This window comes from Pseudomonas sp. E315 (genome assembly GCF_055406205.1).
In genome coordinates, this window is the sequence record NZ_JBUZPJ010000009.1 from 1 (window position 1) to 57,525 (window position 57,525).

Annotated in this window: 53 protein-coding genes (1 of these 53 only partly in view); 30 read left to right on the forward strand and 23 right to left on the reverse strand. The window is 55.3% G+C overall.

Going from position 1 to position 57,525, the window contains the following annotated elements:
* Positions 1–190: 190 nt before the first annotated feature.
* Positions 191–1,411 (reverse strand): CaiB/BaiF CoA transferase family protein, encoded by a 1,221-nt coding sequence (locus ACZRJQ_RS13820; protein ID WP_463978901.1) that lies wholly within the window; start codon positions 1,409–1,411, stop codon positions 191–193.
* 14 nt (positions 1,412–1,425) lie between these two features.
* Positions 1,426–2,607 (reverse strand): acyl-CoA dehydrogenase, encoded by a 1,182-nt coding sequence (locus ACZRJQ_RS13825; protein ID WP_463978902.1) that lies wholly within the window; start codon positions 2,605–2,607, stop codon positions 1,426–1,428.
* 157 nt (positions 2,608–2,764) lie between these two features.
* On the opposite strand from ACZRJQ_RS13825, the gene ACZRJQ_RS13830 reads away from it, so the two are divergent.
* The 10 genes from ACZRJQ_RS13830 to ACZRJQ_RS13875 all read left to right on the forward strand — a co-directional run bounded on the left by ACZRJQ_RS13830 (position 2,765) and on the right by ACZRJQ_RS13875 (position 12,543).
* Positions 2,765–3,661, forward strand: a complete 897-nt coding sequence (locus ACZRJQ_RS13830) for a LysR family transcriptional regulator (RefSeq protein ID WP_463978903.1) — start codon at positions 2,765–2,767, stop codon at positions 3,659–3,661.
* A 435-nt stretch (positions 3,662–4,096) separates the two neighbouring features.
* Positions 4,097–5,218, forward strand: coding sequence for a Re/Si-specific NAD(P)(+) transhydrogenase subunit alpha (locus ACZRJQ_RS13835; RefSeq protein ID WP_463978904.1), 1,122 nt, complete (start codon positions 4,097–4,099; stop codon positions 5,216–5,218).
* Positions 5,219–5,229: 11 nt separating this feature from the next.
* Complete coding sequence (locus ACZRJQ_RS13840; protein WP_003438157.1) at positions 5,230–5,553, forward strand: NAD(P) transhydrogenase subunit alpha part 2; 324 nt, start codon at positions 5,230–5,232, stop codon at positions 5,551–5,553.
* Entirely contained in the window at positions 5,550–6,986 is a 1,437-nt protein-coding gene (locus tag ACZRJQ_RS13845; RefSeq protein ID WP_463978905.1) for an NAD(P)(+) transhydrogenase (Re/Si-specific) subunit beta, read from the forward strand. Before ACZRJQ_RS13840 ends, ACZRJQ_RS13845 begins: the two co-directional genes overlap by 4 nt.
* A gap of 180 nt (positions 6,987–7,166) precedes the next feature.
* Positions 7,167–8,657 (forward strand): acetyl-CoA hydrolase/transferase family protein, encoded by a 1,491-nt coding sequence (locus ACZRJQ_RS13850; RefSeq protein WP_463978906.1) that lies wholly within the window; start codon positions 7,167–7,169, stop codon positions 8,655–8,657.
* 316 nt (positions 8,658–8,973) lie between these two features.
* Positions 8,974–9,189, forward strand: coding sequence for a DUF1127 domain-containing protein (locus ACZRJQ_RS13855; protein WP_463978907.1), 216 nt, complete (start codon positions 8,974–8,976; stop codon positions 9,187–9,189).
* Positions 9,190–9,478: 289 nt separating this feature from the next.
* Positions 9,479–9,796 carry a DUF2388 domain-containing protein gene (locus ACZRJQ_RS13860; protein ID WP_463978908.1) on the forward strand — a complete coding sequence of 106 codons (318 nt, stop codon included), beginning with the start codon at positions 9,479–9,481 and terminating at the stop codon, positions 9,794–9,796.
* Positions 9,797–9,944: 148 nt separating this feature from the next.
* The gene (locus ACZRJQ_RS13865) at positions 9,945–10,238 is read left to right on the forward strand and encodes a DUF2388 domain-containing protein (RefSeq protein WP_463978909.1); all 294 of its coding nucleotides are present in this window, start codon (positions 9,945–9,947) and stop codon (positions 10,236–10,238) included.
* Positions 10,239–10,264: 26 nt separating this feature from the next.
* Positions 10,265–10,585, forward strand: a complete 321-nt coding sequence (locus ACZRJQ_RS13870; protein ID WP_463978910.1) for a DUF2388 domain-containing protein — start codon at positions 10,265–10,267, stop codon at positions 10,583–10,585.
* Entirely contained in the window at positions 10,582–12,543 is a 1,962-nt protein-coding gene (locus tag ACZRJQ_RS13875; protein WP_463978911.1) for a DUF7844 domain-containing protein, read from the forward strand. The genes ACZRJQ_RS13870 and ACZRJQ_RS13875 overlap by 4 nt, the downstream gene beginning before the upstream one ends.
* A gap of 139 nt (positions 12,544–12,682) precedes the next feature.
* Here ACZRJQ_RS13875 and ACZRJQ_RS13880 read toward each other — a convergent pair whose 3' ends face one another.
* From ACZRJQ_RS13880 to ACZRJQ_RS13910, 7 genes are all read right to left on the reverse strand, one after another.
* Positions 12,683–13,582, reverse strand: a complete 900-nt coding sequence (locus tag ACZRJQ_RS13880; protein ID WP_463978912.1) for a response regulator — start codon at positions 13,580–13,582, stop codon at positions 12,683–12,685.
* 163 nt (positions 13,583–13,745) lie between these two features.
* Positions 13,746–14,507 (reverse strand): phosphate signaling complex protein PhoU, encoded by a 762-nt coding sequence (phoU, locus tag ACZRJQ_RS13885; RefSeq protein WP_463978913.1) that lies wholly within the window; start codon positions 14,505–14,507, stop codon positions 13,746–13,748.
* Between the two features lie 86 nt (positions 14,508–14,593).
* Entirely contained in the window at positions 14,594–15,427 is an 834-nt protein-coding gene (gene pstB / locus ACZRJQ_RS13890; RefSeq protein ID WP_463978914.1) for a phosphate ABC transporter ATP-binding protein PstB, read from the reverse strand.
* A 153-nt stretch (positions 15,428–15,580) separates the two neighbouring features.
* Complete coding sequence (gene pstA, locus ACZRJQ_RS13895) at positions 15,581–17,251, reverse strand: phosphate ABC transporter permease PstA (RefSeq protein WP_463978915.1); 1,671 nt, start codon at positions 17,249–17,251, stop codon at positions 15,581–15,583.
* Positions 17,252–17,266: 15 nt separating this feature from the next.
* Positions 17,267–19,300 (reverse strand): ABC transporter permease subunit, encoded by a 2,034-nt coding sequence (locus ACZRJQ_RS13900; RefSeq protein WP_463979051.1) that lies wholly within the window; start codon positions 19,298–19,300, stop codon positions 17,267–17,269.
* 487 nt (positions 19,301–19,787) lie between these two features.
* The gene (locus tag ACZRJQ_RS13905) at positions 19,788–20,774 is read right to left on the reverse strand and encodes a phosphate ABC transporter substrate-binding protein PstS (RefSeq protein WP_463978916.1); all 987 of its coding nucleotides are present in this window, start codon (positions 20,772–20,774) and stop codon (positions 19,788–19,790) included.
* A gap of 168 nt (positions 20,775–20,942) precedes the next feature.
* The gene (locus ACZRJQ_RS13910; protein WP_463978917.1) at positions 20,943–22,232 is read right to left on the reverse strand and encodes an MFS transporter; all 1,290 of its coding nucleotides are present in this window, start codon (positions 22,230–22,232) and stop codon (positions 20,943–20,945) included.
* Positions 22,233–22,605: 373 nt separating this feature from the next.
* On the opposite strand from ACZRJQ_RS13910, the gene ACZRJQ_RS13915 reads away from it, so the two are divergent.
* Together ACZRJQ_RS13915 and ACZRJQ_RS13920 are read left to right on the forward strand one after the other, a co-directional pair.
* On the forward strand, positions 22,606–23,007 hold the full coding sequence (locus tag ACZRJQ_RS13915) for an acyl-CoA thioesterase (RefSeq protein ID WP_003438129.1): 402 nt from the start codon (positions 22,606–22,608) through the stop codon (positions 23,005–23,007).
* 56 nt (positions 23,008–23,063) lie between these two features.
* A complete protein-coding gene (locus ACZRJQ_RS13920; protein ID WP_463978918.1) occupies positions 23,064–23,960 on the forward strand; it encodes a D-hexose-6-phosphate mutarotase in 897 nt (298 codons plus the stop codon).
* An 89-nt stretch (positions 23,961–24,049) separates the two neighbouring features.
* Here ACZRJQ_RS13920 and ACZRJQ_RS13925 read toward each other — a convergent pair whose 3' ends face one another.
* From ACZRJQ_RS13925 to purE, 4 genes are all read right to left on the reverse strand, one after another.
* Positions 24,050–24,586 carry a DUF3299 domain-containing protein gene (locus tag ACZRJQ_RS13925; protein ID WP_463978919.1) on the reverse strand — a complete coding sequence of 179 codons (537 nt, stop codon included), beginning with the start codon at positions 24,584–24,586 and terminating at the stop codon, positions 24,050–24,052.
* Positions 24,587–24,671: 85 nt separating this feature from the next.
* Positions 24,672–24,920: a GlsB/YeaQ/YmgE family stress response membrane protein gene (locus ACZRJQ_RS13930; RefSeq protein WP_047279090.1), complete on the reverse strand. Its 249-nt coding sequence runs from the start codon at positions 24,918–24,920 to the stop codon at positions 24,672–24,674.
* 105 nt (positions 24,921–25,025) lie between these two features.
* Entirely contained in the window at positions 25,026–26,111 is a 1,086-nt protein-coding gene (locus tag ACZRJQ_RS13935) for a 5-(carboxyamino)imidazole ribonucleotide synthase (protein WP_463978920.1), read from the reverse strand.
* Between the two features lie 11 nt (positions 26,112–26,122).
* Positions 26,123–26,614, reverse strand: a complete 492-nt coding sequence (gene purE, locus ACZRJQ_RS13940) for a 5-(carboxyamino)imidazole ribonucleotide mutase (RefSeq protein ID WP_003438120.1) — start codon at positions 26,612–26,614, stop codon at positions 26,123–26,125.
* Between the two features lie 424 nt (positions 26,615–27,038).
* Between purE and ACZRJQ_RS13945 the strand changes: the two genes are divergently transcribed.
* Positions 27,039–27,593: a hypothetical protein gene (locus ACZRJQ_RS13945; protein WP_463978921.1), complete on the forward strand. Its 555-nt coding sequence runs from the start codon at positions 27,039–27,041 to the stop codon at positions 27,591–27,593.
* A gap of 143 nt (positions 27,594–27,736) precedes the next feature.
* Positions 27,737–28,300 carry a hypothetical protein gene (locus ACZRJQ_RS13950; protein WP_463978922.1) on the forward strand — a complete coding sequence of 188 codons (564 nt, stop codon included), beginning with the start codon at positions 27,737–27,739 and terminating at the stop codon, positions 28,298–28,300.
* Positions 28,301–28,352: 52 nt separating this feature from the next.
* On the opposite strand, the gene ACZRJQ_RS13955 is transcribed toward ACZRJQ_RS13950, so the two are convergent.
* Positions 28,353–29,258, reverse strand: a complete 906-nt coding sequence (locus ACZRJQ_RS13955) for a LysR substrate-binding domain-containing protein (RefSeq protein ID WP_463978923.1) — start codon at positions 29,256–29,258, stop codon at positions 28,353–28,355.
* A gap of 180 nt (positions 29,259–29,438) precedes the next feature.
* On the opposite strand from ACZRJQ_RS13955, the gene aspA reads away from it, so the two are divergent.
* The 6 genes from aspA (at position 29,439) to ACZRJQ_RS13985 (ending at position 37,199) form a co-directional block, all read left to right on the forward strand.
* On the forward strand, positions 29,439–30,863 hold the full coding sequence (aspA, locus tag ACZRJQ_RS13960; RefSeq protein ID WP_463978924.1) for an aspartate ammonia-lyase: 1,425 nt from the start codon (positions 29,439–29,441) through the stop codon (positions 30,861–30,863).
* A 431-nt stretch (positions 30,864–31,294) separates the two neighbouring features.
* On the forward strand, positions 31,295–32,716 hold the full coding sequence (locus ACZRJQ_RS13965; RefSeq protein ID WP_463978925.1) for an alanine/glycine:cation symporter family protein: 1,422 nt from the start codon (positions 31,295–31,297) through the stop codon (positions 32,714–32,716).
* A 57-nt stretch (positions 32,717–32,773) separates the two neighbouring features.
* Positions 32,774–33,778, forward strand: coding sequence for an asparaginase (locus tag ACZRJQ_RS13970; protein ID WP_463978926.1), 1,005 nt, complete (start codon positions 32,774–32,776; stop codon positions 33,776–33,778).
* Positions 33,779–33,874: 96 nt separating this feature from the next.
* Positions 33,875–34,867 carry an AraC family transcriptional regulator gene (locus tag ACZRJQ_RS13975; RefSeq protein ID WP_463978927.1) on the forward strand — a complete coding sequence of 331 codons (993 nt, stop codon included), beginning with the start codon at positions 33,875–33,877 and terminating at the stop codon, positions 34,865–34,867.
* Between the two features lie 187 nt (positions 34,868–35,054).
* Entirely contained in the window at positions 35,055–36,086 is a 1,032-nt protein-coding gene (locus ACZRJQ_RS13980) for a histone deacetylase family protein (protein ID WP_463978928.1), read from the forward strand.
* A gap of 12 nt (positions 36,087–36,098) precedes the next feature.
* Positions 36,099–37,199 carry a polyamine ABC transporter substrate-binding protein gene (locus ACZRJQ_RS13985; protein WP_463978929.1) on the forward strand — a complete coding sequence of 367 codons (1,101 nt, stop codon included), beginning with the start codon at positions 36,099–36,101 and terminating at the stop codon, positions 37,197–37,199.
* A gap of 50 nt (positions 37,200–37,249) precedes the next feature.
* Here ACZRJQ_RS13985 and pdxR read toward each other — a convergent pair whose 3' ends face one another.
* The gene (pdxR, locus tag ACZRJQ_RS13990) at positions 37,250–38,797 is read right to left on the reverse strand and encodes a MocR-like pyridoxine biosynthesis transcription factor PdxR (protein ID WP_463978930.1); all 1,548 of its coding nucleotides are present in this window, start codon (positions 38,795–38,797) and stop codon (positions 37,250–37,252) included.
* Between the two features lie 88 nt (positions 38,798–38,885).
* Here pdxR and ACZRJQ_RS13995 point away from each other — a divergent pair, with 88 nt between their 5' ends.
* Genes ACZRJQ_RS13995 through ACZRJQ_RS14005 form a run of 3 tightly spaced genes read left to right on the forward strand, consistent with a single transcriptional unit; the run spans position 38,886 to position 40,667 of the window.
* On the forward strand, positions 38,886–39,515 hold the full coding sequence (locus ACZRJQ_RS13995) for an FMN-binding negative transcriptional regulator (RefSeq protein WP_463978931.1): 630 nt from the start codon (positions 38,886–38,888) through the stop codon (positions 39,513–39,515).
* A gap of 4 nt (positions 39,516–39,519) precedes the next feature.
* Complete coding sequence (locus tag ACZRJQ_RS14000; RefSeq protein ID WP_463978932.1) at positions 39,520–39,972, forward strand: N-acetyltransferase family protein; 453 nt, start codon at positions 39,520–39,522, stop codon at positions 39,970–39,972.
* A 14-nt stretch (positions 39,973–39,986) separates the two neighbouring features.
* Complete coding sequence (locus tag ACZRJQ_RS14005) at positions 39,987–40,667, forward strand: GNAT family N-acetyltransferase (RefSeq protein ID WP_463978933.1); 681 nt, start codon at positions 39,987–39,989, stop codon at positions 40,665–40,667.
* Positions 40,668–40,794: 127 nt separating this feature from the next.
* Here the strand turns inward: ACZRJQ_RS14005 and oadA are convergent, their stop codons facing one another.
* The gene (gene oadA / locus ACZRJQ_RS14010) at positions 40,795–42,603 is read right to left on the reverse strand and encodes a sodium-extruding oxaloacetate decarboxylase subunit alpha (protein ID WP_463978934.1); all 1,809 of its coding nucleotides are present in this window, start codon (positions 42,601–42,603) and stop codon (positions 40,795–40,797) included.
* Between the two features lie 11 nt (positions 42,604–42,614).
* Entirely contained in the window at positions 42,615–44,030 is a 1,416-nt protein-coding gene (locus ACZRJQ_RS14015) for an acetyl-CoA carboxylase biotin carboxylase subunit (protein ID WP_463978935.1), read from the reverse strand.
* A gap of 189 nt (positions 44,031–44,219) precedes the next feature.
* Here ACZRJQ_RS14015 and ACZRJQ_RS14020 point away from each other — a divergent pair, with 189 nt between their 5' ends.
* Positions 44,220–45,182 (forward strand): LysR family transcriptional regulator, encoded by a 963-nt coding sequence (locus tag ACZRJQ_RS14020; RefSeq protein WP_463978936.1) that lies wholly within the window; start codon positions 44,220–44,222, stop codon positions 45,180–45,182.
* Here ACZRJQ_RS14020 and ACZRJQ_RS14025 read toward each other — a convergent pair.
* The 3 genes from ACZRJQ_RS14025 to ACZRJQ_RS14035 form a co-directional block, all read right to left on the reverse strand.
* Positions 45,124–45,336 (reverse strand): PA3496 family putative envelope integrity protein, encoded by a 213-nt coding sequence (locus ACZRJQ_RS14025; protein WP_463978937.1) that lies wholly within the window; start codon positions 45,334–45,336, stop codon positions 45,124–45,126. The two genes, ACZRJQ_RS14020 and ACZRJQ_RS14025, sit on opposite strands and share 59 nt — an antisense overlap.
* Positions 45,337–45,470: 134 nt before the next feature.
* Complete coding sequence (gene hexR / locus ACZRJQ_RS14030; RefSeq protein WP_463978938.1) at positions 45,471–46,337, reverse strand: transcriptional regulator HexR; 867 nt, start codon at positions 46,335–46,337, stop codon at positions 45,471–45,473.
* A 157-nt stretch (positions 46,338–46,494) separates the two neighbouring features.
* Positions 46,495–48,366: a putative bifunctional diguanylate cyclase/phosphodiesterase gene (locus ACZRJQ_RS14035; protein ID WP_463978939.1), complete on the reverse strand. Its 1,872-nt coding sequence runs from the start codon at positions 48,364–48,366 to the stop codon at positions 46,495–46,497.
* Positions 48,367–48,600: 234 nt separating this feature from the next.
* Here ACZRJQ_RS14035 and uvrD point away from each other — a divergent pair, with 234 nt between their 5' ends.
* The 4 genes from uvrD (at position 48,601) to ACZRJQ_RS14055 (ending at position 52,840) form a co-directional block, all read left to right on the forward strand.
* Complete coding sequence (uvrD, locus tag ACZRJQ_RS14040) at positions 48,601–50,784, forward strand: DNA helicase II (RefSeq protein WP_463978940.1); 2,184 nt, start codon at positions 48,601–48,603, stop codon at positions 50,782–50,784.
* A gap of 38 nt (positions 50,785–50,822) precedes the next feature.
* Positions 50,823–51,263 carry an EamA family transporter gene (locus tag ACZRJQ_RS14045; RefSeq protein WP_463978941.1) on the forward strand — a complete coding sequence of 147 codons (441 nt, stop codon included), beginning with the start codon at positions 50,823–50,825 and terminating at the stop codon, positions 51,261–51,263.
* 183 nt (positions 51,264–51,446) lie between these two features.
* Entirely contained in the window at positions 51,447–52,298 is an 852-nt protein-coding gene (locus ACZRJQ_RS14050) for a Tim44 domain-containing protein (protein WP_463978942.1), read from the forward strand.
* Between the two features lie 134 nt (positions 52,299–52,432).
* Positions 52,433–52,840: an SMI1/KNR4 family protein gene (locus ACZRJQ_RS14055; protein WP_048381724.1), complete on the forward strand. Its 408-nt coding sequence runs from the start codon at positions 52,433–52,435 to the stop codon at positions 52,838–52,840.
* Positions 52,841–52,922: 82 nt separating this feature from the next.
* On the opposite strand, the gene ACZRJQ_RS14060 is transcribed toward ACZRJQ_RS14055, so the two are convergent.
* Entirely contained in the window at positions 52,923–54,683 is a 1,761-nt protein-coding gene (locus ACZRJQ_RS14060) for a cation:proton antiporter (protein WP_463978943.1), read from the reverse strand.
* A gap of 287 nt (positions 54,684–54,970) precedes the next feature.
* Here ACZRJQ_RS14060 and ACZRJQ_RS14065 point away from each other — a divergent pair, with 287 nt between their 5' ends.
* On the forward strand, positions 54,971–55,456 hold the full coding sequence (locus ACZRJQ_RS14065; protein WP_463978944.1) for an acyl-CoA thioesterase: 486 nt from the start codon (positions 54,971–54,973) through the stop codon (positions 55,454–55,456).
* A 70-nt stretch (positions 55,457–55,526) separates the two neighbouring features.
* Here ACZRJQ_RS14065 and pdxY read toward each other — a convergent pair whose 3' ends face one another.
* Entirely contained in the window at positions 55,527–56,399 is an 873-nt protein-coding gene (gene pdxY / locus ACZRJQ_RS14070) for a pyridoxal kinase PdxY (protein ID WP_463978945.1), read from the reverse strand.
* A 113-nt stretch (positions 56,400–56,512) separates the two neighbouring features.
* Between pdxY and ACZRJQ_RS14075 the strand changes: the two genes are divergently transcribed.
* Entirely contained in the window at positions 56,513–56,920 is a 408-nt protein-coding gene (locus ACZRJQ_RS14075; RefSeq protein ID WP_463978946.1) for a DUF3301 domain-containing protein, read from the forward strand.
* 225 nt (positions 56,921–57,145) lie between these two features.
* On the opposite strand, the gene ACZRJQ_RS14080 is transcribed toward ACZRJQ_RS14075, so the two are convergent.
* Positions 57,146–57,525 carry the 3' end of a CobW family GTP-binding protein gene (locus tag ACZRJQ_RS14080; protein ID WP_463979052.1) on the reverse strand. It continues 592 nt past the right edge of the window, so only the last 380 of its 972 coding nucleotides appear in the window; its start codon lies off the right edge, out of view; the stop codon is at positions 57,146–57,148.

Below are 57,525 nucleotides of genomic sequence, written 5' to 3' on the forward strand. Positions count from 1 at the left end.
GCCGAAAACCGTACAACTCATTGATACTCAAGGAGTTTTCCGTTTCGACTGCGCCGGAAGTGGGGCGAATTATAGGCCGTTAGAATTTTGAGTCAAGGGCTAATTGAGTGAATCTATCAATTACCTCACAAGCCCCGCATTTACGTCTCTATAAAGGCCGCGAGAGCTCGCTCTTCTATATAGAAGAGCGTTAAACCACACGTGACGCTCTTAAAGCATCAAGAGCCCCAGTAGTCAGCCCCAACACCCGCTGCAACACTTCCTCCGTATGCTCCCCCAACAAAGGCGGGGCATTGCGATACTCAACCGGCGTTTCAGACAACCGTATAGGACTCGCCACTTGCGGCACCAAACCCGCCAGCACATGGGGCAGCTCTATAGCCAACCCACGAGCCAATACCTGAGGATCCGCAAACACCTGCGCCAAATCATTGATCGGCCCACAAGGCACGCCTGCCGCCTCGAGCTGCGACACCCATTCGGCCGTCGTTTTGAAGACTGTCGCTTGCCGAATTAACGGAATCAGCGCTGCACGATTGGCCACTCGCAGCTTGTTAGTCAAAAAGCGCGGATCATCCGCCCACTCAACCCGCCCCGCCACTTCAGCAAACTTGCGAAACTGACCGTCATTGCCCACCGTGAGGATGAAATCACCATCCGCTGTAGGAAAATCCTGATAAGGCACGATATTCGGATGTGCATTACCCAAGCGCTGTGGCGATACACCTGTAGTCAGGTAGTTCATTGCCTGGTTGGCCAAGCAAGCCACCTGCACATCCAGCAGCGCCATATCGATATGCTGCCCACCACCATCATGCTGTCGATGTGCAAGCGCAGCCAGGATCGCAACCGTAGAGTAAAGCCCCGTCAGAATATCCGTCAGAGCCACGCCCACCTTAACCGGTCCCGCCCCCGACTCACCTTCAGGCCGCCCCGTTAAACTCATCAAACCGCCCAAGCCCTGAATCATAAAGTCATAACCGGCCCGCTTGGCATATGGCCCCGTCTGACCAAACCCCGTGATTGAGCAGTAAATCAGATCCGGATTCGCCTCCTTAAGCGACGCATAGTCCAGCCCATACGCCTGCAAACCACCGACCTTAAAGTTCTCGATCAAAATATCGGACTTCGCCGCCAACTCGCGCACCAAGCGCTGCCCTTCTGGCTTGGTGAAGTCGATAGTCACTGACTGTTTATTACGATTGGCCGACAAGTAATAAGCGGCTTCGCCCGTACTCTCTCCATAAGCATCCTTGAGGAAAGGCGGCCCCCAGGCGCGCGTATCGTCGCCATTACCCGGACGCTCGACCTTGATCACCTCAGCACCTAGATCCGCAAGAATCTGCCCAGCCCACGGCCCAGCCAATACACGCGACAGATCCAACACCCGCAAATGCGATAAAGCACCCATGAGCCGAGCCTCTATTAATAGAACGCCTGAAGACCCGTTTGCGCACGCCCAAGAATCAGCGCATGCACATCATGCGTACCTTCATAGGTATTCACGACTTCCAGGTTGACCAAATGACGCGCAACACCGAACTCATCGGAAATGCCATTCCCCCCCAACATGTCCCGCGCCATACGAGCGATATCCAATGACTTGCCGCACGAGTTGCGTTTCATGATTGACGTAATCTCAACCGCAGCCGTGCCTTCATCCTTCATTCGCCCCAAGCGCAAACAACCTTGCAGCGCGAGCGTGATCTCAGTTTGCATATCTGCCAGCTTCTTCTGAATCAACTGCGTCGCAGCCAAAGGACGCCCAAACTGCTGACGATCAAGCGTGTACTGGCGCGCGGTATGCCAGCAGGCCTCAGCAGCGCCTAGTGCACCCCACGAAATTCCATAACGAGCGGAGTTCAGGCAGGTAAAAGGACCTTTCAATCCGCGCACATCCGGAAAGATGTTTTCTTCTGGCACGAATACATTATCCATAACGATTTCGCCCGTGATCGAAGCGCGCAATCCAACCTTGCCGTGAATCGCAGGAGCACTCAGCCCCTTCCAACCTTTTTCCAGAACAAAACCACGAATATCGCCGGCATCATCCTTGCCCCACACCACAAACACATCGGCGATGGGGCTATTGGTGATCCACATCTTGCTGCCCGTCAGGCTGTAGCCGCCGTCGACTTTACGCGCACGCGTAATCATCGCCCCAGGATCAGACCCGTGGTTAGGCTCTGTAAGACCAAAACAGCCAATCCACTCGCCAGACGCCAACTTCGGCAAATACTTCTGTTTTTGCGCGTCAGTACCGAACTCATTGATCGGCACCATCACCAAAGATGACTGCACGCTCATCATTGAACGGTAGCCCGAGTCCACACGCTCAACCTCACGCGCAATCAAGCCATAGCTCACATAGTTAAGGCCGCTGCCCCCGTATTGCTCAGGAATCATCGCCCCCAGCAAACCTGTTTCACCCATCTCGCGAAAGATCGCAGGGTCTGTCTTTTCATGACGAAAGGCCTCAAGCACACGCGGCGCCAGCTTGTCCTGAGCAAACTGCTCAGCGCTATCACGCACCATGCGCTCCTCTTCAGTGAGCTGCTGATCCAACAACAGTGGATCAATCCAGTTGAAGCTTGCTTTACCCGCCATGAAAGAACCCTCGCGAAATAGATCAAATACCGTGGCCCGATCCTAGGCCGCTCTATATAGAAGGACAAACGAGGATTCGGCACGCTCTTGTGATAATTTCTCACTCTGTGACGACCCGGAATGCGATTTTTTACGACCTTTAGTGAGGAAGCCGTACATGCGCCGCAAGATTCCCAGCACGACAGCCCTGATCAGCTTTGAGGCAGCCGCCCGTCACGAGAGCTTCACCAAGGCTGCAAACGAGCTATCCCTCACTCAAGGTGCAATCTGCCGACAGATTGCCAGCCTCGAAGAGTTCTTAAGCGTAGAACTCTTCAGACGATCTAAACGCGGTGTGAAACTGACAGAAGCAGGCCTTTCCTACAGCAGAAGAATAGCCACCCAACTGGATGCTGTAGAGCGCGACACCCTGTCCGTCATGGGCCAACAAGGAGCCAGCACCATTGAACTCGCTGTCGTCCCCACATTCGGTACGCAATGGCTACTGCCCCGCCTCAAAGACTTCCAGCAGCAACATCCAGACGTCACGGTCAATCTCACCAACCGCACACGCCCATTCCTGTTTGCCGACACCGACTTTGATGCCGCTATCTATTTCGGCGATGCAGACTGGTCTGGCACCTCCTCCTACCGCCTATTGGGAGAAAACCCAGTTCCCGTCTGTAGCCCTTCATTACTAGGCGTACATCAGAGCCTCACCCCCCAAGCCTTGGCAGAACTTCCCCTACTGCAACAAACCACCCGCCCCTATGCGTGGCGCCAATGGTTCAACGCTCAAAACTTGAACATACCGCGAGACATGACCGGGCCACGTTACGAGCTGTTCTCAATGCTTGCACAAGCGGCCATGCACGAGATGGGCGTCGCCTTGATCCCTCCCTTCCTGATTCAGCGCGAACTTGCTGAACAACGGCTGATGATCGCCAACCCCTCCACTCTCCCAAGCACCAAGGCTTACCACCTGATGATTCCGGATCGCAAAATCGAGTCAGCATCGTTACACGCCTTTCGCGATTGGCTTATTCAGCAAGCCCAGCACTACAGCCTGAGTTAAGGCATTACATCGTCCAAACAAGTTATGTAGTGCATATAAAAAAGAACCTACAGATATACGTAAATGTCGCTTTAAGGCACCCATTACTTATGTCTAACTGGACAAACACTGAGACCAGCAACCACGCGGCCTGTAGGGTATTTCCGAAAGTTATGCCCGGATAACCAAAAGAAATGTGAAAAAAACTCGAAAAGCATCTTTAATCGCTGTGAGCCACGTAATTACTGGCCTCTAGCCAGTCATTGCGACATTCGGTCACTGCATGACTTGTAGTAAAAATTCCGTCACCCTTCATAAGTTGTTGAAGGCCTAAAAAATCGCCTGCATTATGCGGCGCCCCACCTGAATTCAGTGGGATCGTGCTGATCGGCCGCCCCAGCCGCACCATCCGAAGTGCACTGGCTTTCTTATAAAAGATCACGCAGGAGATATGACGTGCATATTGGTGTTCCTCTCGAGACCCAAACGGGTGAAACGCGGGTTGCTGCAACCCCGGAAACCATCAAGAAGCTGATCGGCCAAGGCCATAAAGTGACTGTTCAAAGCGGCGCGGGCGTTAATGCCAGTGTTATCGACAGTGCTTATGAAGCCGCAGGCGCAATCATTGGCAGCGCAGCTGACGCCTTTGGCGCTGAGTTAATTCTCAAAGTCGTTGCCCCTAACGACAGCGAACTGGCTCAGATCAATAACGGCGCAGTGCTTATTGGCATGCTCAACCCGTTCAGCAATGAAACCATTGCCAAACTGGCCGAGCAGGGCATCACTGCCTTCTCTCTTGAAGCCGCTCCCCGCACCTCCCGTGCGCAAAGTCTTGATGTGTTGTCATCCCAAGCCAACATTGCCGGCTATAAAGCTGTCTTGCTGGCCGCTCATCACTACCCGCGCTTTATGCCGATGCTGATGACAGCTGCCGGAACAGTAAAAGCTGCGCGCGTGTTGATTCTCGGCGCAGGCGTTGCTGGCTTGCAGGCTATTGCCACGGCCAAACGTCTGGGTGCCGTCATCGAAGCATCCGATGTAAGGCCCGCAGTCAAAGAGCAAATCGAGTCGCTAGGCGCCAAATTTGTGGATGTGCCTTATGAAACCGACGAAGAGCGCGAATGCGCTGTCGGCGTTGGTGGCTATGCACGACCAATGCCCGCCAGTTGGATGCAGCGCCAGGCGGTGGCCGTTCACGAACGCGCCAAGCAAGCAGATATCGTCATCACCACTGCGCTGATCCCGGGCCGTAAGGCACCTGTATTGCTGAGCGCTGAAACCGTCGCGCAAATGAAGCCCGGCTCGGTGGTCATCGACTTGGCCGCAGCCCAGGGCGGCAACTGCCCCCTGACAGTCGCCGACCAAGTCGTGATTGAGCACGGCGTTACGATTGTGGGGCACACCAATTTGGCCGCGATGGTTGCGGCAGACGCTTCGGCGCTATACGCCCGCAACTTGCTGGACTTCCTCAAGCTGGTCTTCACCCCTGAAGGGCAGTTCCAGATCAACCTAGAAGACGACATTGTCGCTGCATGCTTGATGTGCCGCGACGGTCAAATCGTGCGCAAAAACGGCTGAGGATAAAAACAATGGAAGAGCTGATCTCCCCCGGCATCTACAACCTGATCATTTTCGTGCTGGCCATTTATGTGGGCTATCACGTGGTCTGGAACGTAACACCCGCCCTGCACACGCCACTGATGGCCGTGACTAACGCCATTTCAGCCATTGTGATCGTAGGCGCCATGCTCGCTGCCGCACTGACGGTCACCCCGCTGGGCAAAACTATGGGCACCCTAGCCGTCGCCTTGGCAGCCGTTAACGTATTTGGTGGATTTTTGGTCACCCGGCGCATGCTGGAAATGTTCAAGAAGAAAGCACCTAAAGCTAAAGAAGAGGTGCGCAAGCCATGAGCATGAATCTGGTCACTGTTCTGTATCTGGTTGCCTCGATCTGCTTCATTCAGGCGCTCAAAGGTCTTTCTCACCCGACCACCTCACGCCGCGGCAACTTGTTCGGCATGCTCGGTATGGCCCTGGCCGTAGTGACGACTGTCGGGCTGGTCTACAAACTGGGCGCTGAAATCGCAACAGCGGGCATCGGTTACGTGATCGTTGGTCTGCTAGTCGGCGGTACTGCCGGTTCGATCATGGCTAAACGCGTCGAAATGACCAAAATGCCCGAACTGGTTGCCTTCATGCACAGCATGATCGGCTTGGCAGCGGTCTTTATTGCCATCGCGGCCGTGGTAGAGCCGCAATCTCTGGGTATCGTCAAACAGCTGGGCGACGCCATCCCGGCCGGTAACCGTCTGGAGCTGTTCTTGGGCGCAGCGATTGGCGCTATCACCTTCTCCGGCTCGGTCATCGCGTTCGGCAAACTGTCGGGCAAGTACAAGTTCCGCCTGTTTCAAGGCGCACCGGTACAGTTCGGCGGCCAACACAAACTGAACCTAGTACTGGGCTTGGCCACTTTGGGCCTCGGCATCACCTTTATGTTGACTGGCAACCTCAACGCCTTTGCGCTGATGCTAGCCCTGGCGTTTGTTCTGGGCGTGCTCATCATCATCCCGATTGGCGGCGCCGACATGCCAGTCGTGGTATCGATGCTCAACAGCTACTCCGGCTGGGCCGCAGCAGGCATTGGCTTCTCGCTGAACAACTCGATGCTGATCATTGCAGGCTCGTTGGTGGGTTCTTCGGGCGCAATCCTTTCGTACATCATGTGCAAAGCCATGAATCGCTCGTTCTTCAACGTGATTCTGGGTGGTTTCGGTGGCGCAACCGATACAGCCGGCCCCGCGGGCGCACAAGAAGCTCGCCCGGTTAAATCCGGCTCGGCTGATGACGCGACTTTCTTGCTGACCAATGCCGATACCGTGATCATCGTTCCGGGTTACGGCTTGGCAGTAGCGCGAGCACAACACGCACTCAAAGAGCTGACCGAGAAGCTGACCCATCGCGGCGTAACCGTTAAATACGCGATTCACCCCGTAGCAGGTCGTATGCCGGGCCACATGAACGTGCTGCTGGCAGAGGCCGAAGTGCCTTACGACCAAGTGTTCGAGATGGAAGACATCAACTCTGAATTTGGCCAGGCCGACGTGGTGCTGGTATTGGGCGCTAACGACGTGGTTAACCCCGCCGCCAAAAACGATCCTAAATCACCGATTGCCGGCATGCCGATCCTTGAGGCGTATAAAGCAAAAACCGTCATCGTTAACAAACGCTCAATGGCCAGTGGCTATGCAGGCTTGGATAACGAATTGTTTTATCTGGATAAAACCATGATGGTCTTCGGCGACGCCAAGAAAGTTATTGAGGATATGGTTAAAGCGGTCGAGTAATATTCAGCCACTACCACACCGAAAACCCCGGCGCTGAATTGACCGGGGTTTTTTATTTCCTGAGAGATCCCGACCGAAGGCTCTAAATCCGCCCTAGGCATTCGACCATGGTAGCGGGACGCCGCGCTTTGAAAATGAATAGACTGCGCATCTTGCTTCCGTTGCCCGAGATAACAATCCATGTACCGTGAACGTATTCGCCTAAATTCCCTACACGATAAGGTTATGAGCGCCGAAGAAGCCGCCGCCCTTATCCAAGACGGCATGACCGTCGGCATGAGCGGTTTTACCCGTGCCGGCGAAGCCAAAGCCGTCCCACAAGCATTGGCTGAGCGCGCTAAAAAGTCGCCACTTAAAATCACCCTGATGACTGGCGCCAGCCTGGGCAACGACCTGGACAAGCAATTGACCGAAGCCGGTGTTCTGGCTCGTCGCATGCCATTTCAGGTCGACAGCACGCTGCGCAAAGCAATCAACGCTGGCGAAGTGATGTTCATCGATCAGCATTTGTCCGAAACCGTTGAGCAACTGCGTAACAAGCAACTCACGCTGCCAGACATTGCCGTTATTGAGGCAGTTGCCATTACCGAACAAGGCCATATCGTGCCGACGACCTCGGTAGGCAACTCCGCCAGCTTTGCGATTTTCGCCAAGCAAGTGATCGTCGAGATCAACCTGGCGCACAACCCGAATCTGGAAGGTCTGCACGACATCTATATTCCGACCTATCGCCCGACACGCACACCGATCCCATTGGTGAAAGTCGACGACCGCATCGGCAGCACCGCAATCCCGATTCCGGCAGAAAAAATCGTCGCTATCGTCATCACCAACAAACCAGACTCCCCCTCCACGGTGTCTGAGCCGGACAGCGAAACCGACGGCATCGCCTTCCACCTGATCAACTTCCTCAAGTCTGAAGTTGATGCTGGGCGCATGACCAACAAACTGGGCCCGTTGCAAGCCGGTATCGGCAACATCGCCAACGCGGTGATGTGCGGCCTGATTGATTCGCCGTTCGAAGACCTGACCATGTACTCCGAAGTACTACAGGACTCGACCTTCGATCTGATCGACGCAGGTAAATTGAGCTTCGCCTCAGGCAGCTCGATCACTTTGTCCAGTCGTCGTAATGCTGACGTGTTCGGCAACCTTGAGCGCTACAAAGACAAACTGGTACTGCGCCCGCAAGAGATCTCAAACCACCCTGAAGTGGTGCGTCGCTTGGGCATTATCGGTATCAACACAGCGCTGGAATTCGACATCTACGGCAACGTCAACTCCACTCACGTGTGCGGTACGCGCATGATGAACGGCATTGGCGGCTCGGGCGACTTCGCGCGAAACGCTCACTTGGCGATCTTCGTCACCAAGTCGATTGCCAAAGCCGGCGCGATCTCCAGCGTTGTGCCAATGGTCAGTCACGTTGACCACACCGAGCACGATGTGGACATTCTGGTGACCGAACAAGGCCTGGCAGATTTGCGTGGCCTGGCGCCCCGTGAGCGCGCTCGCGTCATCATCGACAACTGTGTTCACCCAGACTTTCGCGAAGCGCTGAATGAATACTTCACCAAAGCCTGTGCTATCGGTGGTCACACCCCGCACATCCTTCGTGAAGCGTTGAGCTGGCACATCAACCTGGAAGAAACCGGGAAAATGTTGCCGTAACACGCGAGCTAGACAGCCGCCGTGGAAAACCCTGTTTTCTCGGCGGCTTTTTTATGCCCGCCTTAAAAAACTGTACTGCTGTACTGGTCACTTCCTACCTAATTCACACCAAAATCCTACTTAAACAGCCTTATTCGCACCATTAGAGTGCGGACAGGTACAGTTGTGCACATTTATGGCCGTACAGCACCTGTAAACAGTTAACTGGCCCATCGCAATACAAGTGAACTGTATCTAGAGAGTCTGGACGCAGAGGAGGATCATTGGCATCAGTTAAACCACTAGCCAATGCCGCCACAAGCGGAAGGATGCCGTCATGGAACGTACACTCAGTTCCGATCTGTTCAACGAAAGCAACACTGTAAACACCCAGGCTTCAATGCCTTTGCGCGTACTTGCCAACTTGATGTTGTGGCAGCGTCGCATCTCCAGCCGCCACCAGTTGGCTCGCTTGGACTCGCGTCTTCTGGCTGATGCCGGGATTAGCGAAGCACAGCGTCACGAAGAGCTGAGCAAACCATTCTGGCGCTAATGAGCGCTCGCTGGCCCTGACTATCGGTCTATCGCCAGCAACCAGATTTGAAAAAACAAAACCCGTCGCGGGCGACCGCTGACGGGTTTTGTCGTTTTGGATGTCTGTTTTAAGTCGACTGGTACAGTTTTATAAAAAGTAGAATACACCGATACAGTTTTAGACAGGCTTGATTTAGAGCACCTTGCCTACACCTACGAGTAAAACATCCTTTGCCTGACGCGGCCCTGAGCCTACTATTCGCGCTATAACCGTCTATTTTTATAAGTTCAAGCCAAGGAGTATCACCATGCCCACACTTCGCCTACTTAGCGCGGCGGCCCTGCTGGTTGTTGCAGCCAGCACCAACGCCTCCAGCTTTTACGTCACCACCGACTCTCTCGTACGCACCCTCAAAGCCACCTCTGACCTGACGTCCGATGCGAGCGGCTCTCTGCGTGATAACAAAATCGTACGCGCCGCCCGTGATGACGCAGCCAGCTTTGTGGCAAGCGAAGGTGCCATTCGTGGTGTAAAACTCGAAAGCGCGTTCGAGTCGATTCGCCAGCAAGCGCCTCAACTGCAAGCGAGCGACGCGCAATTGGCTCAAGCCATTCTGACTTACTGAGTTCCGGGCACGCCTGAACTTACCTGTAGGCACTGGTCGCGAACAAAATCGCAGCCAGTGCCCGCGCAAGGTATGGGCTCATCCTCACGCTGGCACTGCCCCGGTCATTACGCTAGCCTTGGGCCTCGCTCATCAATCAACGAGACCCATGCGTTTTTTCTTTATAGCTCTGCTTGCCCTCTTCTGGACGTACCCAGCCAATGCCTTCGACATGACCACCCAAAACACGGTGCTCACGGGTTATGTCACCAGCAAAGTGACGTCCGCGCCTTTCGACCGCAAACTGATACGTGCCGCCCAAGATGACGCTGCTGCCTTTGTTGCCAGCGACGGGCAACTGCGAGGCGCACAGCTAGAATCCGCTTTACGTTATCTGCGCCTGACACAACCAACATTGAGTGCCAATGATCTTGAACTGGCACAGACAATTCTCGTCCAATAGACACCCGCGTTTTCTGGAGATGTTTCATGCGTAGCCCGTTGATTGTTGCCACCCTTGGCCTGTTATTGCTCGCCGATGTGGCTCAAGCACAGACCTTAGTGCAAACCAGTAACATCGTGGTCCGTGCCTTTGGCCGCGCCATTGATTTTACGTCCGACACCACCACCTCCATTCGTGACTCAAAAGTGGTACGCGAAGCCCGCGACGACGCCGCTACTTTTGTCGCCAGCCAAGGTGATATTCGTGGCGTACAACTAGAGTCCGCTTTCAAGACGCTGCGTGATCGCGTTCCTGAAGCACAGAACGCCAGCGACCAAGACCTCGCCGAAGCCATCCTCTCACTGTGAAGCCACTGACAGGCTGGCTCACGGCGTGCGCCCTGCTGCTGATTGGTAGCAGTGCGCACGCCGCTCTGCATTTGCAGCTCAACACTGACGGCCTGACGCCCGCCGAACAGCAAGCCAGCCAAGCCTTGCTGGACGAGGCCATGCAAAAGCTGCCACCGCACTTCATCCAACAACTGGATCGGCAGATTTTGGTCGGCTGGACCAACGACATGCCCAGCAACGCTTATGGCCAGGCGTCGTTGACCTCTGAGCTGGACTTAAACCGCAACCTGCTCGCCGGGTTGACCGATGGCTCAGCAGCCACCCAACAAACTAATCGCCCCCACGGCACTGTACGCCGTGAAATGCTTGCCACCGTGCTGCACGAACTCACTCACCTGTACGACCGCGCCCGCCTCTGGCCTGCCGCGCAACGCACACTGATCCAACGCTGCGCCAGACAAAACAGTAGCGCCGGCCTGATTGGCTTGCCTGATCAATGCCGCGGCCAAACTGAGCGCCGTTTTACCCTCAGCGACGACCCGCGCCTGCTCGATCTCGCGGGGTGGCAGCAGTACGTGGGCCGCCGTGGCGAACGTGAACATGAAAACCGCCAGATTGCGCGCAGCCCGGACTTATACGAGATCAGCAACCCCAAAGAATTTGTTGCGGTCAACATGGAGTACTTCCTGCTCGACCCGGCCTACGCTTGTCGACGCCCCGCGCTGTATCGCTACTTCAAGCAGCACTTTGGCTGGGCGCCAGAAGCTAAAGACCAGTGCCCTAAAGGCTTTGCCTTTCTCAACGCTGGCAACGACTTCGCCTTACAACCTCTAGGCACCGTCGACCCCGAGCGCGTGTATGCCGTCGATTACCTGTTGGCAGAAGCCAATCAGGAGTGGGCCAGTCGCTGGGGCCACAGCATGTTACGTCTGGTGATCTGCGCACCGGGCCGCCCACGTGGCCCCGATTGCCGACTCGACCTGCAAGAACATTTGGTGTTGTCATACCGAGCGTTCGTTAACGACGTGCAACTCTCAAGCTGGGACGGCCTGACCGGTGCTTATCCCTCACGGCTGTTTGTACTGCCACTGGCCCAAGTCATCGACGAATACACCAAGACCGAGTTACGCAGCCTGGCGTCTGTGCCGCTCAAACTCAGTCGTCCTGAAATCACAGAAGTCGTCGAACATGCTGCCGAAATGCACTGGAGCTACGACGGTAACTACTACTTCATCTCCAACAACTGCGCCGTCGAAACCCTGAAACTGCTGCGCAGCGGCAGCGACAACCCCCAGCTCAAAGGCTTGGACAGCATCGTGCCCAATGGTTTGTTGGAAGTCCTTAAGGCGCGTGGGCTGGCTGACACCAGCGTGCTGGACGACCCCAAGGAAGCGCTGCGCCTGGGTTATCGGTTTGATTCTTACCGCGACCGCTATCAAGCCATGTTCGATGTGCTCAAAACACGCTTGCCGATCAAACAAACCACTGTCGAAGACTGGATGGCGCTAAGTGCAGCCGAGCGTCAGCCGTGGCTTGAGCAAGCCGACCTGCGCGCCAGCGCCGCGTTATTACTGTTGGAGCAAGCCAGCTTCCGCCGCCAGCTGCTATTGGCTCAGGACGAAGTGAAACAAAAGTACCTGAACGCACGCGGGCTCAAAAACAGCGGCATGGACAAAGCCAACAAGACCCTGCAAGAAATCCTCGCCAGCAGCGGGTTTCTGAGCCGCCCGGCCGAACTGCTTGGCAGCAGCGGCTATGGTCTTGCGCAAGCTAAAGAGTGGGAAATGCTCGAATCAGAAAGTAGCCAGCGCCAGAAGCAGTTGCTGCGCCTGACGGGTGATTTAGACAAAGAAGTGCGCAGCCTGCTGGAGCCTGCACGCGCAGCTGAAATTGCCGCCACCGAAGCCAATACCAAGCAAATCGGCGAGCACTTGCGGGCCATTCACAAAGCATCGGGCGGCCTGCAACTGCCTTAGGCGCGCATAAGACTCGTAGCAGTTGCCGTACGCGACGTTCGCTTGTGCGGCGATCGTAAAATCAGCATTTTCGGTTTAAGTGATAAATCGCGAATGCTGACTTTTACGACAACTGTTACGCAATCAGCGTCCAAACAAGTTATGCACCCGGCACAAAGTGCTTCTGTGCGGTGCCGTGAGCGATCAGCCGCGAGAGGTAGTTCATTTTCTCGGCATCTTGATCGACAAAACGGAAGGTCAGTTGCAACCAATCGCTGTCAGGTTTGGGTTCGTAAGCGACGATGGCATGCAGGTAACCATTCAAACGCGCTACTTCGGCGTTCTCGCCTTGCTCAAGGTCCAATACCGCGCTGTCCAGCACCTGAGGCAGCACTTCGCCACGACGCACCACCAACAGCGCCTCCTTGAGGCTCAGGGCTTTAATCACACAGGCTTGAGTGCCGCTGGGTAAACGCAGTTGGCCTTGACCACGGCCGGTCGGCGCTTTGGCTTCGGGTCTGGCTTGCGCCACAGGCGCCGCAGGGCGAGCAACCGGCGCAGCCACAACAGGCGACGGGCTAACCACTTGGGCCTTGCCACCTGTAAGAGCGCTGAGCGAGTCATTGCCAAATGCCGAGTTCATCCGCGTAGGAGCACTGGCCAACAAAGCGTCGAGCTTGCCTGCCTTGGTCAACGCTTTCTTCACTTTGGTCAGCAACTGCTCGTTGGTGAACGGCTTGCTGACGAAATCTGAAACGCCCGCCTGAATCGCCTGCACCACGTTTTCTTTATCGCCGCGGCTGGTGACCATGATGAATGGCAGCGTTTTAAGATGCTCCTGCTCTCGGCACCATGTCAGCAGCTCAAGGCCGGACATCTCTGGCATTTCCCAGTCGCACAGCACCAAATCGAAAGCGTCGCGGCTCAGCATGGCTTGGGCTTTGCGGCCGTTGACCGCGTCTTCGATCTTGATGCCCGGAAAATAGTTACGCAGGCATTTTTTTACCAGATCGCGAATAAACGACGCGTCATCCACCACCAACACACTGACCTTGCTCATCGACTGCTCCTTTGAAATCTTGGCTAGCATGCGCCGAACGATGGCCATTTGCCAAAACTGATAGGCGCCACGAATGACATTACCTTCGCAGAGCGCCTTGAATATGAAGGCCGAAAACCAAAACGCCCGGCATTAAGCCGGGCGTTTTTAGTCTCGGGCAGTCTTATTTATCGTCAGGCAGCTGCGGAACATTAGCGTTATCGCCGCCGGTGCCCTCAACTTCTTCGCGCATACGCTTAAGGCCCATGTGCCGCACATCTGTGCCGCGCACCAGATAAATCACCAACTCCGAGATGTTGCGCGCGTGATCACCAATGCGCTCCAACGAACGCAGCACCCAGATGATGCTCAACACGCGAGAAATCGAACGCGGGTCTTCCATCATGTACGTGGCCAGCTCACGCAACGCGGTCTTGTATTCACGGTCGATGATCTTGTCGTACTGCGCCACCGAAAGCGCCAGATCAGCGTCAAAACGAGCAAACGCATCCAGAGCATCACGCACCATGTTGCGAACCTGATCGCCAATGTGGCGCACTTCAACGTAGCCACGCGGGGCTTCACCTTCCTCACACAACTGAATTGCACGGCGGGCGATCTTGGTCGCCTCGTCACCAATACGCTCCAGGTCGATCACCGACTTCGAAATACTGATGATCAAACGCAAGTCGGACGCCGCAGGCTGACGACGGGCCAAAATACGCAGGCACTCCTCGTCGATGTTGCGCTCCATTTGATTGATCTGATCATCAATCTCACGCACCTGTTGAGCCAAACCGGAGTCGGCCTCAATCAACGCCGTGACCGCATCGTTAACCTGTTTTTCGACCAGACCGCCCATCGCCAGCAGGTGGCTGCGCACGTCTTCGAGTTCCGCGTTGAACTGCGCGGAAATGTGATGGGTGAGGCCATCCTTTGAAATCATGTGTCTGCTCCGCAAAAGCTGTGAGCTGCGCGCTAGAAGCGGCTAGCCAAATGTGTCGTTACGCCCGATTGCCATTGCTGCTCAAACTAGCCATAGCGCCCGGTGATGTAGTCTTCGGTCTGTTTTTTAGCCGGATTGGTGAACAGGGTGTCCGTGTCGCCGTACTCGACCATCTTGCCCATGTACATGAACGCGGTGTAGTCCGAAACCCGGGCTGCCTGCTGCATGTTGTGGGTCACGATGACGATGGTGAACTTGGACTTGAGCTCGTAGATCAACTCCTCAACTTTCAGGGTCGAGATAGGGTCGAGTGCTGAACACGGCTCATCAAGCAGCAATACTTCGGGTTCGACCGCAATGGTACGAGCAATCACCAAGCGCTGCTGCTGGCCACCGGACAAACCCAGTGCCGAATCGTGCAGACGGTCTTTCACTTCGTCCCACAACGCCGCGCCCTTCAGTGCCCACTCAACGGCTTCATCAAGGATGCGTTTTTTGTTGATGCCCTGAATCCGCAGGCCATAGACCACGTTTTCATAAATGGTCTTGGGGAACGGGTTGGGCTTTTGGAACACCATGCCCACCCGGCGACGCAGCTCCGCCACGTCTTCGCCCTTGCGGTAGATGTTATTGCCGTACAGGTTGATCTCACCTTCAACACGGCAGCCATCTACCAGATCATTCATGCGGTTGAACGTGCGCAGCAACGTGGACTTGCCACAACCCGACGGGCCGATAAACGCCGTTACCCGTTGCTTGGGGATGTTCAGGCTAACGTCGAACAGCGCTTGCTTCTCGCCGTAGTAAAGGTTCAGGCCCGGCACTTCAATGGCGACGGTTTCATCCGCCAGATTCAAGCTCTGCTTGCTGCGACCCAAGGCTGACATGTTGATGCCGTGGGCTGAGGATTCATGCTGCATGGGTTGCTCCATACGCTAAAAATTCGATTCGGTTATCTGTAAACCGGGCTTTCTACTGTAGGAGCGAGCGTGCTCGCGATTCTGACACCTCGGTTTCACCTGAAACCCTACCGATGCCTTCGCGAGCATGCGCGCTCCCACAGGGGTTTGTTATCAGCTGTCCAACGCCTTGTACTTTTCGCGCAGGTGGTTACGTATCCACACCGCCGACAAGTTAAGCGTCGCGATCACCAGCACCAGCAGCAGCGCCGTGGCGTACACCAGTGGCCGGGCCGCCTCAACGTTCGGGCTTTGGAAGCCAACGTCATAAATATGGAAGCCCAAGTGCATGATCTTTTGATCAAGGTGCAAGTACGGGTAGTTGCCGTCCAGCGGCAGCGACGGTGCCAGTTTGACCACACCCACCAGCATCAGCGGCGCTACTTCACCTGCGGCACGGGCCACAGCCAGAATCATGCCGGTCATCATCGCCGGGCTGGCCATTGGCAGCACGATCTTCCACAGCGTTTCAGACTTGGTGGCACCCAGCGCCAGCGAGCCTTCACGCACAGTGCGTGGAATTCGCGCCAGCCCTTCTTCCGTTGCCACAATCACCACCGGCACCGCCAGCAATGCCAGCGTCAGCGACGCCCACATCAACCCCGGCGTACCAAAGGTAGGCGCAGGCAGCGCTTCAGCGAAGAACAAACGGTCGACCGAGCCACCCAACACGTAAACAAAGAAGCCCAGACCAAACACGCCGTACACAATGGCCGGAACACCCGCCAAGTTGTTAACCGCGATGCGGATTACACGAGTCAGAGTGTTTTGCTTGGCATATTCGCGCAGGTAAACAGCCGCCAGCACACCAAACGGCGTGACAATCACGGCCATGATCAACGTCATCATCACCGTGCCAAAAATGGCCGGGAAGATCCCGCCTTCAGTGTTGGCTTCACGCGGGTCTTGGCTGAGGAACTCCCAGATATTGCTGAAATACATCCCCAGTTTCTGCCAGCTGTTCATCGCGTTCGGCTGGTAGGCCTTGACCACTTTGCCAATGCTGATTTCCAGCTCTTTGCCGTTGGCGTCACGAGCGGTGAGGCTGTCGCGATTGAACTGCGCGTGTAAATCACCCAGACGGTCTTCAATGGCTTTGTAACGTGCATTCAACTCAGCGCGTTCGGTTTCCATGTCCGCTTGAGCTTGCGGGGTCAACTTGCCGTCCAGTTCCAGCTTGCGACCGTGCAGACGGATACGCTCCAGGCCATAGTTGATCGCGCCAATGTCTTTCTTTTCCAACTGGCTAAGTTGCGACGCCAATTCGTTAACACGTTTGACCCGGGCTTGCAGTTCTGGCCATGCAGCCGCACCTTCAGCGACCACTTTGCCGTTTTCTTTCACATTGACCAGGTAGCCGTAAAAGTTACCCCACTCACGGCGCTCAATAGCCATCAGCTCGGGCGGCGTGGTTTGGTCAGTCAGCCATTCGCCAACCACCCACGTGAAGTCGTTGCCGTTCAGGTCGCGGTTGCCGACCTTGATCAGCTCACGCGTCATGAACTCAGGGCCTTGGTCCGGCACGGGCAAGCCCGCGCTTTTAAGGCGCTCACGCGGCACCTCTTCCTTTTGCACCACTTCACCGACCACCAGATGATTGGCATCACCGGGCACGTTGTACTGCGCGTGTATCAGATCAGCAGGCCAGAAGTGCCCCAACCCGCGCACAGCAATCACCGACAACAAACCGATGGTCATGATGACGGCGATGGAAACCGCACCACCGCTGATCCAGACGCCGGGAGCGCCGCTCTTGAACCAGCCTTTGAGGGAGTTCTGTTTCACAGACTTCTACCTTCCTTAAAGCGACGAATATTTCTTGCGCAGACGCTGACGGATCAGCTCGGCGAGGGTGTTCATGATGAAGGTGAACAACAGCAGCACCAGCGCCGAGAGGAACAGCACGCGGTAATGACTGCCGCCTACCTCCGACTCCGGCATCTCTACCGCTACGTTCGCCGCCAATGTGCGCAAGCCTTCGAACAGGTTCATTTCCATGACCGGCGTGTTACCCGTGGCCATCAACACGATCATGGTCTCGCCGACAGCGCGGCCCATGCCGATCATCAGCGCCGAAAAAATACCCGGGCTGGCGGTCAGGATCACAACTCGCGTCATGGTTTGCCACGGCGTAGCACCCAGCGCCAGCGAACCCAGCGTCAGGCCGCGTGGCACGCTGAACACGGCGTCTTCAGCAATCGAGTAGATGTTCGGGATTACCGCAAAGCCCATCGCCAACCCGACCACCAAAGCGTTGCGCTGGTCGTAGGTGATGCCTAGGTCATGGGAGATCCACAAGCGCATATCGCCGCCGAAGAACCAGGCTTCCATGAATGGGCTCATGTACAGCGACAACCAGCCCACAAACAGCAGCACTGGAATCAGAATCACGCTTTCCCAGCCATCCGGCACTCGCAGTCGGATCGACTCAGGCAAACGGCTCCAAGTGAAGCCCGCCACCAAAATACCAATCGGCATCAGCATCAACAGGCTGAAAATGCCCGGCAGGTGCCCTTCAACGTACGGCGCAAGGAACAAGCCCGCAAAGAAGCCAAGGATCACCGTTGGCATGGCCTCCATCAGCTCGATCACCGGCTTGACCTTGCGGCGCAGGCTCGGGGCCATGAAGTAGGCGGTGTAAATCGCAGCAGCAACGGCCAGCGGTGCCGCCAACAGCATGGCGTAGAACGCGGCCTTCAACGTACCGAAGGTCAACGGCGCGAGGCTCATTTTCGGTTCAAAGTCAGTGTTGGCGGCGGTCGATTGCCAAACGTATTTAGGCTCGTCGTAGTTCTCGTACCAGACCTTGCTCCACAGCGCGCTCCAAGAAATTTCCGGATGCGGGTTTTTCAAGGTCAGTGGCAGCAGCTTGCCGCCTTCTTCGACGATGACGCGGTTGGCACGGGGCGACAGCGCCATGATGCCGGGGCCTTCGGCTACTTTTTCAACCAACAGGGTGCGGTGCGCCGTGCTGTGGAACACGCCAATTTCGCCCGCAGCGTCTAGTGCGAGGAAACCCTTACGACGCTGTTCAGCGGTGATTTCTACAATCGGCGAAGAGCCCATCTTAAAGCTGCGGATATGCTTGAAGCGCTGCTCGCCATCTGGGTCGCGCGCCATAAACCACTGGCTCAGACCACCGTTGGAGTCACCGAAGATCAGTGAAATCCCCCCTACCAACTGCGTACTGGCCGTGATCTCGGTCGTTGCATCGTCAGCCAGCTTGTAACGCCCATTGAGGCTCTTTTCGCGCAGGCTGAACACATCGGCCTGCGCCCGACCATTAATCACATACAACCACTGCTGACGCGGGTCGATGTACAGCGCTTTAACCTTCTCGGTCATTTGCGGCAGGTCGATACGGGTTTCAGAGTTCGTGACCTCGCCCGTCATCATGTTTTCTTCGCTGGTCAACGACAGCACGCTCAACTGCGCACCGGTCGAACCCGCCAACACCAACGTCGAATCGTTCACGCTCAGGTTCACGTGTTCCAGCGGTCGGCCTTGCGGGTCGAGCACGATTGGCGCTTCGCCATACGGGTATTCAACCGCAGGCGAGATGGTTTTTTTGCCTTCCGGGTAGCTGACCCGGTACGTGTGACGGAACACCAGCGCCTGACCGTTGGACAAGCCCAGCGCAACCACCGGGTTACCCGGCTGGTCTTCACCAATCGACGTTACTTGCGTACCAGCAGGCAGCGGCAAGTTAACCCGCGACAGCTCATCGCCATTCTTGGCATTGAAAAACAGCACCATGCCCTTGTCTGACACGCGCATACCAACCTGATTTTGCTCCTCAACGGAGAGCATCAACGGCTTGCCAGCGTCCTGCATCCATACCGGGGTGAGTGCCTGCTTGGCATTGAGGTCTGCCCCCTGAAACAGCGGGAACACCACATAGCCAAGGAAGAAGAAAATCAAAGTGATCGCGCCGAGCACGGCAAGACCGCCGATAAACACATACCAGCGGGTCAGGTGATCTTTAAGCGCGCGAATGCGGCGCTTGCGTTGCAGTTCGGGCGTATTGAAATCAATGCGCTTGGGAGCGGATGTCGTAGTCATTGGGGAATTGGCCAGATCATTCATGCGCACACCCTAGCGGTCCTGTATGACAAAAAGATGACAAAGCAGTGACGCAGAAAATCCGCCGCCTAACGGTGCTGGCAGCGGAGTGGAAAATTGAGTTGGGACTGGGCTCAGAGCCTGTGGTCGCTGCCGCAGACTGCGATCGACTTAATGCGCCGCTACGACGCATCCGGTGGTGCCTTATCGCAGCCTGCGGCAGCGACTACAACATGCTTGTAGCCGTTCCCGAGCGGGTTTATGCGCCTTCTTTCAAGCCCAGATCAGTCAACGCTTTAGCAGCCACTTTGGCTGGCAGCGGGATGTAGCCATCTTTGACGACCACTTCCTGACCTTGCTTGGACAACACCAACTTGATGAACTCAGCTTCCAGCGGGTTCAGCGGCTTGTTAGGCGCCTTGTTCACGTACACGTAAAGGAAACGCGACAGCGGGTATTTGCCGTTCAGTGCGTTTTCTTCGGTGTCTTCGATGAACTCAGTGCTGCCCTTTTTAGCCAAAGGCACGGTTTTCACGCTAGCGGTTTTGTAACCGATGCCCGAGTAGCCGATGCCATTCAGCGAGCTGCTGATGGACTGCACAACCGAAGCCGAGCCTGGCTGTTCGTTCACGTTTGGCTTGAAGTCGCCTTTGCACAGGGCTTCTTCTTTGAAGTAGCCATAAGTGCCCGACACAGAGTTACGACCAAACAGCTGAACCGGCTTGTTAGCCAGATCGCCCGTCACACCCAGATCACCCCAGGTTTTGATGTCTGACTTGCCGCCACACAGACGCGTGGAGGAGAAGACAGCGTCTACTTGCTCCATAGTCATGTGCTTGATCGGGTTGTCTTTATGTACGAATACAGCCAAGGCATCCACAGCAACCGGAATAGCGGTTGGCTTGTAGCCGTACTTCTGCTCGAAAGCAGCCAGCTCGTTGTCTTTCATCTTGCGGCTCATCGGGCCCAGGTTAGCGGTGCCTTCAGTAATCGCAGGTGGCGCGGTCGAAGAACCGGCGGCCTGAATCTGGATGTTTACGTTTGGATATTCTTTTTTGTAAGCCTCAGCCCACAACGTCATCAGGTTCGCCAAGGTATCGGAACCAACGCTGGACAGGTTGCCCGACACACCAGTGGTCTTAACGTAGGGCTGAATAGCCGGGTCAACACCTGCGGCAACCGCATTAGCAGTTGCAACGCCTGCGGCGACAAAAGTCAGGGCCGCCATCACACGCTTCAGTTTCATGCCTTACTCCTAGCAAACGGGGTTAGATGAATCGGGGGCCAGTATCTGCAGGCCATGTGACCACTCTATGAACCGATTGTGACAATTGGATGAATGGCCAGCATTCAGGAAAAAATGCTGGCCATTCAAGTCAGGCAATCACTGTGCGTTACAACTAAGCAAGCTGGATCAGCGGCCCTTTTTCCACAGATAAGCACCCACCAACAACCCCATCGTGCAAATGATTGCCACGTAATACGCCGGCCCCATTGGGCTTTCCTTGAGCAGCAAGGTCACGGCCATTGGAGTCAGGCCTCCGAAAATTGCGTAAGCCAAGTTGTATGAAAACGACAAACCACTGAAACGGATGACAGGCGGAAACGCTTTAACCATCACATACGGCACAGCGCCGATGGTGCCCACAAACAATCCGCTCAAGGCGTACAACGGGAACAGCCAATCTGGGTGTTGCAGCAGGCTGTGGTAGAAGGTCCACGAGGTGATCAGCAGCGCCAGGCAACCAAACACAAACACTCTGCCCGCACCAAAACGATCAGCCAGTGCGCCCGACGCGATGCAGCCCAAGCTTAAAAAGACGATTGCCACGCTGTTGGCTTGCAACGAAGTTGTTGCTGAAAAGCCGTACACGGTTTGCAGAACAGTCGGCGTCATCAAAATAACGACAATGATCCCGGCAGACAGTAACCAGGTCAGCAGCATCGAAATCACAATCGCCCCACGATGCTCACGCAAAACGGTTTTGAGCGGCACTTCTGCGGCCAGCGCCTTGCGCAATTGCAGCTCGGCAAACACCGGGGTTTCGTGCAACCAGCGACGCAGGTACACCGAGAACAGACCAAATACGCCGCCCAGCAAGAAAGGAATACGCCAGGCGTAATCAGACACTTCTACCGGCGTATAAAGGGTGTTGATCGCCGTTGCGACCAACGAGCCCAACAAAATACCGGCTGTCAGCCCGCAGGTCAGGGTGCCGCAGGCGTAGCCCACATGACGTGGCGGCACGTGTTCAGACACAAATACCCAAGCCCCCGGCACTTCACCACCGATAGCAGCCCCTTGGATGACTCGCATCAGCAGCAACAGAATCGGCGCCCACATGCCGATCTGCGCATAGGTCGGCAGCAAACCCATGATCAGGGTTGGCACAGCCATCATGAAGATGCTCAAGGTGAACATTTTTTTGCGCCCCAGCAGATCGCCGAAGTGCGCCATGACAATGCCGCCCAAGGGGCGCGCCAGATAGCCAGCAGCAAAAATGCCGAAGGTTTGCATCAAGCGCAACCATTCCGGCATGTCCGCCGGGAAAAACAGCTTCCCAACCACCGTGGCGAAGAACACAAAAATAATGAAATCGTAAAATTCCAGCGCGCCGCCTAAAGCAGACAGCGACAAGGTTTTGAAGTCATTGCGGGTTAACGGACGCGAAGGCGGAGCGACGCTCGAAGGCTCGGTGCTCATGGGATATTGGCTTCTCTTATTAGGCTCGGCAAAACTGCGACAACGCCGGCAGGGGCTTGGCAGGTTTCGAAGATAACAAATTGTTTGCAAAAGCACAGAGCTAGACACGCGGCTTATGTAAAAAGCGGAATCAGGTGGTCGTCGACCGGGCTATCGCCCGATATACTCGCTCACCTTAAGAAACAACTTTTAGCGGCTGAGGTTGCTGTGCGAAAACGCCCGCTGGCAGTCACCAGCCGATTTCGCAGAGTTTCCCTTGGCGCGGCTTCTGAAGAACGTGACGAACGTAGTATGTTCGGGCTGAATCGTTTTTCTAAAGACGCTTATTCACCCGCAGTACACATGATGAATCACGGGTCAGAGGCCCTTCGGCATGCTAGAGCTCGAACAAGAAGATCCAATCCCACAAGGCGATCTGGCCTTACAAATCACTGCCCTGCCCCGCGAAACCAATGGTTTCGGCGATATTTTTGGTGGCTGGCTGGTTTCGCAAATGGACCTCGCTGGCACAGCGATGGCCAGCAAAGTCGCGGGCGGGCGTGTCGCCACCGTTGCGATTGATCGCATGGCGTTTCTGGTGCCTGTCGCTGTCGGGGCACAACTGTCGTTTTATACCCAAGCACTGGAAATTGGCCGCAGCTCAATTCAGATGATGGTTGAAGTGTGGAGCGACGATCCGCTGTCCAGCGAATGGCGAAAAGTGACTGAAGCCGTATTCGTGTTTGTTGCCATTGATGGCAGTGGCCGCACGCGCTCGGTTCCGCCACGCCGTTAAACCTCACGGCGCTTTGCCTGTCTACTGCTGCCCTTGCCCCTGAAAAAGAGCCTGCCATGCCCACTCAAAAGTCACTCCCAAGCACGTCACTCACATTGGGCGAACTCGATTGCTGGCATTTCATTCATGGCAAAGCGCAACTGTTGATTGCCAAGCAAGGCGCGCAGGTGCTCAGTTACCAAGTTGGTGACGAAAAGCCTGTTATCTGGCTTAACGAAAAAGCGCAGTACACACACGGCAAAGGCATCCGCGCTGGCGTACCAATTTGCTGGCCATGGTTTGGCAGTTTGGCCTGCAACCCGCAAAACGTGCAGGACATGCGCGTCAGCGATGAACCCGCCTCAGCCCACGGCCTAGTACGCACCCGCGAGTGGGAACTGCTGGATTACGATGATGCCGGCGAGGCCCTACACATCGAACTAGGCTTACCCCACATCGAAGGCGGTCTGCCCGGCTGGCCCCACGACGTGGCGCTCACCTTAAGCATTCGCCTCGACACGCAGTTGCACCTGAACCTCACCAGCCACAACCGCAGCAATACTGCCGTCAGCATCAGCCAGGCGCTGCACAGCTATTTTGCAGTCAGCGATGTGCGCAATGTTCACGTCGAAGGGCTGGACGGGTTGACCTACATCGAAACGCTAGACGACTGGAAACACGTCCAGCAAGCCGGCGACTTGACCTTTACGGGCGAGACTGACCGTATCTATCTCAACACCCCGCAACAGTTGAGCATCGTTGATCCGGGCTGGTCGCGCAGCATCAAACTGACCAGCCGTGGCTCGCGCACAGCCGTGATCTGGAACCCGTGGATCGACAAGACCGCCAGCTTTAATGACATGGCGCCAGACGGCTGGCAACGCATGCTGTGCATTGAAACCGCGAATGTGATGGATGACGTGATCACGCTGGAACCCGGCGCCAGCCACACGCTGGGCGTGAGTATTGCCTGACACAGCTGTGGGAGCTGTCGCAAAGGCTGCGATCTTTTGACCTTCATTCACATGATCGCAGCCCGCAGTAACGCCTTCAGAAAAGCGCCTTACAAGTCTGCCTCTTCAACGACGCGCACTTTCGCCGCCTCCAACGCATAGGCTGCATCGGCCAGATCATTGCTCACGGCCTCCACTTTGAGCGTGCCCGTCACCCATAACGGCGTGTAGATGTCGTCCAGCTTCAAACCTTTGGGATAGCGCACCAGCACTAACTGATTGGGTGGCGGTGGTGGCACGTGGATGCACGCGCCCGGATAAGGCACGAGGAAAAACAGCGTACTGCGCCCCTTCGCATCAGCTTCCAATGGCACCGGATAGCCGCCCAAACGGATCTGTTTGCCGTTCAGGCTGCTCACCGTTTTGCTGGAGTACATCACCGCCGGCAGGCCTTTGCTTTGTTTCAAGCCGCCCTTGTCCGTAAACGTCCCCTGAGCTTCAGGCGAGTCATGGTCAATTTCCGGCATTTGTTCGAGGGCACGTTGATCCGATTTTGGCATCAGGTCGAGCCAATCGGTTTCCGGCAGATCTGCCGCGTGTACCAGGCTTGAGCCCAGCAGGAGAAAAGTCATTACAAGACGGCGCATGGCGAGCTCAATAAAAGAGGGCTTTGAATAACGCCGCGCATTCTAGCCCTCTGTGCGGCTGGCGCAGAGAGGGCCAAACACTCAATCAGCTTTTTTTCGACACCAAGCCGTAGATGACCAGCAGAATCACCGCGCCGACAACCGCACCAATAAAGCCTGCACCTTCGCCTGCCTTGTAGATGCCCAGCGCTTGACCGCCATAGGTAGCAGCCAGCGAACCGCCGATGCCCAGCAGGATGGTCATGATCCAGCCCATGCTGTCGTCACCCGGTTTCAGGAAACGAGCCAGTAGGCCAACGATCAAGCCGATAAAAATGGTTCCGATGATGCCCATGGGCGCTTCCTCTCTGTAAATGGCGTTAACCAAAGCCTAGTCAGCACTTTGGCATCACGCCATAAGAGAGTGGCAGCAACCCAATGGTTCCCGCCGATTACCGATTTACGCTTCGTCGATAAGTGCTTCAACACGCAAAATTTGCGCTTGCAGCGTCGCCATGTCAGCGCAGCGCAGGTTGGCATGACCCACCTTGCGACCGACCTTGAAGGCCTTGCCGTAGTGATGCAAATGGCAGTCTGCAATCGCAACCACCTTCTCTACCGGCGGAACGGTGCCAATAAAGTTAAGCATGGCACTTTCACCCACCTTGGCAGTTGAACCCAGTGGCAAGCCCGCAATGGCCCGCAAGTGGTTTTCAAACTGGCTGCACTCGGCGCCTTCGGTCGTCCAGTGCCCGGAGTTGTGCACTCGCGGGGCAATTTCGTTGGCCTTAAGACCACCGTCGACTTCAAAGAACTCGAACGCCATCACGCCAACGTAATCAAGATGCTTGAGCACGCGGCTGGAGTAGTCTTCAGCCAGCGCCTGCAACGGGTGATCCGTGCTGGCAACCGACAGCTTGAGAATGCCGCTGTCGTGGGTGTTATGGACCAATGGGTAGAACTGCGTCTCGCCATCACGACCGCGCACGGCGATCAACGAGACTTCGCCAGTGAAAGGCACAAAACCTTCCAACAGACACGCCACGCTGCCCAACTCGGCAAACGTACCTTCTACATCCGCCGGGCTGCGCAGCACCTTCTGGCCCTTGCCGTCATAACCCAAGGTGCGGGTTTTGAGCACAGCAGGCAGACCGATACTGGCCACTGCTGCGTCCAGATCTGCTTGAGACTGGATGTCAGCAAACGCAGGCGTTGGAATGCTCAGGTCCTTGAACATACTTTTTTCGAACCAGCGGTCACGAGCGATACGCAGTGCATCCGCGCTCGGATAAACCGGGACAAATTGCGACAGAAACGCAACGGTTTCAGCCGGTACGCTTTCAAACTCAAAGGTCACCAGATCGACTTCATCTGCCAACTGGCGCAAGTGATCCTGATCGCCATAGTCAGCACGGATGTGTTCGCCCAAAGCCGCTGCGCAAGCGTCGGGAGCCGGATCAAGAAAAGCGAAGTTCATGCCCAGCGGAGTGCCCGCCAAGGCCAGCATGCGACCCAACTGGCCACCACCGATTACACCGATTTTCATCGTCAAAAACCTCAGGCTTCGCGCGGATCTGGATTATCCAGCACGCTGTCAGTCTGCTCAGCACGAAATGCTTTCAAAACGGTATGAAACTGAGGGTGCTTGGCGCCCAGGATACTCGCGGACAACAAGGCCGCGTTAATAGCGCCTGCTTTGCCAATAGCCAAGGTTGCAACAGGGATACCCGCTGGCATCTGCACAATAGAGAGCAGCGAATCAACACCCGACAGCATCGCCGACTGAACCGGCACGCCTAGCACAGGCAAATGGGTTTTAGCCGCACACATGCCAGGCAAGTGAGCAGCGCCACCTGCACCTGCAATGATGACCTCGATCCCGCGGCCTTCGGCCTCTTCGGCATACTGGAACAGCAAATCCGGAGTGCGGTGGGCAGAAACCACTTTCACTTCGTAAGGAATGCCGAGTTTTTCCAGCATATCGGCGGTGTGGCTGAGGGTGGACCAATCGGACTTGGAGCCCATGATCACGCCTACCAGTGCACTCATCGTCGCGCCTCTTCTCTTGGGCGCCCGCAGGCGCGTCAAAAACAACAAGCCACGTGGGGAAACCGACGTGGCTTGTTATAGGAATTAAGGCCGGTCAAGCCAGCCGAAGGCCGCGCAGTATACCCCAAAGAACTGTGTTGAAAGCACCTTTGACGACCATCTGTCTGTGGCCCTAATGTTTGCGTAAACACCCAATTTTACTGACCTGAAAGTCAAGCGGCAGCACGCTATAAAAGCGCTCTACAGAACCTCTCCCGGCAAAACGGAAACAGACCACAAAACAAAGTGAATAAAACATCATCCATCATGGCTTATTACACCTTCGTGGTAATAATTTTATGTCTAACATAAAAATATATAACTAAAAGGACATCCACAATTAGTTGCTCCTTAAAACATTAATCCCCACTAAAAAGGTGCTCACATGCAACCCATAAACTTATACATTTTCATCCATGATGACCTTTCCAGCGTACCCACCCATTTACTCGGGCGTTTGTACTTCAAAAATTTCACCGAAGAAATCACACGCTTAACGGGTCGAGAATTCATCTTTCACGTACTAAAAAACATGCCCGGCATCACCGACTTAAAATACGAGGGGAGAGATTCAAAATGGGCGATAGATCGCTGGAAGATAGCGGCATTTGAGTACAAGAATAAACATAACCTAGCATGGGATAAAACAAATCGTTACATTTTGGTTACTGAAAAACCAATAAATGATCAAGTGCTCGGTATTTCTTATGAAGGGCAGCCGCCACTTATCGCCAGCGTTAAACACTACCAAGTCATCGCCCACGAGATCGGTCATAGCTTTGCTGCTACCCATGAAGATGCGGAGTTAAGCACGAATGAAATGGGCTATCGATGTGAAACCTATCTTTACCCCGAGGTTAACCTTCTTCAAGCCAATTGTTATCGCTACTCCTTAAAAAACCGAGCACGGATTAAAGCTTTTCTAAGCGATGCGCCCTAAACCATTGAGCCGACACCACCCTAAACTATTGACCTAACTTCACTGCTTTAAACACCCAAGATGATTTTGCCACTGCAAGGATTGCAGAGCAGCGCGTGACTTATTTCTGCACGCCAATAAAGCATAAGAACAAGGAGTTCACCATGCGCCCTATTAATCTTTATATTTTCATCCACGACGACATTTCAAGCAGCACTGCCTGCACCTTACTGCGCGACTATTTCGCGCTATTCACAAAAGAGATTACGAGTTTTACTGGCCGAACATTTATTTTTAATAAAATACGGCATGTTCCAGGTATTACTGATTTCAAGTACACCTCCAAACACGAGGATGGCGACATAGCTGCATTGAGCCGCTGGGCAGAAATCGCACAGCAGTTTCAAGTCAGCCATAACCTGCTCTGGGGTAAAACAGAGCGTTATATTCTCGTCACTAAAGATTCGTTAACAGACACCGGGTTGGGTATTGCGTATCTCAAAGAACCGCCACTTATTGCGTGCATCAAATACCCCCAAGTCATTGCTCACGAGGTCGGTCATAGCTTCAACGGCACTCATGAACATGCCATGTTGAGCGTGGACACATCAGGGGCCGTTTGTGAGTCGTTTATATACGCAAAGAATTCCAACACCCGTGCCAAATGTTTTCGTTACACACAAGCAAATCGAGATCGGATCGCCGCTTTTCTGAGCGATGCGCCTTAACTCAACCCCGTGCTCTGTATTCGACAGAGCACGGGCTGCGTGCGGCTGAGCCTTATTCGGGCTGAGCCGCACTTTCCAATTTGCGCCACAGCAGCCGAACGTTGGCCTTGCGCACCAAGGCGCAACGGTACAAGCGAATCTCCAACGGCACGTGCCATTGCGGGCCACCGCACACAACCAGTTCGCCACGCGCAAGCTCGGCACGCACGCTTAAATGGGGCACCCACGCAATGCCCAACCCTTCAAGCGCCATGCTCTTTAGGCTGTCTGCCATTGCGGTTTCATAAATAGTGGTGAAACGCAGGCTACGTTGGCGCAGCAACAAATTCACTGACCGCCCCAAAAAAGCACCCGCGCTATAGGCCAGCAGCGGCACGCTTGCATCGCCTTCCAGATCAAACAGTGGGTTGCCTTGCGCATCGGCAGCGCACACCGGGAGCATCTCGGTATTGCCCAAGTGCAAGGACGGGAAAATCTCCGGGTCCATCTGCAACGCCGCGTCAGGGTCGTAGAAGGCCAGCATTAAATCGCAGCCCCCTTCGCGCAAAGCATGCACCGCGTCTCCGACGTTAGTCGCAACCAGTCGTGTGGCGATGTTCAGGCCTTCGTTACGTAATTGAGCAATCCATCGCGGGAAAAACCCCAAGGCCAACGAGTGCGCAGCCGCCACTTGCATGACCTCACCCTGACCACCTTCAAGGTGATGAAGATGGCGCAACACCTCGCCCAGTTGCTCGACCACCGTGCGTGCCGTTACTAAAAAGAGCTGACCGGCCGCAGTCAACTCCACCGGGGTGCGGGAACGATTCACCAAGGTCAAGCCCAGAGCCGCTTCAAGGCTGCGAATACGTCGACTGAAAGCAGGCTGAGTCACGAAACGACGCTCTGCTGCCTGTGAAAAACTACGAGTCGCGGCCAGAGCACTGAAGTCCTCTAACCATTTACTTTCGAGATTCATCGAGTCCTCCCGGACGCGCACCAAATTGGGTCACACGCTCGACGCGGCCGTCGCGTCACGTCGGCATTATGCCGTTTCTGCATAGGATAGTGTTTAAAGGCATTGGCCCAAAATTGTACGCAGGCCTAGGATTCGCAGCGTTCCGGCTCAGACCGGGTCCTTATCGAGATGATTTCTATCATGTCCTCCGCTGCATCTTTCCGTACCGAAAAAGACCTGCTTGGCGTACTCGAAGTACCCGCTCAAGCGTATTACGGCATCCAGACCCTGCGAGCGGTGCATAACTTCCGTCTCTCCGGCGTCCCGATTTCGCACTACCCGAAGCTGGTTGTGGGCCTGGCAATGGTTAAACAAGCCGCTGCTGATGCCAACCGCGAGCTGGGTCACTTAAGCGACGCCAAGCACGCTGCCATCAGCGAAGCCTGTGCACGTTTGATCCGCGGCGATTTCCACGAAGAGTTTGTGGTGGACATGATTCAAGGCGGCGCTGGCACTTCAACCAACATGAACGCCAACGAAGTCATCGCCAACATCGCGCTGGAGGCTATGGGCCACCAGAAGGGCGAATACCAATACCTGCACCCGAACAACGACGTCAACATGGCGCAGTCGACTAACGACGCGTACCCGACTGCGATCCGCCTGGGTCTGCTGTTGGGCCACGACGCCATGCTCGCCAGCCTCGATAGCCTTATTCAGGCATTCGCGGCGAAAGGTCAAGAGTTCAGCCACGTCCTGAAAATGGGCCGCACCCAGTTGCAAGACGCCGTGCCGATGACCTTGGGTCAAGAGTTCCGCGCCTTCGCCACAACTTTGGGTGAAGACCTGGCCCGCCTCAAAACACTGGCGCCAGAACTGCTGACCGAAGTGAACCTGGGCGGTACTGCCATTGGTACTGGCATCAACGCTGACCCGCGCTACCAGAACCTGGCCGTGACACGTCTGGCGACCATCAGCGGTCACCCGCTGGTTCCGGCTGCCGACTTGATCGAAGCCACCTCGGACATGGGCGCTTTCGTTCTGTTCTCAGGCATGCTCAAGCGTACTGCGGTCAAACTGTCGAAGATTTGCAATGACCTGCGCCTGCTGTCCAGCGGCCCACGTACCGGCATCAACGAGATCAACCTGCCAGCGCGTCAGCCAGGCAGCTCGATCATGCCCGGCAAGGTCAACCCGGTTATCCCGGAAGCCGTTAACCAAGTTGCGTTCCAGATCATTGGTAACGACTTGGCGCTGACCATCGCAGCCGAAGGCGGCCAACTGCAACTGAACGTGATGGAGCCGCTGATCGCCTTCAAGATCTTCGACTCGATCCGCCTGCTGCAACGCGCTATGGACATGCTGCGCGAGCACTGCATCGTCGGCATCACTGCCAACGAAGCGCGCTGCCGCGAACTGGTCGAGCATTCGATCGGTCTGGTCACTGCACTGAACCCGTACATCGGCTATGAAAACGCCACCCGTATCGCCCGTATCGCCCTCGAAAGCGGCCGCGGCGTACTGGAACTGGTTCGCGAAGAAGGCTTGCTCGACGACGCTATGCTCGACGACATCCTGCGGCCAGAAAACATGATTGCTCCGCGCTTGGTGCCTTTGAAGGCCTAACGCAGTAACACGCTCAACGCTCACCAGGTCGAGGGACTAGACACCTCTCACCTTTTGAGGGCTCGCAGATTCATTTGCGGGCCCTTTTTTTTGCTTACGATTTGAGTTTCGCTGGCGCTACCAAAGAAGCCCCACCCTCTAGACGAGGGCAAACACGACAGAATAAGAGGCCTTTTCAGACGACTCACACATGAAAATTCAATCACTTATGGAGACGCTTCCTACTCTCCTAGGTATAGTGCCCGCCCTCTTGCCATGCGTCGGCCTTGTAACAGCGGCCATCAGCAGTGCGCAAACAGCATCGTAAACCAAGCAGCAATATGGCCACGATCGCCTTCATCGCCTACGTTAGCCCTGTTCAAACGGGCGTAGCGCGACCGTTCGATCCGGCCGTCTTGCCATCAGAAGATAAGAACAGCGAGGAATAATCCATGCTTGAAGTCATCAATGACTTCCTCTCAGGGAAAGTGCTAATCGTGCTCATGGTTGGGCTCGGTGGCTACTTCACGATCCGCTCGCGTTTCGTTCAGTTTCGTTACTTCCTGCACATGTTTTCGGTTTTCAAAGACAGCCTGCGCAGCAGCGCCGGTGAGTTGAGCTCGTTTCAGGCATTGATGCTGAGCCTGGCAGGCCGTGTGGGTGCAGGCAACATTGCCGGCGTCGGCATTGCTGTCACCCTTGGCGGCCCCGGTGCCGTGTTCTGGATGTGGGTAACCGCGCTGGTCGGCATGTCCAGCAGCCTGATCGAGTGCTCACTGGGCCAGTTGTACAAGCGCCGTGACTCTGAAGGCCAACTGCGCGGCGGTCCGTCCTTCTATATGAAGCACGGCCTGGGCAAAGTCTGGATGGGCAAGTTGATGGCCGTCCTGCTGCTGATTACCTTTGGGTTTGCCTTTATGGGGCTGCAAGCCCATGCCGTGACTCATTCGCTGCAAGATGCCTTCGGCTTCGAGGTCAGTTACTCGGGCTTGGCCATCGCCATTCTGCTGGGGCTGGTGTTTATCGGCGGTATTAAACGGATCGCTTCGGTGGCCGATTTGTTGGTCCCGGTCAAAACATTGGCCTACATCGGTGTGACGCTGTACGTGATCGTGCTGCAATTTGATCAAGTGCCCGCCATGCTGGGGCACATCGTTAAAAGTGCATTCGGTCTCGACCCGGTGTTTGGCGGCCTGATTGGCAGCGCGATTGTGATGGGTGTTAAACGCGGCGTATTTGCCAACGAAGCCGGCTTGGGTAGCGCGCCGAACGTAGCGGCCGTGGCCGATGTTGACCACCCGATTGCTCAAGGTGTGGTTCAAGCATTCAGCGTGTTCCTCGACACTTTTGTGATCTGCACCTGCACCGCTCTGCTGATTTTGCTGTCGGGCTTCTACACGCCTGGCTTTGAAGGCGATGGTATTGCCCTGACCCAAAACTCGCTGGCTGCTGTTGTGGGCGAATGGGGTCGCGTGTTTATCAGCGTGGCACTGGCGTTGTTCGTCTTCACCTCGATGCTCTACAACTACTATCTGGGTGAGAACAACCTGCGCTTTTTGGTAGGCGAGAGCCGCAAAGCGTTGATTGGTTATCGTGTGTTGGTGCTGGTGTTGATTTTTTGGGGTTCAATTGAAAACCTGCAAACTGTCTTCGCGTTCGCCGACATCGCCATGACCATGCTGGCGTTCGTTAACCTGATTGCTTTGGCCATGCTGTTTAAAGTCTGCATGCGCGTGCTCAAAGATTACGACGACCAACGTAACGCCGGGATCAAGACACCCGTGTTCGATTCCAGTAAATTCTCGGACCTGGATCTGGATCTGAAGGCTTGGCCGCCCATAACAGCCACCAAGACCGAAGAAACAAAACGCTGACACTCACGCAGCGGTTCTGACCAGAACCGCTGCGTTTTTGCTTATGGGGACTGATCAATGATTGCAGCCAATCTACCCGGCGCTCAACGCGTCATGGTGCTCTATACCGGCGGCACTATCGGCATGCAGGCCAGTGCAGACGGCCTGGTGCCTGCCTCAGGCTTTGAAGTACGCATGAGCGACTACCTCGCCAGCCAACCACAATTGCAAGTGCCGCAATGGCGTTTGCGCGAGATGAGCCCGCTGATCGACAGTGCCAACATGAGCCCCGCCTACTGGCTACGTCTGCGCACGGCAATTATCGAAGCCATCGAACAGGATGGCTGCGACGCTGTACTGGTTCTGCACGGCACCGACACGCTGGCCTACAGCGCTGCGGCTGTTAGTTTCCAATTACTGGGCTTTCCTGCACCCGTACTGTTTACCGGCTCAATGCTGCCTGCGGGCGCGCCCGATAGCGATGCCTGGGAAAACCTAGCAGGGGCTTTGAGCGCACTGGCCCAAGGCCAACCCCACGGCGTGCAGCTGTACTTCCACGGCGAACTATTGGCCCCGACACGATGCGCCAAAGTGCGCAGTTTTGGACGCAACCCGTTTGTTGCGCTGAAGCGTCAAGGTGGCGCGCCCAAGGCAGCGCCACTGCCTCACGCACTGGCCTACCACCAAGCCAAATCCGAAGCATGCGTGGGCGTGCTTCCTTTAGTGCCTGGCATTCAGGCTGCGCAACTTGATGCGTTGCTGGCCAGCGGCATTCAGGCCTTGGTGCTGGAGTGCTATGGCAGCGGCACGGGGCCTAGCGATAACCCTGCGTTTCTGGCCAGCCTGCAACAAGCCCACGAAAACGGCATCGTGGTCGTGGCCATTACCCAGTGCCACGAAGGCGGCGTGCAACTGGATGTGTACGAGGCGGGCAGCCGCTTGCGCAAGGCGGGCGTAAGCTCTGGCGGCGGCATGACTCGCGAAGCTGTGTTCGGCAAGTTACACGCGTTGCTGGGCTCGGGCCTGCCGATCACTGAGGTGCGGCGCTTGGTCGAACTCGATATCGGCGGCGAGCTGGCTTAACTCTTCTGCACCCCTTGTAATCTCAGCCTTCACCAGCGACTACAAGCCCCGGCACACAACTTGCTCGCTTCCAGCACCCCAATGCAGGAAGCGAGCATGCTCCACTCCCATCTCACTACGCTCAACGCCGTCTCTCTGGTGCTCAGCACCTTCGAAGCCGAAGGCTTGCCCAGCGAAGCACTGTTAGCGGGCAGCGGCATACGAGCCGCGGACTTGAGCCGTGCCGATACCCGCATCACCACCAATCAAGAAATGCGTGTATGCGCCAACGCGGTGGCGTTACGTCGTGACATCGGGCTTGAGTTAGGACGCCGCATGCACGTTTCGTCATACGGCATGCTCGGCTATGCCCTACTCACCAGTGCCACCTTAGGTGACGCTTTGCGCTTGGCATTACGCTATCCGGCCTTGCTGGGAACACTTTTTGAATTAAGCCTTGAGGTAGAGGGCGGCGAGGTTTGGTTTTGTGCCAGCGGTTATCGCGAAACCCCTCAACTGGCCGTGTTCAACGCCGAGCTATGTTTGGTGTCGCTGAAAATCATATGTGAAGACTTGGTGGGCCAGACAATTCCGATGCTGGGTGCTCGTTTCGCCCACAGCAAACCCGATTACCACGCGTGTTACGAGCGAACCTTCAACTGCCCGCGTGCGTTTGATGCCCCAAACAATGCATTCGCCTTCGCCACCCACTGGCTTGACCACCCCTTGCCGCTGGCCGATGCCATCACCCATCAAGCGATGGCCGAACGTTGCCGCAAACAGAATTTGGAGTTCACCGGGCGCCAAACCTGGCTGGCACGCATCCGCCAGTTACTGGTGGCGCAACTGCATGCAGCCCCCGGCCTTGAGGGTTTGGCCGAACAAATGAACTGCTCGCCACGCACCTTGCGTCGACACTTGCATGACGCCGGATGCAGCTATCAAGGGCTGCTCGACGAGCTTCGTTTCGAGCGCGCCAAGCTGTTACTCCAAGACACGGAGTGGCCGATTTATCAGATTGCCGAAACATTGGGCTTCAGCGAAACCGCGAGTTTTCGACACGCATTTGTACGCTGGAGCGGCGTATCGCCCAGTCAATTCCGCGCCTGAAACAGCGTGGTCTTACTCCACAGGTTTTAAGTGCACCGACACAGGGCGAGCGTGCGCGGAAAAGAGGCGAATTTCGGTCAGCTTTTTTGGCCGTATTTATCCCCTTTTGGCCGCTCCTGTCGTTCTCTGAAAGATCCCGGGCCGCAAGACTGTAGGCCACCGATTAAGCCTGCGGAGAATAAGAAAAATGCTGACGATCTATTCAGACGATCACCACCTGCATCATGGACGTTGTGAGCTGATTGACGGGCAATTGATGCCCTGCTTCGAAATGCCTTCACGCGCAGACCATGTTCTACAACGGGTACAAAACCGCGCACTCGGCCCAGTACAAGCCCCACAAGATTTTGGCCTTGGTCCAATCCAGCGCGTACACAGCGCCGCCTATCTGGACTTTTTCCAAGGGGCTTGGGAGCGCTGGGCCGAGCAAGGTCATGAAGGAGACCTGCTGCCCTTCACTTGGCCAGCCCGTACCTTGCGTGCCGTTTTGCCCACCAACCTTCATGGCCAATTGGGCTATTACAGCTTCGACGGCGGCGCCCCCATTACAGCGGGCACATGGCAAGCAGCCTACAGCGCAGCACAAGTTGCCCTCACCGCTCAGGCAGAAATTCAGCGTGGCGCCCGCAGTGCATTCGCACTGTGCCGCCCGCCTGGCCATCACGCTGCCAGCGATTTGATGGGCGGTTATTGCTACCTGAACAACGCCGCAATTGCAGCGCAGGCGTTCCTCGATCAAGGCCACAGCAAAGTCGCCATCCTTGACGTGGACTATCACCACGGCAACGGCACGCAGTCGATTTTTTATGAGCGCAGCGACGTGCTATTCACTTCAATTCACGGGCATCCTCAGTTCGAGTTCCCATTCTTTTTGGGCTATGAAGATGAGCGTGGTGAAGGCCCCGGCGAAGGCTTTAACTTCAACTACCCGCTGCCTGCCGCCAGCGCATGGGATCGCTGGAGCGCCGCACTGGAGTTGGCCTGCGCTGAAATAGAACGCTACGACGCCGATGTGCTGGTCATTTCGCTGGGCGTCGACACCTTCAAAAACGATCCTATTTCCCAATTCAAACTCGACAGCCCGGACTATCTGTTAATGGGCGAACGCATCGCACGCCTGGGCAAGCCAACATTGTTCGTGATGGAAGGCGGTTACGCCGTAGAAGAAATCGGCATCAATGCCGTCAATGTGCTGGAAGGCTTTCAAAACGCCCAATGAGGGATTAGAACAATGACAACTCTTTCGCGTTTAATCGTGCCTGCACTCTGCGCCAGCGCTGTATTGAGCGGCGCCGTACACGCACAGGACCGCACGTTGCGGGTGTACAACTGGTTCGATTACATCACCCCGCAGACCTTGGTGGACTTCAAAAAAGACACCAACGTGAAGCTGATCTACGACATTTTTGACACCAACGAAGCACTGGAGGCCAAGCTACTCACCGGTAATTCCGGCTATGACGTGGTGGTGCCGTCCAACGTTTTTTTAGCCAAGCAGATCGAAGCCGGGGTTTTTCAGCCGTTGGATCGCAGCAAACTGCCTAACTGGAATCACCTCGACCCCAAGTTGATGCAACTGATCGAAGCCAACGACCCCGGCAACCAATTTGCCGTGCCTTACATGTACGGCACCATTTTGATCGGCTTCAACCCGGACAAGGTCAAAGCCGCTTTGGGTGAAAACGCGCCCGTGGACAGTTGGGACCTGATTTTCAAAGAAGATAACATCAGCAAACTTAAACAGTGCGGCGTTGCACTGCTGGACTCGCCATCCGAAATCCTGCCACTGGCATTGCAACATTTGGGCTTGCCACCTAACAGCAGCAATCCAAAGGACTACGCCAAAGCCGAAGCCTTGTTGATGAAAATTCGTCCTTATGTCACCTACTTCCACTCATCCAAATACATGGCAGACATCGCCAATGGCGATATTTGCGTGGCTGTGGGTTATTCGGGGAGTTTTTCGCAAGCCGCCAATCGAGCCAAAGAAGCCAAAAATGGCGTAACAGTGGACATGCGCTTGCCAAAAGAAGGCGCCCCGATCTGGTTCGACATGCTGGCCATCCCTAAAGGCGCGAAAGATACCGAAGACGCCTACACCTTTATCAACTACTTGCTACAGCCCAAGGTCATTGCGCCCATCAGCGATTTTGTCGGTTATCCCAACCCGAACAAAGACGCGACCGAGTTGGTCGCACCCGAGATTCGCAATAACCCCAACCTGTACCCGACCGAGGCCGCCATGAGCACGCTGTATACCCTAACGCCACTGCCGCGTGAGGCTGAGCGGGCGCGAACCCGTGCGTGGACCAAGATCAAATCAGGCACCTGACTCCGCCACCCTTTGAAGGCGCGAGGTGGCTCGCGCCTTCAAAACGGGTGTCATCGCCACACTTTTTTCAAACGCCCCAGCGCCGCTTTGATATCTGCTTCGGGCACCGCGGCAAATCCCAGCACCAAACCCGCCCGTTTATCCACAGGCTCAGCCGAGTCTTGCAGCCAGTAGCGGCTCAGGCCGTTGATCTCAACATCAACCTGTGCGGCTTGCGCCAGCAAGGTTTGCTCACGCTCAAGGCTGCTGACCGGCACCGTCATGTGCAAACCAGCCGCTACACTGGGCGGCGGCCCGAGCCCGGCGATGTCCGTTGGCCAGTCAGCCAGCACGGCATTACGCCGCGCCAATGCGGCGCGACGCATACGCCGGATATGACGTTGAAAATGCCCCGCCGCCATGAACTCGGCCATGACCACTTGGGTACTGACTTCAGAGTGGCGCATATCCAACGCTCGCCGCTGTGCAAAAGGTTCGACCAACGTTTGCGGCAACACCAAATAGCCCAAACGCAACGCCGGGAACGCGACCTTGCCAAAGGTGCCGACATAAATTACCCGCCCCTGACGATCCAGTGCTGCCAACGGGGCCAGCGGTGCGCCGCTATAACGGTACTCGCCGTCGTAATCGTCTTCGACGATCCAGCTCTGATTACGCTCAGCCCAAGCCAGCAATTCAAGGCGCCGGGCAAGGCTCATCGTCACCCCGCTGGGATACTGATGTGACGGGGTAACGTAGGCCAACGAACAATCACTCAAGCCCTCCAATGCGGTGCAATTCATGCCCTCTTGATCGACGGCAACACCTTGCACATTGGCACCTGCAATCGCAAAAGCTTGAGCCGCAGCGCGATAGCCCGGATTCTCCACCGCAACACCCTGACCCGGCTCCACCAGCAGCTGTGCACAAAGGCTAATTCCCTGTTGCGCGCCACAGGTGATCAAAATTTGCTCAGCCGTGCAGGATAAACCCCTCGAAGTGCGCAAATAGACGGCAATCAACTCGCGTAAACGTTCGTCGCCCGCAGGGTTGCCATAGCACAAGTGCTGCAAATCCGGCCTGCGCCAAAATGCCGCCTGCAGCTTGCTCCAGACCTCAAAAGGGAACAAATCAAAGGCCGGCACCCCCACGCGAAATGCACGTGGGGCGCCCGTTGCAGGCAATGGCAAAGGATGCTGAGCAACCCTGTTTAAGGCCGTGCTGTGGATAACTTTACTGGATGTAATTACAGGTGAAATAGCCGATTTTGTGGATAAACCTGTGGGTAAGCCTGTTGAAAACCCTGTGCATAACTTAGTGGACAACTTTTTCAGCGGCAGTGTTTTTTCGGGCAGTTGAGCTACGTAAGTCCCATCTCCTACCCGTCCCTCGATAAAACCTTCGGCGTAAAGCTGATCGTAAGCGCGCACCACGCTGTTACGTGAAACCCCGAGCGCCATCGCCAGATCACGACTGGCCGGAAGGCGCGAGCCACTGCTGAGCCGGCCATCCAGCACTCGCTGGCGTAGCGCCTGATACAGCTGACGACTCAGACCCTTTTTGGGGTCCAGTTCGATTCCGGCCGGGTTGAAAGCAATCGATAGCGCTGAGTCAGGCATACATTGGACCTATAAAAATGACCTGTAATGGCTCTTACAACGAGCCATTAGCCTCGCCTAGGATGCTGGCATTCGCCAAGGAATTTTTATGTACACGCCCAGTGCCTTTATCGAAAAAGACCTGCCCACCTTGCACAAGCAGATGCTGGCTACTCGCCTAGCCCTACTGGTTACACAGGGCGAGCAAGGCTTGTTGGCCAGTCATGTGCCGTTACTGCTTAAGCCGGATCAAGGCTTACAAGGCACGCTGTATGGCCACCTCGCCCGCGCCAATAGGCAGTGGCACGACTTGGCCAGCGGCGCTGAGGCATTGGTGATTTTTGCAGGCGAAGACGCCTACATCAGCCCTTCCTTCTATCCCAGCAAAGCCGAACACGGCAAAGCAGTGCCCACGTGGAACTACATCGCTGTTCACGCCTACGGCCAAGCAGATGTTTTTGATGATGCGCAGCGCCTGCTAAACGTCGTGAGCCAACTGAGCGATCGCCACGAAGCGGGCCGCAGTGAACCGTGGCAAGTCAGCGATGCGCCGCGCGATTACATCGACAGCATGCTCAAGGCCATTGTGGGGTTTGAGTTGCCCATTAGCCGCTTGATCGGCCAGCGCAAACTCAGCCAAAACCGCAGCACCGTCGACCAGGCAGGTGTGCGCAATGGCCTTTTAGCCAACAACAACTCAAAAGACCATGCACTCGCGCAATTAATCGCTAAGGAATAGCAACATGGCTCAGACACTCCAGATCAAACCCGCCACCTCAGCCGATCACGACCAATGGCTACCGCTCTGGCAGGCTTATTTACACTTTTACAAAACTGAACTACCCACTGAAGTGAGCCAGTCAACTTGGCAGCGCTTTCTCGACCCAAGCGAGCCAACTCACCTGGCGCTAGCCTGGCAAGGTGATAGAGCCGTAGGCCTGGTGCAATTCATTTACCACCGTTCCAACTGGAGCATCGGTAACTCCTGCTACCTTCAAGATCTGTTTGTCAGCCCCCAAGTGCGCGGCACGGGTGTGGGGCGCTTGTTGATCGAGCATGTGTATGCCACCGCTCGTGACAATCACTGCGCCAAGGTTCATTGGCTGACCCAAGAAACCAACGCTACCGCGATCCAACTGTATGAACGAATTGCCGAACGCCCCGGCTTTATCCAGTTTCGCAAAGCCTTGTCATAAATAAGGAGCCCGTAATGCCTCAATCTTTAGAACACTGGCAAGCCGCAAAACGCCCAAGCGCCCAAGTACTTGAAGGGCGTTACATTCGTCTGGAAAAACTCGACCCGGGACGTCATGGCGATGATCTATGGTTAGCCTTGGAAGGGCCGCAGGGTGATCCCAAGCTCTGGGACTATTTGGCGTATGGTCCTTTTACAGAGCGGGCGACCTTTGATGCGTGGCTCAACGGCAATGCCACCAGCCTTGATCCGTACTATTACACCGTCGTCGACAAGGCCAATGGTCAAGCGCAGGGGCTAATCAGCCTAATGTCCATTGTTCCTGAGCACGGGCGCATCGAAATCGGCCACGTAGCGTTTGGAGCGCCGATGCAACGCTCGCCAAAAAGTACCGAAGCCGCTTACTTACTGGCCAAAGAATCCTTCGCACTGGGCAACCGCAGGTTGGAGTGGAAGTGCAACAGCGAAAACGCCCGCTCAAATCGTACAGCAGTACGATTGGGGTACACGTACGAAGGCGTATTTCGCCAGCATATGGTAGCCAAAGGTAAAAATCGTGATACTACGTGGTACAGCATAATCAGTACGCAATGGGCACCCATAGCAGCAGGCTTCGAAAAATGGCTGGCACTGGATAACCAACCCAAAACAGGCCAAATAAAGACTTTAGAAGAATGCAGAGCGTGCGCTGTATAAAAAACAATCAGAGCGCTCAAGAAAAAACGCCTACTGGGAAGCGCGCTAAAAACACTTACAAATCCCAGGCAAAAAAAAGGGGAGCACATGCTCCCCCGAGGTTTAAAGCGTTTAGATCAAAGCGTTATCAGGCTTCGATTTCGATCAGAATTTCGCCCGGGTTAACACGGTCGCCTTTGATCACGTGGATAGTGACAACTTTGCCCGCAATGGCGGCCTGTACTTCGGTCTCCATTTTCATGGCTTCGGTGATGAGCACCGATTGCCCCGCCTTGACGGTGTCGCCCACTTTAACCAGCACATCAACGATGTTGCCCGGCATGGTGGTGCTGACATGACCCGGCTCGCTGGCTTGCTTGCGCTTGCCAATCGCACTGCCGACAAATTCGTTGAGTGGCTCAAACACCACTTCTTCCGGCATGCCGTCAATGGACAGGTAGAAGTGACGCTTACCTTCTGCTTTGACGCCCACGCCAGTGATGTCTACGCGGTAGCTTTCGCCATGCACGTCGATCACGAATTCAGTTGGCACGCCTTCACCGCCGGCTTGGGTCACGCCGCCTGCTTCCGGGATCGGCAGCAACACTTCAGACACCAAAGTGCCCGCCGCACGCTCTTCGAGGAACTTGCGACCAATGTCCGGGAACATGGCGAAGGTCAGCACGTCCTCTTCAGACTGGGCCAGCGCGCCGATTTCGCCACGCAGCTTGACCATTTCCGGCTTGAGCAAGTCCGCTGGGCGCACGTCGATTAATTCTTCGTTACCAATGGCCTGACGACGCAGCTGCTCGTTGACCACACCCGGCGCCTTGCCGTAGCCACCTTGCAGGTAGAGCTTCACTTCGTTGGTGATGGTTTTGTAACGCTCACCCGCCAAAACGTTGAAAAACGCCTGTGTACCGACAATTTGCGACGTAGGTGTCACCAGCGGCGGGAAGCCCAGGTCTTCACGAACACGCGGGATTTCAGCCAGCACTTCGCTCATGCGATTCAGGGCGCCCTGCTCTTTGAGCTGGTTAGCAAGGTTGGAAATCATCCCGCCCGGCACCTGATTGACCTGAACACGGGTGTCGACAGCAGTAAATTCGCTTTCGAACTGGTGATACTTCTTACGCACCGCGTAGAAATACAGACCGATTTCCTGCAACAACGCGAGGTCGAGGCCGGTGTCGTATTCGCTGCCTTTTAGGGCCGCTACCATCGACTCGGTACCTGGGTGGCTGGTGCCCCACGCGAAGCTGGAGATCGCCGTATCAATGTGATCAGCGCCGTTTTCGATTGCCTTGAGCTGGCACATGGCAGCCAGACCCGCGGTGTCGTGGGAATGGATAAAGATCGGCAGGCTGATTTCTGCTTTCAGCGCTTTAACCAACTCGCCCGTAGCAAAAGGGGTCAGCAGACCCGCCATGTCTTTAATCGCAATCGAATCGCACCCCATCGCTTCCATTTGCTTGGCCTGAGCCACAAACGCGTCAATGGTATGCACCGGGCTGGTGGTGTAAGCGATAGTGCCCTGAGCATGCTTGCCAGCGGCTTTGACAGCCTCGATGGCAACACGCAAGTTACGCACGTCGTTCATGGCGTCGAAGATGCGGAACACGTCGATACCGTTGACCGCCGCTTTAGCCACGAAAGCTTTAACCACGTCATCGCTGTAGTGGCGATAGCCCAGCAAGTTCTGACCCCGCAGCAGCATTTGCAGACGGGTGTTAGGCAGCGCTGCGCGCAGTTGGCGCAGACGCTCCCACGGGTCTTCTTTCAGAAAGCGTACACACGCATCAAAGGTGGCGCCGCCCCAAACTTCCAGCGACCAGTAGCCCACTTTGTCGAGCTTGTCGCAAATCGGCAGCATGTCTTCGGTGCGCATGCGAGTGGCCAGCAGCGACTGATGAGCGTCACGCAGGATGGTGTCAGTTACAAAAATCTTCTTCGACATTGAAATATTCCTCACAGGCCTGCGTGGGCGGCAATGGCAGCAGCGATGGCCAGAGCCAGCTCTTCGGGTTTGCGCTTGATCGAGTAGTTGGTCAGTTCAGGGTGGCTTTCGACGAAGCTGGTGTTGAACTCACCACTACGGAATTCCGGGTTACGCAGGATTTCCTGGTAATACGCGGCGGTGGTTTTGACCCCTTGCAGACGCATGTCGTCCAGGGCGCGCAAACCACGGTCCATCGCTTCTTCCCATGTCAGCGCCCACACCACCAGCTTCAGACACATGGAGTCGTAAAAAGGCGGAATGGTGTAGCCGGTATAGATCGCGGTGTCAGTACGCACGCCAGGACCGCCGGGCGCGTAGTAACGGGTGATCTTGCCGAAGCTGGGCAGAAAGTTGTTTTTCGGGTCTTCGGCATTGATCCGAAATTGCAGGGCATAACCGCGGTGATGAATGTCTTCTTGCTTGACCGAAAGCGGCAAGCCAGAAGCAATGCGGATTTGCTCACGAACAATGTCGATGCCGGTGATTTCTTCGGTGATGGTGTGTTCCACCTGCACCCGAGTGTTCATCTCCATGAAGTACACCTCGCCCTCGGCGAGCAGGAACTCCACAGTACCGGCGTTTTCGTAACCCACAGCCTTGGCTGCGCGCACTGACAGATCGCCGATATAGGCGCGCTGCTCAGGGGTCAGTTGTGGGCTTGGGGCTATTTCAATGAGCTTTTGGTTGCGACGCTGGATCGAGCAGTCGCGCTCAAACAGATGCACCACGTTGCCGAAGCTGTCACCCAGAATCTGAGCTTCAATGTGCTTAGGGTTAACGATGCACTTTTCGAGGAATACTTCTGCCGAGCCAAAGGCCTTGGTGGCTTCGGAGATCACGCGTGGAAACGCTTGCTCCAGCTCTTCACGGCTGTTGCAGCGACGAATTCCGCGGCCGCCGCCCCCTGACGTGGCTTTGAGCATCACCGGATAACCAATGCGCTCACCTTCGACCAAGGCTTCGTGAATGTCTGCAACGTTGCCTTCTGTGCCCGGCGTAACCGGTACACCGGCCTTGATCATGCTGCGGCGCGCTTCAGTCTTGTCGCCCATACGGCGAATCACTTCTGCGGCCGGGCCAATAAATTTGATGCCGCGCTCAGCGCAGATGTCAGCCAACTCAGCATTTTCTGACAAGAATCCGTAACCGGGATGCAAGGCATCACAGCCGGTTTCAACGGCCAGGTTCACTAGCTTGCGCGGATTAAGGTAACCGGCCAGCGGGTCTTCGCCGATGCTGTGAGCTTCGTCAGCACGTTTGACATGCAAGGCATGACGGTCGGCGTCGGAATAGACCGCTACGGAGCGAATGCCCATCTCGGCGCAGGCACGCACAATGCGGACGGCAATTTCACCGCGGTTGGCGATCAGGATCTTTTTTATCACTTGGAGTTTCCTAAAGCCCATGGAACAAACGACCTGCTAGACCAAGTCGGCACGTGTCCAAATGTGTCTGAACCGTTGCGTTGTCACACTAGACCCCAACAGCGATAAACAAAAATCAATCTTTCTTGGGTAATACATAAGCAAAGACTTATAGTTCTGCCATACAACTACCAAAAGAAGCCCAACAAAATGCGTAAGTCATTGATGCGTATAACTTTACGCCAGCTTCGCGTGTTCAACGAAGTCTGCGATTTACGCTCTTACAGCCGCGCAGCAGAGGAAATGTCACTGACCCAACCTGCCGTGAGCCTACAAATTAGGCAGTTGGAAGAGCTTATTGGGCAGCCTTTATTCGATTACGTCGGTAAAAAGTTGTACATGACCGAGGCCGCTGAAGCGCTTCAGTTAGCCAGTCGCGACATTTTTGGACGACTGGAAAACCTCGATATGCAGCTGTCGGACATGCAAGGGTCGCTGCAAGGGCAACTGAAATTGGCGGTGGAATCCAGTGCCAAATATTTTGTTCCGCACCTGTTTGCGGCCTTCAAGCGCCAGCACCCAGAAGTCAATTTGCAGCTCACCGTGGTCAATCGAGCGCAGGCAGTACGTCGCCTGTCAGACAACCGCGACGACTTGGTCATCATGTCGATGGTGCCTCAAGACATGGGGCTGGAATTTTTGCCGTTTCTGAACAACCCGATCATCGCTGTCGCTCCCGCCGATCACCCACTGTGCGATCAAGGCCCGCTGCACTTGCAAGACCTTGTGCCCTATACGTTGGTGATACGCGAGCCCGGTTCAGGGACGCGTTTGGCGTGCGAAGAGTATTTCAAAGAAAAGCGCGTGCACTTCAATCAAACACTAGAAGTGGCATCGACCGAGTCTCAGCGTGAGTGCGCAATTGCAGGATTGGGCGTGGCGCTGTTAACGCGTCACGCCGTTAATCTGGAACTGGCGACCGGCCTGCTGCGAGAGCTGCCGGTCGACGAGCTACCCCTGTATCGCAGCTGGTGCGCGGTACAGGCCAAAGCCAAACGCCTGTCGCCGGTGGCTCATGCGTTTCTGGGGTTTATTCGCAGTGAGCGATTGCAAATCAGCGCGCTGGTTGAGCGCTTCGACGGTCGCCTGTCGACGTGGCCTGCCAATAATTAATGGCGCTGACGTCAGGGTAATCAGAGGTTTCCAGGCGCAATTGACGCTGGTCCGTATGGTCTTCAATCGCACGACGAAAGGCCATGCGGCGCTGGTCTTCTTGTTGACGGCGGGTTTTGACGGCGCTGTTGCGTTCTTCGTAGGGCTGAGCCATTTCGAGTCTCCCAAGGCGTGTACGGGAGTTTCACGATGCGCTTTGTTTATGACGACTTGGCGAAGGCGTCATGACAGAAGGATGAAATAAACCGCGCACGCAGAAGCTGACGAAGGCAGCACCTGCGCGTGGTTTTAATCTTCGTGGTTTTTTAACGATTTGGGCGACAGGCGCAAGCTGCGAAGGCTACGTTTAACGCTTTTCAGGTGATTAACCAGGCTCGGGCCGCGGGCCATTGCTACGCCCATTGCCAACACATCAATAACCACCAGGTGAGCGATGCGCGAGGTCAGCGGGGTATAGATTTCGGTGTCTTCGTGTACATCAATTGCCAGATTAACCGTGGCCAATTCAGCCAACGGCGTTTGGCTGGGGCACAACGTAATCAAGGTCGCGCCCGCTTCGCGCACCAGATTGGCCGTGATCAGCAAGTCTTTGGAGCGACCCGACTGAGAGATGCAAATGGCAACGTCTGAGGGCTTCAAGGTCACAGCCGACATGGCTTGCATGTGTGGGTCGGAATAAGCTGCAGCCGTTAGCAGCAGGCGGAAAAATTTATGCTGTGCATCCGCCGCCACAGCACCTGAAGCTCCAAAGCCGTAAAACTCGACGCGTTGCGCTTGTGACATCGCAGTGACTGCACGTTGTAAGGCAACCGGGTCGAGCTTTTCGCGCACTTCCATCAAGGTGTGCAGCGTGGTGTCAAAAATTTTCAGACTGTAGTCGGCAACCGAGTCGTCTTCATGGATTGCGAACTGACCAAAGCTAGCACCCGCAGCCAGGCTTTGCGCCAGCTTGAGCTTTAAGTCCTGAAACCCCGAACAACCAATCGCCCGACAAAAGCGCACGATGGTCGGCTCGCTGATGCCGACGCTGTGGGCAAGGTCGGCCATCGAACTGTGCATTACAGCCGCAGGATCAAGCAGCACGTGATCGGCGACCTTGAGTTCCGATTTACGTAACAAGTGGCGTGACTGGGCGATATGTTGCAGCAGATTCAAAGGGCAGGACTCGGTCTGTAAGCGGCAGGTGCCAGGGATGTAGCAATCTTGTAGTTATACTACAAGAATTCTGTTTTTGCCTGCCCAATGCACAACTGACTGATGTGCACTGCCCCTATTTATTGCCGTTTACACGCTATGTAGCCACTTTCCCACACTACAAAAGTACGACATCTGACCGTAATAAATCCGCCAACGCATGAGCATGAACAGGTCGACTGATTAAATATCCCTGCACCTCATCGCAGCTCTGAGCCCTTAAAAAACTCAACTGCCGCGCTTCTTCGACGCCTTCGGCAACCACCTTCAAGCCCAGGCTGTGGGCCATCGTGATAATGGCTTTAGTAATGGCTTCATCTTCGCGGCACCGACCTACACCGCGAATAAACGTCTGGTCGATTTTCACGTAATCCACCGCAAAACGCTTGAGGTAGCTGAGCGATGAATAACCCGTACCGAAATCATCAATTGCCAGCTTCACCCCCAACTCATGCAACTGCTGGAAGGTCGTCAGGATAGATTCAAGGCTGTCGAGCAACTGACTTTCCGTCAGCTCCAACTCTAGATAACGCGGGGCCAGACCTGTTTCTTCGAGCACCTGACGCACAAGGCTTACGAGCTTGCCCTGGCGCAATTGATGAACAGACAAGTTGACCGACACACGTATCGGCGCCAGCCCGTCACGCTGCCACTCACACGCTTGACGGCACGCTTCGCGTAGCACGAACTCACCAATGGCACCAATCAGGCCTGTTTCTTCAGCCAGCCCGATAAATTCGCTTGGAGGCACACTGCCCAACTGCGGGTGATCCCAGCGCACCAAGGCTTCAGCCGCGTGCAAGCGTCCAGTCTTGAGGCACAACTTGGGTTGGTAAAAAACCTTGAGCTGGCCCTCAGCAATGGCTTTGCGCAGTTGGTTTTCAAGTTGCAAGCGTTCAAGGGTGCTGGTTTGCAAGCTGTGACTGAAAAATTGAAAGCTGCCACCTCCCAAATGTTTGGCCTGGTGCATGGCTTTGTTGGCCTGGCTGACCAAGGTGGCAATGTCTCGCGCACTGTCGGGCAACAAACTGATGCCCATTGAGGCGCTGATCACCAGCTCATGGCCGTCAATCAACAGTGGCCGCCCCAGCTTGCTCAATAATCGGGTCGCGACCCGCGCCAAACTGGTCAAGCTGCCATAAGCATCGAACAACACTGCAAACTCATCACCCGACAATCGCGCAATGGTGTCAGCTTCGGGTAAAGCCTTGGTCAGACGTTGTGCAACCTTTTGCAGGACTTGGTCTGATAGCTCGTGGCCGAGGCTGTCATTGAGCAATTTGAAACGGTCGAGATTGATGTGCAGTAACGCCAAATTTCGTGCGCCCTGCCGCACCCGCTGGTTCGCTTCTTCCAGACGCTCCTTAAACAACAAGCGATTGGCCAGCCCAGTCAGCTCATCAAAATGGGTGAGATGGCGTACACGCGCTTCAGATTGGCGCCGCACGGAAAGATCTCCGATAAACGCCACTATATGGCTGACGTGAGCGTGTGAGTCGCGCACCACATTAAGTTGCAGCCACTGCGGGTAAAGCTCGCCGCTTTTACGCGCTTCGACCAACTCGCCCTGCCAACTGTCTTGCTGCTCAAGTGCGGGTTCGATCACGGGAAAATGGCGACGTGCATCGCGATTACATGGCAGTTCATGGGCACGATACCCAACCAACTCTTCGGCCTCGTAACCGCTGATGCGGCTGAATGCCTGATTAACCGCCAAGACCCTGAAATCAGGGTCAAGAATCACAATGCCTTCGGCACAAGCTTCAAACACAGTTGCAGCCAAACGCCGTTGCTCAACTTCGCGAGCTAGCGCCAGATTCAACTGTTCGCTGCGTTCTTTGGCTTGCTGCAAATCTTTGAACAGCGCTTTGTGATGCTGGCGGCGGCGCTTAAACACACAGGCTTGCCAGCCAACAGCACCTAACAATGCAAGGAAAAGCCCAAGCCCGGCACCCAAAAAAACACCCGGCGAATTAAAACCCTGAATCATCGGCAAAATTCTTATTAGTGGATGAACCAAAAAGTCGCCCGAGCATACACAAGCAATCGCCATCGCCAAACTGAGACACGTCATTAAATAGACGAAACAGACTTCAGAAATTTCCTTTAAAGCCTCATTAAGCCTCTCATCCTTTCAACAGCCAACACCCAAGGCTGCGACAGACGGCCCGAGCGAACGGGATTGGGGTTTGCCCGGTTTGAGCCAGCACCCTAGAATGCCCCGATGCGCGATGATCTCTCTCTCTTATTAAATTCCCTCAACGATGCCCAACGTCAGGCCGTCACGGCCAGCGTTGGGCGTCAGTTGGTTCTGGCCGGTGCAGGTTCCGGCAAAACCCGTGTGTTGGTGCACCGTATCGCTTGGTTGATCCAGGTTGAAAACGCATCCCCCCACTCAGTGCTGTCGGTGACCTTTACCAACAAGGCCGCTGCCGAGATGCGTCATCGCATCGAGCAGTTGATGGGTATCAACCCGGCCGGCATGTGGGTCGGTACCTTTCACGGGCTGGCCCATCGCCTGTTGCGAGCACACTGGCAAGAAGCCGGGTTGAGCCAAACCTTCCAGATCCTCGACAGCGATGACCAACAACGCTTGGTCAAGCGTGTTATCCGAGAACTGGGGCTCGATGAGCAGCGTTGGCCGGTGCGCCAGGCGCAATGGTTTATCAACGGTCAAAAAGACGAAGGCCTGCGTCCACAGCACATTCAAGCCAGTGGCGATTTGTTTCTGGCGACGATGCGCAGCATTTACGAAGCCTATGAGGCCGCATGCCAGCGCGCAGGCGTAATCGACTTCTCAGAGCTGCTGTTGCGGGCTCTTGATCTGTGGCGCGACAACCCGGGCTTGCTGGCCCATTACCAAAAGCGCTTCCGACACATTTTGGTCGACGAATTCCAAGACACCAACGCCGTTCAATACGCGTGGCTGCGAATGCTGGCCAAAGGCGGAGACAGCCTGATGGTTGTTGGCGATGACGATCAGTCGATCTACGGCTGGCGCGGCGCCAAAATCGAGAACATTTACCAGTACTCGACCGATTTCCCGGACGCCGAAACCATTCGTCTGGAACAAAACTATCGTTCTACTGCCGGCATCCTCAAGGCAGCCAATGCCCTGATTGCCAATAACAGCGGGCGCATGGGTAAAGAGCTGTGGACTGACGGCGGCGACGGCGAAGCGATCAATTTGTACGCAGCCTTCAACGAGCACGATGAGGCGCGTTACGTCGTTGAAACCATCGAGAGCGCGCTAAAAACCGGCCTTGCCCACAGCGACATCGCCATCTTGTATCGCTCCAACGCCCAATCGCGGGTGCTTGAAGAAGCGTTGCTGCGCGAACGTATTCCCTACCGAATTTATGGTGGCCAGCGCTTTTTTGAGCGGGCCGAAATTAAAAATGCGATGGCCTACATGCGCTTGCTTGAAGGTCGCGGCAACGATGCCGCACTGGAGCGCGTGATTAACCTGCCAGCCCGTGGCATTGGCGAAAAAACTATCGAAGCCATTCGCGAACATGCCCGCCACAGCGACGTGTCGATGTGGGAAGCCATGCGCCAGCTCATCACCAATAAAGCCCTGCCCGGTCGAGCATCTGGCGCCATTGCCGGTTTTATCGAGTTGATCGAAAACCTCTCGGCCAAAGTCATGGAGATGCCTTTGCATCTAATGACCCAAACCGTGATCGAGCAAAGCGGGCTGATTGCCTACCATCAGGCAGAAAAAGGCGAAAAGGGTCAGGCCCGGGTAGAAAACCTTGAAGAACTGGTGAGTGCGGCGCGCAACTTCGAAAACAACGAAGAAGACGAAGAGCTCTCGCCACTGGCCGCATTCCTTGGCCACGCCTCGCTGGAAGCCGGCGATGCGCAGGCCGAAGAGCACGAAGACGGCATCCAATTGATGACACTGCACAGCGCCAAAGGCTTGGAGTTCCCTTACGTGTTTCTTGTGGGCATGGAAGAAGGTTTGTTCCCACACAAAATGAGCCTTGAAGAGCCGGGCCGTCTCGAAGAAGAGCGACGCTTGGCTTACGTAGGCATCACCCGAGCGATGCAAAATCTGGTGATGACCTATGCTGAAACCCGACGCCTGTACGGTAGCGAAACCTACAACAAGGTTTCGCGCTTCGTTCGCGAAGTACCAAAAGGTCTGATCCAGGAAGTTCGACTGTCCAACAGCGTCAGTCGCCCTTTTGGCGGTGGCCAAAAGCAGAGCGCCAGCAGTCTATTTGGCGGGTCGGATATTCCGGAAACCGAATTCAAACTCGGTCAGATGGTCAAGCACGCGGTCTTTGGCGAAGGCGTCATCCTCAATTTCGAAGGTGCCGGCGCACAGGCACGGGTGCAGGTGAATTTCCCCGAAGGCAGCAAGTGGCTGATGATGGGCTACGCCAAACTTGAAGCGGTCTGACAGCAACCCGACAGCCATCAGACGATAAGGTAGACAACATGGGCTCAGGTTTTTTCTCCTCCTGGACATTCTGGGCCTTGTTGTCGGCCACCTTTGCGGCGCTGACGGCCATCTTTGCCAAAGTCGGCATCGAGAACGTCAACTCCGACTTCGCCACCTTGCTGCGTACCGTCGTGGTGCTGGTGAGCTTGGCACTGATTCTTTATGCCACGGGTCAATACCAGCCCCTGAGTTCGATCTCACCACGCAGCTATTTATTTTTGCTGCTCTCAGGCTTGGCAACAGGAGCCTCGTGGATTTGCTACTTCCGAGCCTTGAAGCTCGGGCCGGCCTCACTGGTTGCGCCTGTGGATAAACTCAGCGTGGTACTGGTAGCCATCATTGGCGTGCTGTTGCTGGGCGAAAAACTCGACCTGCGCCAGTGGGGCGGCATTGGTTTAATTACCGCAGGTGTCGTGATGTTGGTGCTCAAGCGCTAAATTTTCGCCTACGGAACCGCAGGTCTATTGAGCATTTCGCCGCTGTTTACGGCAGCGACTACAAATCAAAGAGACTGATCCTACTTACAATTAGGCAAAAACCCGAAACACTCTACCGCTAGCCAGTGACACCTCACCTGTGCAACATGGCGCGCGTGTCATCCACAAATGGGAATTCCCTTTATGAAACGTTTTCTTAGCATCGCTATGGCGTTGTGCATCGGCTTGACGATGAGCCTGGACGCAAATGCCAAACGCTTCGGCGGCGGCAAAAGTTTTGGCTCGGCTCCTAGCCACCAAACTCGTCAGGCCGCTCCTGCATCTCCAGCCGCAGCCCCTGCTGCTGCCGGCGCAGCCGCTAAAGCCGGTGGTGCTTCACGCTGGTTGGGCCCACTGGCTGGCATCGCTGCCGGCGGCCTGCTCGCTTCCATGTTCATGGGCGGCGGCTTCCAGGGTATGCAAATCTTCGACATCTTGATCATGGCGGGCATCGCCTTTTTGATCTTCCGCTTCATCGCCGCTCGTCGCCGCAAGCAACAAGCTGACCTGGCACCTGCTGGCCATGCACCTATGCAGCGCGAAGTGTTTGACGCCAAACCTGCACCGTCGTCTATTTTCGGCGGCGGCTCGCCAGCTGCAGCGCCACGCCCAGTAATCAATGCGCCAGCGTGGTTCAACGAACAGAGCTTCCTGGAAGCTGCTCGCAACCATTTCCAGTCCCTGCAACAACACTGGGATGCCAACGAAATGGACAAGATTGCCGAGTTCGTGACACCGCAAATGCTCGACTTCCTCAAGCGTGAACGCGCGGATCTGGGTGATGGCTTCCAGTCCACGTACATCGACAACCTGGCCGTGCAGCTTGACGGTCTGGATGATCGTGCAGACAAGACTATCGCCACTCTGACCTTTAGCGGTTTGTCGAAGACTTCACGCTTCGACCAAGGTGAAGCTTTCAGCGAAAGCTGGAACATGGAACGCGCACAAGGTGAAAACCAGCCTTGGCTAGTAGCGGGCATTCGCCAGAACGGCTAATCCCACGCGTATCACATGTTGTAACCAAAGCCCCGGACTTGTCCGGGGCTTTGCATTTCACGATTGCACTTATAACGAGCTACTGTATAAAGCGCGTCATATAAACCGCGCCATAGAGCATGAGGATTGAGGTCGTGGAAGAGATCATCGAAGAGCTACGTGAAAAGAATGAGCCCGTGCCAGTTCCTCTGGAACTGCCTGAAGAAGACCAGTTGGTGGAAATCGAAGAACAACTGTTCATCGATATCCCGTTTGTCTTCAGAGAGTTTTTGCTGACGGTTAGTGATGTTGTGTACGGCAGTCTGGAGCCGGTTACCGTGACCGACCCTCAGTCCCATACCTATTTGCCTGAAGTCGCAGCAACCGCTTGGGACTTGGGTGTGCCGCGTGAACTGATCCCAATTTGTCAGGACGGCGACGACTACTACTGCGTCGAAGAAGACGGCACTGTTGTGCTGTGGTCCGGCGAAGAAGAGCTAGTGACCGAAGAAACATGGGAATCCGTTTGGCACTGGGCGCGGGACGTGTGGCTGGAAAGCTGATACCCGCAGGCTGCGATCTTTTGATTGTTAATACCAAACAAAAGATCGCAGCCTTCGAGCCTGAGCGGCTTCAGGTGCAAACTCAGTGGCTTCCTTCTTTGTGATTGTCCAGCGTCTCCAGCAATGCAACCTGCATGCGCGTATGGATGCGGACAAACCAGCGCCACAGCACTGCCGCCACTATCGCTGTAACCACCGCAATCACCATCAGCAACTCATTGGTCGGCAAGATGCTCGCCGACAATGCAGCCAGCAGCAAAAAAATCACCAACAGCGACAAAATAGGGATCACTTCTGCGATCACCCGACGCACTCGGTGCGTGTGCCGTCCGGCCATTTCAGGCTTCACGCCCATCTCAGCCAGCAGCATCGACAGCGCTTTGAGCTTGCGGTACGCCGCAATCAAGAACGGTAACGACAGCAGCAAGGCCGCCCCCCAAATAAATCCTTTTTGCCAGCTCGGCTCAAGCACCCATCCCTGCAAATGCGCCCCGATTCTAGGAGCGAAATAACCGCCCGCAAAGAAAATGGCCATCACCAGTGCCAGATTAACCCCAACTTGCAGCAGTATTTTTCGGATCATGGCCGCCAGTAACGCCCCTTCTCCCTGAGGTTGAATACTGCGAAGCCATTCGCCATACAACCCAAATACTCGTGACAAACGATTGGGCATCACGTGCGCCAGCTTGAGCGAGAGCGGATCTGCGGCACGAATCAGGTAAGGCGTCATCAATGTCGTCAAGACCGACACAGCGACCGCTACGGGATACAGAAAGCTGCTGGTGACCTGCAAGGTCATGCCTAGCGCCGCAATGATGAAAGAAAACTCACCGATCTGCGAAAGCCCCATCCCAACTCGCAACGACGTGCGCCCGTCATTGCCAGCGATAAAAGCACCCAGCCCGCAGGAAAGCACCTTGCCCAACACCACAGCACAGGTAATAACAACGATAGGTAAGGCGTACTCCCACAGAATGGCCGGATCAAGCATGAGCCCAATGGCAACAAAGAAGATTGCACTGAACAAATCTCGAACGGGTTCAATCAGGCGCTCAATTTTCAGCAGTTGCCGCGACTCAGCCATAATCGCGCCAATCAAGAAAGCCCCCAGAACCATGCTGTACTCAAGCTTGACCACCAGCAGGCAGAAGCCGAAACAAAGCCCCAAGACGGTAATCAGTAACATCTCATTACTGTCGAACTTGGCCACATAGGCCAGCACACGCGGCACCAACAAAATGCCGATGACCAGCGCCACGATCATGAACAAGGACAGTTTGCCAACCGTTGAAAACACCTCTTCGGGGCTGACACTACCGCTGACCGCAATGCTGGACAGCAACGCGATAATCCCGATGCCCAAAATATCTTCAACAATCAAAACGCCAAAAATCAGCTGCGCAAAGCGCTCGTTTTTCATCTTCAAGTCGTTCAACGCTTTGACGATGATGGTAGTGGATGAAATCGCCAGAATGGCACCCAGGAATAACGAATCCATCGTGTTCCAGTTGAACCAGCGACCAATCTCGTAGCCAATCCAGATCATCAGCGTAATTTCCATGAACGCTGCGATGAAGGCGGTTGCTCCGACCTTGAACAACTTGCGCAGGCTGAACTCCAGCCCCAAGCAAAACATGAGAAAAATCACCCCTAGCTCGGCCAAAGTTTTGATCGTTTGCTCGTCGTGAATCAAACCAAAAGGCGGGGTATGCGGGCCGATGATAAAACCTGCAACGATGTAACCCAGCACCACCGGCTGCTTGAACCGATGAAACAGAATGGTTACCACGCCTGCGACCAACATGATGACTGCCAGATCCTGAATAAAGCTGATGGCATGCATGGCGTGGCACTCCTTGTTTAATTTTCACCAAGCAACAAGTCGACAGACCCAGCTTATTCATCTGCGTGTATCGACTGTTTTAAATGTAGGAATTACCCGACTAACGGGCTTTTGCAGGTTAACACCGCGACTTACAACTGAAAGGCAGTGCAATATATGGAAACAGATCAGCCTGAGCGTGACGGCAGCCCGTGCGCCAGCGTCCCGTACTGACTGTTTCAAAAAATCGAAAAGTATCCGCAGAGATACCCATTTCACTGCAACAACACTACCGCGAGCCTGCTGCTATGGAACCCGGAAACGCCCAACTGTCGATGACGGTCTTGATGACCCCGGACATGGCCAATTTTTCTGGCAATGTTCACGGCGGAACGCTACTCAAGTACCTGGACGAAGTCGCTTACGCCTGCGCCAGCCGCTACGCCGGACGCTATGTGGTCACCCTGTCGGTGGATCAGGTAATTTTTCGTGAGCCCATTCACGTCGGTGAACTGGTGACCTTTCTGGCATCGGTCAATTACACCGGCAACACGTCGATGGAAGTTGGCATCAAAGTCGTCACTGAAAATATCCGTGAACGTTCCGTACGCCACACCAACAGCTGCTTCTTTACGATGGTGGCTGTAGACGATGACCGTAAACCCGCTGCTGTTCCACCATTGCAGCCGGTTAACAGCGAAGACAAACGCCGCTTTATTCAAGGCAAGCAGCGTCGCCAGATCCGTCAGGAGCTGGAAAAGCGTTACCAGGAATTGAAAGACGAAACGATGTAATACATCTGTTTCTGTAGGCGCTAGCTGGCTCACAAACAAGCTAGCGCCTACAGAAAGTGGACGCCCCTACTTACAAATGGATTGGCATCGCCTCAAAACGCACCCGCGGATGAGCAATGCGGTCTTGAGCACGAACCAATTGCAGTTCGTAGCTGGTACAGGCCTGAGTTTCCAGCAGCACTTCATGCACAGCGGCCGCAGCAAATTCAAACGCAGCCACTAAACTGTCGCCCAGCAGCACACGCGCCAGAAACAACCCGGACGTCAGATCTCCCACGCCCACTGGCTGACGCGCAAAAGCCAACAGCGGCCGGCGCAGGTGCCAATTACCCTCGGCAGTCACCAAGAGCATCTCAAAGCTGTCTTCCGGCTTTTCGGGATAAGACAAATGTTTCACCAGCACAGCTTTCGGACCGCGGGCGAGCAAGCTTCGAGCCATAGCCATGCAATCAAACAGCGATTGCGGACGACGGCCACAGAAACTGTCCAGCTCCAATTGATTCGGGCACAAAAAATCAGCCACAGCCACGGCTTCATCGAGCAGGAAATCACTGACCTCTTGCGGCACGATGCAACCTTTTTCAGGGTGACCCATCACTGGGTCGCACAGATAGAGCGCACGGGGATTAACCGATTTAATTCGCGCCACACCGCTGAGAATCGCCCGGCCTTGCGCCGCACTGCCCAAATAGCCTGATAACACTGCATCACAGTTACCAAGCTCACCAATGGCGGCAATACCGTCAACCAGCGCAGGGATTTGCTCAGGAGCCAGCACATCGCCAGCCCACTGGCCATACTGGGTGTGATTCGAAAATTGCACCGTATTCAACGGCCAGACATTCACCCCGACGCGCTGCATAGGAAAAACCGCCGCGCTGTTACCGGCATGGCCGAAAACTACGTGGGATTGGATGGCGAGTAAGTGAGGTGTACGTTTCATGCCGGATTCCAGACTGCGGATGGATTCAAGCCTCGCAGTATGCGACGAAACGCAGCCTGTACGACAGGCTCCAGACGCAGTTAAGCTGAGGCCAATCTGTTGGAGCGCACGTAATGCTGACCCTTGGAAATATGTTTGTGCTGATGGTGCTGGCGACCGGAGCTGCGTGGCTGTGGCACAACCACGGTATGCGTGAGCGTGCACTGGAACGCGTTAAACAGCACTGCAACAAACTCGACATTGAACTGCTCGATGAAAACGTGGCGCTTAAAAAAATCGGTTTCATTGCAGATGCCAAAGGGCGCCGACGCTTGGCCCGTGTGTATAACTTTGAATTCACCGTGACAGGCGACCAACGACATGCCGGCACCATCACTCAATTTGGAGCCCATAGCGCAAAAATTGAACTGGCACCCTATCCGTTCAGAGCAGAAGCCGAGCCGGCACAGGGTGAAATCCCCAGTGCTCAAGTCATTGAACTGAGTCAGTGGCGCCAAGAGCACACCAAGCCGCCTCAGTGACCTATTTTGTGTAGGAGTCAGTGAGTGCCTACAACCCTCCCTTTCTAAACCGCCCATCTTTGATAAAGGCCTGTGGATAACTTTTCAGGCGCACCAATACTTGTTCGCAAAAATCCAAAAACAGGCTTGAAACCACCGAAATAGAGCCATCAACGCGTGAACTCTAAAGTGGAAACACAAAACACAATCTTGATTGTAGGACAACTTTACCAGCACAGAATCAGGTTAACCCCCCTTATTCAGGCACTTTTCCAACCCCTCAAGGAGCAGTTTCTGGTCTTGTAGGCAATCGAAGATCAATTCCAGGCGCGAATCCTTGCGCCACTCGCTGTTTTTCCACGGTTCAATGATGTTTTCCACGCAATTGGTCGAAAACCACCCCGCCGACGTGTGAATAACCAGCTTGGCACGACGCCAATCCCAGCACTTTAACCACTCCTGCAAAGCGTTTAGGTCAAATTGCTGAGAAGCATGCCAACGCCACCCCACACTCCAGCCTTGAACCTGCTGCTGAGCCAGCATGATGGGTGTTTTTGGGTCGGTAAAAACGCTATGAATTTGATTTAAATCCTTATAAATCAATGAGTTATCCACAGCATGAATAT

Bases quoted from the DNA above. Each gene is read 5' to 3' on its own strand.
- ACZRJQ_RS13840 (WP_003438157.1), top strand. From the start codon at position 5,230: ATGGAAGAGCTGATCTCCCCCGGCATCTACAACCTGATCATTTTCGTG.
- ACZRJQ_RS13935 (WP_463978920.1), bottom strand. From the start codon at position 26,111: ATGAAAATCGGTGTAATCGGTGGTGGCCAGTTGGGTCGCATGCTGGCC.
- ACZRJQ_RS13925 (WP_463978919.1), bottom strand. From the start codon at position 24,586: ATGCGCCGTCTTGTAATGACTTTTCTCCTGCTGGGCTCAAGCCTGGTA.
- ACZRJQ_RS14065 (WP_463978944.1), top strand. From the start codon at position 54,971: ATGGAACCCGGAAACGCCCAACTGTCGATGACGGTCTTGATGACCCCG.
- ACZRJQ_RS13965 (WP_463978925.1), top strand. From the start codon at position 31,295: ATGCTTGAAGTCATCAATGACTTCCTCTCAGGGAAAGTGCTAATCGTG.
- ACZRJQ_RS13860 (WP_463978908.1), top strand. From the start codon at position 9,479: ATGCCCACACTTCGCCTACTTAGCGCGGCGGCCCTGCTGGTTGTTGCA.
- ACZRJQ_RS13845 (WP_463978905.1), top strand. From the start codon at position 5,550: ATGAGCATGAATCTGGTCACTGTTCTGTATCTGGTTGCCTCGATCTGC.
- ACZRJQ_RS13995 (WP_463978931.1), top strand. From the start codon at position 38,886: ATGTACACGCCCAGTGCCTTTATCGAAAAAGACCTGCCCACCTTGCAC.
- ACZRJQ_RS13910 (WP_463978917.1), bottom strand. From the start codon at position 22,232: ATGAGCACCGAGCCTTCGAGCGTCGCTCCGCCTTCGCGTCCGTTAACC.
- ACZRJQ_RS13975 (WP_463978927.1), top strand. From the start codon at position 33,875: ATGCTCCACTCCCATCTCACTACGCTCAACGCCGTCTCTCTGGTGCTC.
- ACZRJQ_RS13830 (WP_463978903.1), top strand. From the start codon at position 2,765: ATGCGCCGCAAGATTCCCAGCACGACAGCCCTGATCAGCTTTGAGGCA.
- ACZRJQ_RS13945 (WP_463978921.1), top strand. From the start codon at position 27,039: ATGCAACCCATAAACTTATACATTTTCATCCATGATGACCTTTCCAGC.
- ACZRJQ_RS13955 (WP_463978923.1), bottom strand. From the start codon at position 29,258: ATGAATCTCGAAAGTAAATGGTTAGAGGACTTCAGTGCTCTGGCCGCG.
- ACZRJQ_RS14035 (WP_463978939.1), bottom strand. From the start codon at position 48,366: ATGATTCAGGGTTTTAATTCGCCGGGTGTTTTTTTGGGTGCCGGGCTT.
- ACZRJQ_RS14045 (WP_463978941.1), top strand. From the start codon at position 50,823: ATGGGCTCAGGTTTTTTCTCCTCCTGGACATTCTGGGCCTTGTTGTCG.
- pdxY (WP_463978945.1), bottom strand. From the start codon at position 56,399: ATGAAACGTACACCTCACTTACTCGCCATCCAATCCCACGTAGTTTTC.
- ACZRJQ_RS13855 (WP_463978907.1), top strand. From the start codon at position 8,974: ATGGAACGTACACTCAGTTCCGATCTGTTCAACGAAAGCAACACTGTA.
- ACZRJQ_RS14005 (WP_463978933.1), top strand. From the start codon at position 39,987: ATGCCTCAATCTTTAGAACACTGGCAAGCCGCAAAACGCCCAAGCGCC.
- pdxR (WP_463978930.1), bottom strand. From the start codon at position 38,797: ATGCCTGACTCAGCGCTATCGATTGCTTTCAACCCGGCCGGAATCGAA.
- pstB (WP_463978914.1), bottom strand. From the start codon at position 15,427: ATGCAGCATGAATCCTCAGCCCACGGCATCAACATGTCAGCCTTGGGT.
- ACZRJQ_RS13980 (WP_463978928.1), top strand. From the start codon at position 35,055: ATGCTGACGATCTATTCAGACGATCACCACCTGCATCATGGACGTTGT.
- ACZRJQ_RS13985 (WP_463978929.1), top strand. From the start codon at position 36,099: ATGACAACTCTTTCGCGTTTAATCGTGCCTGCACTCTGCGCCAGCGCT.
- ACZRJQ_RS14025 (WP_463978937.1), bottom strand. From the start codon at position 45,336: ATGGCTCAGCCCTACGAAGAACGCAACAGCGCCGTCAAAACCCGCCGT.
- ACZRJQ_RS13950 (WP_463978922.1), top strand. From the start codon at position 27,737: ATGCGCCCTATTAATCTTTATATTTTCATCCACGACGACATTTCAAGC.
- ACZRJQ_RS14050 (WP_463978942.1), top strand. From the start codon at position 51,447: ATGAAACGTTTTCTTAGCATCGCTATGGCGTTGTGCATCGGCTTGACG.
- ACZRJQ_RS13970 (WP_463978926.1), top strand. From the start codon at position 32,774: ATGATTGCAGCCAATCTACCCGGCGCTCAACGCGTCATGGTGCTCTAT.
- ACZRJQ_RS13865 (WP_463978909.1), top strand. From the start codon at position 9,945: ATGCGTTTTTTCTTTATAGCTCTGCTTGCCCTCTTCTGGACGTACCCA.
- ACZRJQ_RS13900 (WP_463979051.1), bottom strand. From the start codon at position 19,300: ATGCAGGACGCTGGCAAGCCGTTGATGCTCTCCGTTGAGGAGCAAAAT.
- ACZRJQ_RS13850 (WP_463978906.1), top strand. From the start codon at position 7,167: ATGTACCGTGAACGTATTCGCCTAAATTCCCTACACGATAAGGTTATG.
- phoU (WP_463978913.1), bottom strand. From the start codon at position 14,507: ATGATTTCAAAGGATGGCCTCACCCATCACATTTCCGCGCAGTTCAAC.
- ACZRJQ_RS13915 (WP_003438129.1), top strand. From the start codon at position 22,606: ATGCTAGAGCTCGAACAAGAAGATCCAATCCCACAAGGCGATCTGGCC.
- ACZRJQ_RS13920 (WP_463978918.1), top strand. From the start codon at position 23,064: ATGCCCACTCAAAAGTCACTCCCAAGCACGTCACTCACATTGGGCGAA.
- oadA (WP_463978934.1), bottom strand. From the start codon at position 42,603: ATGTCGAAGAAGATTTTTGTAACTGACACCATCCTGCGTGACGCTCAT.
- aspA (WP_463978924.1), top strand. From the start codon at position 29,439: ATGTCCTCCGCTGCATCTTTCCGTACCGAAAAAGACCTGCTTGGCGTA.
- ACZRJQ_RS14000 (WP_463978932.1), top strand. From the start codon at position 39,520: ATGGCTCAGACACTCCAGATCAAACCCGCCACCTCAGCCGATCACGAC.
- ACZRJQ_RS13820 (WP_463978901.1), bottom strand. From the start codon at position 1,411: ATGGGTGCTTTATCGCATTTGCGGGTGTTGGATCTGTCGCGTGTATTG.
- uvrD (WP_463978940.1), top strand. From the start codon at position 48,601: ATGCGCGATGATCTCTCTCTCTTATTAAATTCCCTCAACGATGCCCAA.
- ACZRJQ_RS13825 (WP_463978902.1), bottom strand. From the start codon at position 2,607: ATGGCGGGTAAAGCAAGCTTCAACTGGATTGATCCACTGTTGTTGGAT.
- ACZRJQ_RS14020 (WP_463978936.1), top strand. From the start codon at position 44,220: ATGCGTAAGTCATTGATGCGTATAACTTTACGCCAGCTTCGCGTGTTC.
- ACZRJQ_RS13930 (WP_047279090.1), bottom strand. From the start codon at position 24,920: ATGGGCATCATCGGAACCATTTTTATCGGCTTGATCGTTGGCCTACTG.
- ACZRJQ_RS14060 (WP_463978943.1), bottom strand. From the start codon at position 54,683: ATGCATGCCATCAGCTTTATTCAGGATCTGGCAGTCATCATGTTGGTC.
- ACZRJQ_RS13905 (WP_463978916.1), bottom strand. From the start codon at position 20,774: ATGAAACTGAAGCGTGTGATGGCGGCCCTGACTTTTGTCGCCGCAGGC.
- ACZRJQ_RS14075 (WP_463978946.1), top strand. From the start codon at position 56,513: ATGCTGACCCTTGGAAATATGTTTGTGCTGATGGTGCTGGCGACCGGA.
- purE (WP_003438120.1), bottom strand. From the start codon at position 26,614: ATGAGTGCACTGGTAGGCGTGATCATGGGCTCCAAGTCCGATTGGTCC.
- ACZRJQ_RS13870 (WP_463978910.1), top strand. From the start codon at position 10,265: ATGCGTAGCCCGTTGATTGTTGCCACCCTTGGCCTGTTATTGCTCGCC.
- ACZRJQ_RS13880 (WP_463978912.1), bottom strand. From the start codon at position 13,582: ATGAGCAAGGTCAGTGTGTTGGTGGTGGATGACGCGTCGTTTATTCGC.